We start from the raw sequence: 57,671 nt of genomic DNA on the forward strand, positions 1-57,671 counted from the left end.
TCACTATAGATGGAAGAAACCAGGAAGTTGAACTCGCGTCCGCAGGCATCGCACTTATGCTTCTATGTGTGTAGTTTATCTATTGAATCTCGATATAACATTAACGATCAAAAATCTGTCTCTTCTAGATAAATGACTTGTAATTTGAAGCTTGTTTTAGTGATTAGTGATTAGCAAATACAGAAACAAAAAGAGGATCATCCAGGCAAAAACACGCATTGGTGACCCTCTTTCTTTAGTTCGACTTTTTTAAAATCACACTTGAAGATTATTAAAGTTTTTTATCCGTTACTAGATTGTTTCTTCTCTTGTTGCTTTTGCAAATACGCTTCACGAAGCTGGTTCAATCGTTCTTTCTTGTTCGAGACTGTCGGCTTTTTACCGTCTTGGTACTTCGCCGCAGCTACTTTGCTTCTCTTGTCTAATTGATATTTCCCCATGCGTTTCACCTTCCTTTCTTTTTGGATTCAATCAAAAGCAAAGACCCTCTAATCTCAATGAAATTAGAAGGTCTTCATGAAAATCATTGATCGCAGTCGTTACAGACTGCTTCAAAATGGAGACGGCGGGAGTCGAACCCGCGTCCGAAGGCATCGTAACGTATGCTTCTACGTGTGTAGTTTATCTATTGAATCTCGATGTGACACTGCCGATAAACAGGCGTTGTCGCATCCAGTCTGTTTCATCTCTTCTTCGCGCCCTCAGACGGCGAGGTTGAAGCGTAGCTTGCTTAGTTTGAGACCCTGAAAGTCATCCACACAAGCGATGGATGTCAGGATCCGCAGGGCACTTAGGCTGCTGCGAGTTGTGTGTTAGTTTTGCCAGTTATAGGCGTTTGCGTTTTAACGAGGCCGACCCCTCGACACGCCACATACGACCGACCTACCCCCGTCGAATCCATAACGTCCCCGGGGTGGTAATTGGTACTATATTTAATATACCACAATCAGGATTCGTTGTCAGTATTTTTGCCGATCGCGCATGGCACGGTCGACGTCACGCTTCGCGTCTTTCTTCTTCAAGTCCTCGCGTTTGTCGTACTTCTTCTTCCCTTTTCCGACGCCGAGCAGGCACTTGGCGAACCCGTTCTTGATATACACTTTGAGCGGGATGATCGTGTAGCCGTCACGCCCTGACGCCCCGATGAGCTGATTAATCTGTTTCTTATGCAACAATAACTTTCGGACGCGGAGTGGCTCATGGTTGAAGCGGTTCCCCTGGTCGAACGGGCTGATATGACAGTTGTGAAGCGTCGCCTCGCCCCCGTCGAACCGGACGTACGCATCCGCGATATTGATCTTCGATTGACGGACCGACTTGATCTCCGTCCCTGTGAGCACCATGCCCGCCTCAATCGTATCCTCGATCGCATAATCGAAGGACGCCTTACGGTTTTGGGCGAGTGCGTTCGAATCTTTCTTCTTGGCCATACACATTCAGTCCTTTATCTACAAGATACGGAGGAAGGGACGAGCCCTTCCCCGTCAGCGACGCTTCTTCGCACCTCGTTTGGCGTCGCCTTTTCGTTTTTGCTTGTCTTTCTTCTTCAGGTCGAGCGCCGAACGGCCTTGGGAAGACTTCTCCCCGCTCCGTTTCGGTTTCTCGCCTGGTTTGCCCGGCTTCCCAGGTCTGCCTGGTTTGCCGCGCTTCTTCTTGTCGTCCCGACCGCGACCGCCACGACGGTCTTTCTCGTCCTTCTTCGGACGACCGCCTTTCGCTTTGATTGTCGTCGGTTGGCGACGGCTCGACTGTTCCCGTTTCGGCATGCCGACGACCGTGAAGTCGATCGTCCGCTCGTCTAGGTTGACGGCGTCGACTTTGATTCGAACGGCGTCCCCGATGCGGAACTGGCGTTTCGTCCGCTCTCCGAGGAGCATGAGCTGCCCTTCATCGAAGTGGTAGTAATCATCCATCGACTGGAGACGGACGAGCCCTTCAATCGTATTCGGAAGCTCGATGAACATCCCGAAGTTCGTGATGCCGCTGACAACACCGTCGAACTCTTCGCCGAGATGGGCTTCCATGTACTCGGCTTTCTTGAGCGCCTGTGTCTCGCGCTCCGCGTCGACCGAGCGACGTTCCCGTTTCGATGCCTGTTCGGCGATCGCCCCGAGACGGTCCTCGTACTTGGCGATCGTCTTCTCCGATAAATCATTATTGAAGACATACGTGCGCATGAGACGGTGGACGATCAAGTCCGGGTAACGACGGATCGGTGACGTGAAGTGTGTATAGAAGTCAGTCGCGAGTCCGAAGTGACCGAGCGAGACGTCATCATACTTCGCCTGTTGCATCGAACGCAACATGATCGTGCTGATGACCGGCTCTTCCGGCTCCCCATCGATCGCCTTCAAAATCTTTTGAAGCGTCTTCGGTTCGACCGTCTGCCCTTTGAATCGCTCAATGTGAATGCCAAAGTTCGCGACGAAGTCGAAGAAGAAGTCGAGCTTGTCCGATTTTGGGTCATCGTGGACGCGATAGATGAACGGCACGTCCATCTTGTGGAAGTGTTCGGCGACCGTCTCGTTGGCCGCGAGCATGAACTCTTCGATCAACTTCTCGGCGACCGAACGTGGACGGAGCACGATATCTGCCGGCTTCCCTTCCTCGTTGACGACGACTTTCGCCTCGGCGAAATCGAAGTTGATGGCACCGCGCGAGTTGCGTCGTTTCCGGAGCACTTCTGCGAGCTCGGCCATGAGGTCGAACTCACCGATATACGGCTCATACTTTTTCAACGTCTCCTCGTCATCGCGCTCGATGATCTCACGGACGTTCGTATACGTCATCCGCTCCGTCGTCTTGATGACACTCGGGAACAAGTCATGGCTCACGACCTTCCCGTTTTGTGGGGAGATCTCCATGACACAGCTGAGCGTCAAGCGGTTGACGTGCGGGTTGAGGGAACAGATCCCGTTCGAGAGCCGGTGCGGCAACATCGGAATGACGCGGTCGACGAGATAGACACTCGTCCCGCGCTCGAGCGCCTCGACGTCGAGCGGTGAGCCCTCTTTTACGTAATGCGAGACGTCGGCGATATGGACACCGAGCTCGTAGTTGCCGTTATCGAGTTTTTTGACGTGGACGGCATCGTCCAAGTCTTTCGCATCTTCGCCGTCAATCGTGAAGATCGTCTCGTCGCGAAGATCGACGCGACCGACGAAGTCTTTCTCGTCCGCCTCGTCCGGTACGGCGTTCGCCTGATTGATCACGTCTTCTGGGAACTCCGTCGGAATGCCGTGCTTGTAGACGATCGACAAGATATCGACGCCCGGGTCGTTCTTATGCCCGATGATGCGGACGACGTCACAGGCACCGGCGAAGCGTCCGTCCGGATACTTCGTGATGCGCACGACGACTTTATGCCCGTCGACGGCACCGAGCGACTTGTCCGGGTTGACGACCGGCCAGAAGTTGATGCGCTTGTCATCCGGCTCGATGAAGGCGAACTGGTCGAGTCGACCGCTCGGGAGTGTATACGTCCCGACGAACTCAGAGAGTCCGCGCTTCAATACTTTCAATAAAATGCCTTCTGTCTTGCCACGGTTGTCCTCGCGTTTTTTGACGAGGATCGTATCGCCATGGTAGACGTCCTTCAGTTGGTCGGGCGGCAAGAACACGTCTTCCGCTTCCCCTTCGACCGACAAGAAGCCGAAGCCGCGTTGGTGAATCGAGATGATTCCCGCGACTTGGCCGAGCGTGGCGAGCGTCCCGTAACGGTTCGTCCGCGTCCGGCCGATGGCACCCTCTTCCTCGAGGGCATTCAATGTGCGGATGAGCTCTTTGAAGTCATCCGCCGACGCGAGCTGTAGTCGCTCGGTCAGTTGATCGACAGAGAGCGGTTTCTCGCTCGCCTGTAAGATCTCTAATAATTGGTCACGTAAATTCAACGTGACACCTCCTTCTTAGACTGACCAGTCTAACGTTTCGAGAAAATCGAGCACGTCCTGGTGCAGTTTCTCTTTTTCTTTGTCGAGTGTGATCACATGTCCCGAGTTCTCATAGATGAGCAACTCTTTTTGGAACGTGTTGACCGCCTCGTAAATCTGATTCGCCGATTCCGGGTCGATCATGTTGTCTTTGGCGCCTTGGACGACGAGTGTCGGGACGAAGATGTCCTCGAGCTTCGAGGCCGTGTCGCGGACGAAGGCACGGAGGTCTTTTAGCGTCGGCATCGGTTTGAACTCTGCCATCTCCTGCTCAATCTGTTCCGGCGACTTTTCTTCTCTACCCTTATATTCTCGGGCATATGCCTGGACTCCTTTATACAGACGGTCCTCGGCATCGATTCCCGTCGGCGAGCACATCGGGATGACCGCCTTGACATCCTTCTCCTCGGCGAGACGGAGTGACATCACGCCACCTAGCGAGAGTCCACAGACGACGATCTCCTCATGCCCTTTGTCGACGAGTGTCTGATAGGCGTTCAAGACGTCTTCCCACCAGTCCTTTGGTCCATATTGGAGTAACTCTTCCGGTGGGACGGCATGACCTCGATAGATCGGTCCCATACATGTGTATCCTTCTTTTTGAAGGAAGCGGCCGAGCATGCGGACATCCGCGCTCGATCCAGTGAAGCCATGTAACATCAACACGGCACGTGGTCCGCCTTCGAAGAAGAACGGTTTCGGTGCAGTTACTTTCATGTCGTACGTCATCTCCTCGTCTCTACATTATTCCCAAAAAATAATTCGAAAAAACAAAAGCTGACCGCCTCACGTGAAAATCGAGAACGATCAGCCTTATCATCATAATGATGCGACTAGTAATCCTAAAATGAAAAACAAAGTGCCTAGTACAGCTGCAGTTCGGTTCAAAACAGCATCGAAGCCGCGTGCTTTCTGGCGTCCGAACAACTGCTCCGCGCCACCTGCAATCGCTCCAAGACCTTGCGACCGACCTGACATGAGCAGTACGACGACAATCAATAAGACAGCCACGACAAGTAGGCTGATTGTAGCGATCGTTTGCATAGTAGTCAGTTCCTCCTTCTATTTACACGCCTTTTATTATATAGAAGTTATCAATAAAACACCAGCATTCAAATTATCGGGACGGGTAGCTGAACCCTTCCCCGATGACTTCCTTCACCTGGTGGATGACGACGAAGGCGCGGTCGTCCGTCACTTGGACGATTTTTTTGAGCGGCGCGATCTGACGTTTGTCGACAATCATATACAGCATGTTCTTATCCTGCTTCGTATAGTAGCCATGTCCATGGATGATCGTCGCCGAGCGGCCGAGCGTCTCTGTCAAGACGACGGCGAGCTCTTCTTGCTTGTCGCTGATGATCGTGACGGCCTTGCGGATGTTGAGCCCTTCCGCGACGAGGTCGATGACCCACGAACCGATGATGATGGCGATGAGCGTATAGAGGACGACCTGTTCCCCTAAGAAGAAGCCGGATGTCGCGACGACGATCGCGTCGATGATGAACATCGAGACGGCGACGCTCAAATGGAGATAACGCTCCATGAGCCGGGCGATGATGACGCCCCCTCCGGTCGTCCCGCCGACACGGAGCACCATACCGATCCCGGCCCCAATCATGATCCCGGCATAGACGGCCGCGAGCAGCTTATCCTCGGCCGGGCTCCCCCAGTCATGCGTCAGACTAAGGAAGAATGACGTCGCGACGACGGCGACGACCGAATAGACCATTGTCCGGCGGTCGAGCAGTTTGTAGCCGACGATGAAGAGGATCCCGTTCCCGATGATCGACGTGAGCCCAAGGTCCCAGCCGAACACGTAGTACAGGATGATCGTGACCCCGAGCAGGCCACCTTCCGAGAAGTCGTTCGGTACGGTGAAGTAGTTGACCCCGAATGAGAGAATGAATGAGCCCGCGATGATCCAGGCGATGTCCTTCACCGAGATGGTTTGTAGCTTGCGCCATACTTGTTGACGCAATAGATGTTGCTGTTGACGTTTCATATATGTCCTCCTTCCACAGAAAAAAGACCGCGGCCAAAGCCGCAGTCTTAAGATTATACTGGCTTTGGCGCACCGTCTTTCATAATCGGCAACTTGCGTTCCGCGGCGTTCGCGTAGACGTTCAAGAGTGCCTCTTTTTCCAAATCCCAGTTGTATTTCTCACGCGCGGTCTTCGTGTTCTCTTTGACGCGCGCATAAAGTGCTTGGTCTTCAAGCAATCGGTTGACGCCGTCCGCGATCGATCGTGGATCGTGCGAATCGACGAGCACCCCGACGTCGTTTCCGGCGACGACCCGTTCGATTTCAGGGAAGTCACATGAGACGACCGGTACTTCGGCCATCAAATACTCAAACAATTTGTTCGACGAGGCCGAGTAGTGATTGAAGCAGACGTTATTCAATACTTGGAAGCCTAGGTAGGCGTTCATCGTATAGTAAGGTAACGCTTCGACCGGTACTTTGTCAATCATCTTGACGCGGTCACCGACCCCTTCTGTCTCGATCATCTGTTGAATCGTCGGTTTGAGTTTCCCGTCCCCGATCATGACGAGCGTGCCTTCTTTGAAGTCTTTCGCCGCGAGCACGAGCTGTTCGAGACCGCGCCCGGCTTGCACACCGCCTTGGTACAAGAGGATCTTCTCGTCTTTTGGCAAGTCGAGGAGCGCATGCAAGTCCTTACGGAGCGAGAAGTCGAGCGGACGGTAGAACGGATAGTTATGGAGCACGTACGGATAGAATCCGTATAACTCTTCGTTATGTGCCGCACGCGTATGGTTCTCGACCATCATCGTATCGACGAACGGCAAGAGCCAGCCTTCAAGGTTACTTTGGATGTAGCCATAACCGGTACGGTCCGTCTGTACTTCGTGTGAATCATAGACGATTCGACCTTTATTGAACACTTTTCCGGCGAGGAGCGCCTGCGGGAGCGTGTTCAAATCGTTCGCATGGTAAAAGTCATACGATTTTTTCGTCGAAGCGAATACCATCTCGAGCATCGCGCTCGCATTGACGATCTGCTTCCGTACTTGTGGCAACAAGACCGCCCCGACGGCCGCCCCGAGCGCAAGCATCGTGAACGGCGCGAGCAAGAACAACCCGGCACCGACGAGTCCGGCACCGATCTGACGGGTCCGCTTCTCGCTCACCCATTGATACGTCTTCTTCGCGAACTTGAGCGCGTTGACGAGAATTGACGGCTGACGCTTCACGCGGATGACGCGGAATCCTTCCGGACGCATCTCTTCTTTTGGAAGCTCTTTATTTTTCGGGTCTTGAAGCGCGATCAAATCGACTTCATAGCCTGCCTCGGCGAGTGCCGAGCACTCACGAAGGACGCGCGCATCATTCGTAAAATGGTTCCATACAAACATACATACTGACTTCATCGTGTTTCCTCCATCACTAACTGTTGTACGACTTGATCTAACACGTCGATATTCTCTTCCCAACATAGATTCTCTTTGACGTAACGAATCCCGTTCGCCCCGAGCGCCTCCCGTAGGTCCGGTCGGTCGAGGAGTTTCCGCAGGATTCGCTCAATCTCATCGATGTCACGCCTCCGTGACACGTAGCCGACTTCCGCCGCTTCAATGACATTCGCCGCATGGCCTGACACTGCTGCGACAATCGGTTTGCCGACCGCCATATAGTCGATCAGTTTCCCAGGGATGACCGTATCGAACACTTCTTGCTCGATCAGGCTGACGAACGCGACGTCCGCATTTTTAATCGCCTGGAACGCCTCGGTGCGTGGCATCGCCTCGAGGAACAAGAAGTTTTGGAAGCCACGGTCTTTAATCGTCTGCTTCAACTCTTCTTTCCGATAGCCGTAGCCGATCAGTTTGAAGTGAATCCGCGGTTCGTCCCGGAATCGTTCGGCGAGTTCGAGCAGTAGGGACACGTCCTGGGCAAGCCCCATGTTCCCGGCGTATAAGATCTCCATCCGGTCGTCCGGCGGAATCGTCCGCTCGAGCGTGCGCTCCGCTTCCCGAATCGAGTTCGGCATGTAGTGGATCTTCTCGTTCGGCACACCGCGCTGACGAAGATAGCTGCGGAACCCTTCCGAGTTGATGATGACTTCATCGGCGACACGATACAGTCGCTTCTCCATCCAAAACGCCGGCGTGAGCACCCAATCGTACTTGAACACACCGACCCCTTTCACCGACTCCGGCCAGAGGTCACGGACGTCCAAGATGAACGGGACGCCATATTTTCGTTTCGCATAGGCACCGACAAACGCCATAAAAAAAGAAGGGGTCGTCGCAAAGACGACGTCTGGCTTCAATTCGAGCTTACGGACGGCACGGATTCCTTTGACCATCTGTTCGAGGAACAGGAAGAGACGACTGACCATGTTGGACGTATGTTTCCGTTTCTTCGTGATGAGTCGTTTGATGAACGGTTGGTCGTTCAACTCCCGGTCGTTCCAGAAGCGGTCGTCCTGGTACATATCAAAGCTCGGGTATGAAGGAGCGGCCGTGATGACCTCGACTTCATACCCGCGCTGTTTCATCAAATGCGTAATGTTTTGCATCCGGTTGCCGGCACTGCCGATCTCCGGATAATAGTTTTGACACACCATAAGCATTGTTTTCAAGAATAACACACCTTACTGTTGATCAAGTTCGTCCACGAGCCGTTTCAATAAGGCATGGACGTCATCTTTTAAATCGGGATCGCTGAGCGCATGACAAATCGTCGTCTCGACGAATCCGATCGGCTCCCCGACGTCGTAACGTCGACCGTCGAACTCGTAGGCGAATACCGTCTGCTCCTCATTCAAGCGTGCGATCGCATCCGTCAATTGAATCTCGCCCCCGGCTCCCGCCTCTTGCCCGGATAACGCCTCGAAGACGTCCGGCTTTAAGATGTAGCGGCCGAGGATGGCGAAGTTCGACGGGGCCTCATCGACGGGCGGTTTCTCGACGAACGTCCGGACCGGGATGAGCTTCCCTTCGACGGCAAGCGGGTCAATTATACCATATCGATTCGTCATTTCATACGGGACACGCTGCACCCCGATGATTGAACGTTCATGTGCCTCATACTGGTCAATCAATTGCTTCGTCGCCGGCACATCCGATTCGATGATATCGTCTCCAAGTAAGACGGCAAACGGCTCATCTCCGATAAATTTTCGGGCGCACCAGATCGCGTGACCAAGACCTTTTGGCTCCTGTTGGCGTATGTAGTGAATGTTCGCCAAGTTCGAAGAGTGACGGACCGATTCGAGCAGGCGCGTCTTCCCTTTCGATTCGAGGTTTTGTTCCAATTCGAGCGCACGGTCGAAGTGGTCTTCAATCGCCCGTTTGTTCTTCCCCGTGACGATGATGATGTCCTCGATGCCTGAGGCGACGGCCTCCTCGACGATGAACTGGATCGTCGGCTTGTTGACGATCGGCAACATTTCTTTTGGCATGGCTTTCGTGGCAGGAAGGAAGCGGGTGCCGAGACCGGCGGCTGGGATGATGGCTTTTCGTACTCGTGTCATAAGCATTGGCTCCTTTATTCGTTATGTAGAGAGTATACCCAAATATTGTGTGTTCTGACACAAAATAGAGGTCGTGACAAAAACGTCACGACCAATCGTCATCTCGCGGAGACCCCGCAAGCGCTTAAGCGCGAGGAGGCTCCGTGGATTGCCTGCAGAAAGCATCGGTGCCGCAAAGACGGGTTGACGACCGAATATCGTCCCACCGTCGATTGTGCGGATGTTCCACACAAAAAAACAGGCCCGCCGATTGGCGAGCCTGAAACAATCAATTATTTTTTAAGGTTGTAGAACGACTTGATGCCGTCGTATTTCGCTACATCGCCGAGCATGTCTTCGATGCGGAGAAGTTGGTTGTATTTCGCGATACGGTCTGTACGTGAAAGTGAACCTGTTTTGATTTGACCAGCGTTTGTCGCAACAGCGATGTCCGCGATTGTCGCATCTTCTGTTTCACCAGAACGGTGCGAGATAACTGCTGTGTAACCAGCTTTTTTCGCCATTTCGATCGCGTCGAATGTTTCTGTGAGCGTACCGATTTGGTTAACTTTGATGAGGATCGAGTTTGAGATTCCTTTTTCGATACCTTCAGCAAGTTTTTCAGTGTTCGTTACGAAGAGGTCATCCCCAACGAGCTGAACTTTGTTACCGATTTTGTCAGTAAGCAATTTGAAGCCGTCCCAGTCGTTTTCGTCGCAACCGTCTTCGATTGAGATGATTGGGTACTTGTCAACGAGCTCGGCGTAGAAGTCTACGAGCTCAGCAGTTGTCATTGACTTGCCTTCGCCAGCGAGTTCGTACTTGCCAGTTGACTTGTCGTAGAACTCAGAAGACGCAACGTCCATTGCGAGGTAGATGTCTTCGCCAGCTTTGTAACCAGCTTTTTCGATTGCTTCAAGAATAACTGTGATCGCTTCTTCGTTAGACTTCAAGTTTGGTGCGAAACCACCTTCGTCACCGACAGCTGTGTTAAGGCCCATGCCAGAAAGAACTGATTTGAGCGCGTGGAATACTTCTGCACCCATACGGAGCGCTTCACGGAATGTTGGTGCGCCGACAGGCATGATCATGAACTCTTGGAAGTCCACGTTGTTGTCCGCGTGCGAACCACCGTTGATGATGTTCATCATTGGCGTTGGAAGCGTCTTCGCGTTGAATCCACCGAGGTATGTGTAAAGTGGAAGGCCAAGCTCGTCTGCTGCTGCGTGTGCTGCTGCCATTGAGACACCAAGGATCGCGTTCGCGCCGAGTTTACCTTTGTTTTTTGTACCGTCGAGTTCGATCATTTTCGCATCGAGTGCGTTTTGGTCGAAGACATCGTACCCGATGAGTTCTGGTGCGATCGTGTCATTCACGTTCGCCACTGCTTTCAAGACACCTTTACCAAGGTAACGTGACTTGTCGCCATCGCGAAGCTCGACTGCTTCGTGCTCACCTGTTGATGCGCCTGATGGGACGAGGGCACGGCCGAAACCGCCGTCCTCTGTGAAGACTTCTACTTCTACTGATGGGTTACCGCGTGAATCTAAAATCTCGCGTGCGTAAATTTCTGTAATCATTGACATGAAAAATCGCTCCTTTTCGTTTGAAAAATAGTTGTATTATTTTGTGACAATCGATGAACCAGTCATTTCAGCTGGTTGCTCTCCACCGAGAAGGTCGAGAAGCGTTGGGGCGAGGTCGCAAAGTGCGCCTTCGAGAACTGGTTTCAGTTCGACTCCCTCTTTTGTGATGATACACGGAACAGGTTCCGTCGTGTGCGCCGTCATCGGCGATCCGTCCGGGTTCGTGACGATGTCCGCGTTCCCGTGATCCGCTGTGATGATGGCCGCGCCACCTTTGGCAAGTAATGCGTCCACTACTTTACCGAGGCATTCGTCGACCGCTTCGATCGCTTTCTTCGTCGGCTCAAGCTTCCCTGAGTGACCGACCATATCCGGGTTCGCGAAGTTGATGATATAAGCATCATACTCATCCGACTCGATTCGCTCGAGCAAGCCGTCTGTGAGTTCGTACGCACTCATTTCAGGTTGGAGGTCGTATGTCGCGACTTTCGGTGAAGGGACGAGGAGACGATCCTCACCTTCAAATGGTTTTTCTTTCTGTCCATTCAAGAAGAACGTGACGTGTGGGTACTTCTCTGTTTCTGCGGCGCGGAGTTGTTTGAATCCTTGCGCAGAGAGCGTTTCCCCGAGTGTGTTTTTCAAATCTTCCGGTGGGAAGACGATGTCTGTGTCGACGTCATCTGAGAACTTCGTCGTCGAGACGAGGAGAAGGTTCTCAGGATGGTTGTCCGAGAGAGTGAATCCTTGGAATCCAGCCTTCTCTTTGAACACTTTCGACAACTGGATCGCCCGGTCCGGACGGAAGTTGAAGAACATGATCGCGTCGTTGTCTTGAATCGTTGCGACCGGCTTGCCATCTTTTTCGATAACCGTCGGCAAGACGAACTCATCCGTCAAATCGTTCTCGTACGACTTTTTGAGAACATCGACTGCGTCCGTACCGACTTCACCTTTACCGTTTACGAGAACGTCGTATACTTTCTCGACGCGCTCCCAGCGGTTGTCGCGGTCCATGGCATAGTAGCGACCAGACACGCTAGCGACTTGACCGACACCGAGTTCAGCGAGCTTTTCTTCTGTTTCTTTGAGGAAACCGGCTCCTGACTTCGGATCACAGTCACGGCCGTCCGTGAACGCGTGAATGAACACTTTTTCGATGCCATGAAGTTTCGCGAACTCCACGATGGCATACATGTGATTGATGTGCGAGTGAATCCCGCCATCTGATACGAGACCCATGATGTGGAGACTCGAATCATGTTTCTTCACATGACCTGCCAAATGGTTCATCGCCTGACGGTCGAAGAGTGAACGGTCTTTGATCGCGTTGTTGACGCGTGAAAGTGACTGATAGACGACTCGACCGGCACCGATATTCAAGTGACCGACTTCCGAGTTGCCCATCTGTCCTTCCGGAAGACCGACGTACTCGCCTTTTGCGTTTAGGAGCGTATGTGGATACTGCTCCCAGTAGCGATCGAAATTCGGCTTGTCTGCGGCCACGACCGCGTTTCCGAACGATTCGTCACGCATCCCGAAACCATCTAAGATGATGAGGGCGACTGGTCTAGCCATTTAAATCGCCTCCAACAACTTGAGGAACGAAGCGGCTTCAAGTGAAGCACCGCCGACGAGTGCGCCGTCGATGTCATCTTGCGCCATGTACTCTTTAATGTTCTCAGGTTTTACAGATCCGCCGTATTGGATGCGTACCGCAGCCGCTACGTCTTCACCGTAAAGACCTTTCACCACGTCGCGAACATACTTACAAGAGCTTTGTGCGTCAGCCTCGTCCGCTGATTTACCCGTACCGATTGCCCAAACTGGCTCGTATGCGATGACGAGTTGTTTGACTTGGTCAGCAGAGAGGTCAGCGAGACCGCCTTCGACTTGTGTTTTGATGACTTCCTCGAACTTGTCGCCTTCGCGCTCCTCGAGTGTCTCACCGACGCAAACGATTGGCGTAAGACCGTGTTCGAACGCTTTTTTCGTTTTGCTGTTGATGAACGCATCGGATTCGCCGAAGTATTCGCGACGTTCTGAGTGACCGAGGATGACATACGTCACGCCAAGGTCAGCGAGCATCACTGGGCTGATTTCGCCAGTGTAGGCACCGCTATCTTTGTCGTACATGTTTTGTGCACCGAGCAACAAGTTTGACCCTTTCGCTGCTTCTACCATCGGTGCGAGGAAAAGTGCCGGAGCACCAATCGCTGCATCCACTTTGTCAGTAGATGGGACGTTGTTTTTGACTTCCTCTACGAAAGCGACCGCTTCCGAGAGTGTTTTGTTCATTTTCCAGTTACCTGCAATAATCGGTTTACGCATCGATATTCCTCCTCTAAATTACTTGTCGTTGAGCGCCTCGACACCTGGAAGTTTCTTGCCTTCCATGAATTCGAGTGATGCGCCACCACCAGTTGAGATGTGACTCATCTTGTCAGCAAGGCCAAACTTGGCTGCCGCAGCGGCTGAGTCGCCACCACCGATGATTGAGTATGCATCGCTGTCCGCAAGTGCTTGAGCGACACCTTTCGTTCCGTTTGCGTATTTATCGAGTTCAAATACGCCCATCGGTCCGTTCCAAACGACAAGTTTCGATTCGCGAATCGCATCCGCGTAAAGTTCGACTGTCTTCGGTCCGATATCAAGACCCATGTGATCCGCTGGGATCGAGTCGATATCGACTGGGCCGACATACGTTTCTTCGCCGAATTCTTTTGCGATGACACAGTCGACAGGCATCAAGAACTTCACGCCTTTGTCTTCTGCTTTCTTCATGAATTGACGAGCGAGGTCAAGCTTATCCTCTTCAAGGAGTGACGTCCCGACTTCGTGCCCGAGTGCTTTCGAGAACGTATACGAGAGTCCGCCACCGATGATGAGTGTGTCAACGATGTCAAGAAGGTGGTCGATGACCCCAATCTTGTCCGCCACTTTCGAACCGCCGATAATCGCCGTAAACGGACGATCTGGGTTTAAAAGAGCTTTACCGAGGACTTCAAGTTCTTTTTCCATCAAAAGACCTGATACGGCTGTGTCCACGTGGTGTGCAATCCCTTCAGTCGAAGCGTGTGCACGGTGAGCCGCGCCGAATGCGTCGTTGACGTATACGTCAGCAAGTGCTGCGAATCCTTTTGCAAGTTCAGCGTCGTTCTTCGTTTCACCAGGGTAGAAACGAACGTTCTCTAAAACGACGACATCGCCTTCAGAGAGTTTAGCGACCGCTTCTTCTGCGACCGGACCATATGCTTCTTCGACGAGCGGTACATCTTTTCCGAGGAGCTCAGCGAGACGCTTCGCTACTGGAGCAAGTGAGAACTCAGGGTTCTTCTCGCCTTTTGGACGGCCGAGGTGGCTCGCGAGGACGAGTTTCGCACCACCGTCAAGCAAGTGCTTGATTGTTGGAAGTGCGGCTTGGATCCGAGTTTCGTCTTGGATGACGCCATCTTTGAGTGGAACGTTGAAGTCAACGCGGCAAAAGACGCGTTTCCCATTTACATCGATGTCACGAATAGACTGTTTGTTCATAACTTTCGCCTCCATATGTCGTGCGTGTTATTTCATAAATAGAGCGGATAACAATCTCTTGTTTCCGCTCCTATTTGATTCTATTTAGTTCACGAACTTACTTCGCAATGTTAGCGAAGTGCTTAACTGTGCGAACCAATTGTGCAGTGTAAGACATTTCGTTGTCGTACCAAGAAACCGTCTTAACGAGTTGCTTGTCGCCAACTGTCATTACTTTTGTTTGTGTCGCATCGAAGAGTGAACCGTATGTGATTCCAACGATGTCAGAAGAAACGATTTCGTCTTCAGTGTAACCGAATGACTCGTTCGCTGCCGCTTTCATTGCTGCGTTTACTTCGTCAACAGATACTTGCTTGTCGAGTACAGTGACGAGCTCAGTGAGTGAACCTGTAGCAACTGGTACACGTTGTGCAGCACCGTCAAGTTTTCCTTGAAGTTCAGGAATTACGAGACCGATTGCTTTCGCAGCACCTGTCGTGTTAGGAACGATGTTTGCTGCAGCTGCACGCGCACGACGGAAGTCACCTTTCGGGTGCGGAGCGTCAAGCGTGTTTTGGTCGCCAGTGTAAGCGTGGATTGTCGTCATGAGACCTTCAACGATTCCGAACTGGTCTTGAAGAACTTTAGCCATTGGTGCCAAGCAGTTTGTTGTACATGAAGCACCTGAGATGACTGTTTCAGAACCATCAAGGATGTCGTGGTTCGTGTTGTAAACGACAGTCTTCATGTCACCTGTGGCAGGAGCCGAGATGACAACTTTTTTCGCGCCAGCTTTCAAGTGAAGCTCAGCTTTTTCTTTAGAAGTGAAGAATCCAGTACATTCGAGAACGATGTCTACACCGAGGTCTCCCCATGGAAGTTCTTCAGGGTTACGGTTTGCAAGCGTAACGACTTTCTCTCCGTTTACGAGGAAGTGATCGTCATGAACTTCAACGTCTCCGTCGAAACGACCTTGTGTCGTGTCATACTTGAGAAGGTGCGCAAGCATCTTCGTGTCCGTCAAATCGTTGATCGCAACAACTTCGATTCCTTCGTTCTTGATGATCTCGCGGAATGCTAAACGACCGATACGTCCAAATCCGTTAATACCAACTTTTACTGCCATGTTAATTTCCTCCTTAGGGTAGAAGCTATTTATTGAAGAGCCAACGGGGGTCAACTCTTTAATAACAAGTTAATAATTCTTTCGCCGCTCCCTCGTCTGTGACGAGAATGATGTTCGGCGTGTGTTTTGCATAGGCGGCAATCGCCTGTGCCTTCGATTTTCCTCCGGCAACCGCGATGACGGTGTCCATGTCATCTAACTCTTCAAGTTGGATGCCGACCGTCTTGACGCGATGTACGATTTCACCTTCGGCATTGAAGTAATAACCGAATGCCTCGGCGACGGCGTCATGCCGTTCAATCATTCGCAGGTGCTCCGGTGATGCATGACGGCGTTTTGCCATCGTTTCTGCCTCACCAATTCCATGTACCACAATTCGCGCCGCTCTAATCATTTCCAGCACATTTTTTATGCTAGGTTCCTCCACCATCCGATCGAATGTTTCTTGTGACACTTCATCCGGAATATGTAGAAGATGATAGTCTGCGCGGGCCCGGTCCGCCATGCGTGAACAGACGGTGTTCGCTTGAAGTTCAAGCGTTTCTCCTAGACCTCCACGCGCCGGCACAAAATGCATCGGGCGTTCTTTTTTGTCGGGCGACATCATCGCCGCGACTGATGCCATCGTCGTACCACCCGTTACCGCAACCACGTTATCATCCGGTGCGAGCCTCGCTTTTAGTTGCGTGACCGCCGCCCGTCCGATATCACGTTGGACCCAGAATGTCTCATCTGAATCACCCGGTACGATGACGACTTGGCGAACCCCTAACTTTTCTTCGAGTTCTCTTGCCACTTCTGAGATTCCGAGAAGTTCTCCCATGATCTCGTGCAAGTCCCGTAAGACATTCCTTCCCGTCTCACTGAGGGATATTCCTTGAGTAGCCACATGAAGAAGACCGTGATCTTTCAAAAAGTCGACTTCTCGTCTAAGTACCCGTTCGGTCAATCCCAAACTCGTTGCTAGCGTCCTGCGGCCAATCGGCTGCATCAAACGGACATAGTGTAAGATATCGTAACGATGTCGGAGCGTATCGAGCAGGTCAGGGACAATTTGCTTCTGAACGTGAATCAGTTGCTGGATCATGCTCATACCCCCTCGACTTTAAGTGTGGACAACTTCCGTCCCACTTTTTTATTTGCGTCCCACCGCTACGAGTTCATCTTATCAATCACTTTTCCGTCTGACAACCCCTTCAAACGTTTTTTTTCGATGTAAGCGTATACTTAACAAAATCTTCAACTTTGTTGTCATCATATCGCCCTTGACTGATGACCTCTCCTTCGTGTATAAGAACCGGGATCTCAAATAGATACTTCGCCTCTAGCACCTCATCTCCCGTAATGTCGACCTGTACGAGCTCGATCGGATAGTCTTCTCCGAGCCATTCAAGCATGACGACCGCCTCGTCACAGAGTGAGCAATTCTCTCGTTTATATAATGTTAGTTTCATCTGAATCACCCTTTCCATAACTGATGTTCACGTTCACGGGAGTTTCCGAAACCAAGCTCTTCCCGGTAGTTCGTCACGGTCCGTCTCGTCACTTGATAGCCGTATCGGGCCAGCTCAAGGGCGAGCGCTCGATCACTCCGCGGTGCCGCCTCTCGTTGAATCAGTTCTGCCAACTTCCGTTTAATCATAAACGGGGAGTGGCCATGACTCGTCGAGCGGACGAAGAAATGTCTCCACTCCATGATGCCGCTCTCGGTACTTGCGAACTTTCCTTGGATGGCACGACCGACCGTCGATTCATGTTTGCGAATCAAGTGTGCGACGGTCCGACGGGTCAGCGGATTGAGTACGAGTTCCCCTTCCAGCCACTCTGTCTGACGCGCCTCGATGACGGACCAAATCTCTCGTAATGTCTCATTTCGCATCGAGAGGGACGTCATCCACCACTTCGCTTCTCGGTCGTCTCCCACACGCGACTCATCAAGTTGTGGACTGAGCCATGTCGTGGCAAGCTTTCCGTTTTCAAGGCGCACCTCGACTTCCGGGAAGACGTTCCCCGTTTCTTCATATAATAAAGGACGCTTCGGAAGCGTTGCGATAATCCGCTCCAGACGGGTCAGTTCTTCTTCTGAAATCGCGAGAGCTTCTACTATCATCTCGTGTCCCATCCCACTCTCGATTGCATCGAACACATCGACGACGCGTGGGTCTTCCTGTTCGATCGCATGTCGATATTGACACTCCCGTTCCGTCCTCGCACCGATCCCCGTCGGCTCAAGAAACAGCAAGGCTCGTCTAGCCTGTTCGATTCGCATAGGATCGACTCCGAGGCGTTTCGCCAACACCTCGTCCGTGTCGGGCAATAACCCTCGATGGTCAAGTAACAGGACGAGCTGTCGTCGAAGCTCCTTCTCCGACTCGCTCCCGCTCCCCTCGTGAATCTGTATGAACAGACTTTCTTCAAACGCACTTGCCGCATCCACAACCCATCCGAGATCCCCACTCCCAAGATGAATGTTCTCATTATGTCGCGCGAGTCGTGCCAGTCGGAACGTCAGCGCGAGACGATCTGCCTCAAGGACCGGTAGCCGTTGCACAAGGTCTTGCGTCATCTGTTGCTGCTGGACTTGCTTTTGCTCTTGCCGTTGCATCGTTCTCCCCCCTCTTTCTACATTTTAACGGACTCCAATCATCCATACATGAAAAAAGGTTAGATGACAGGATTGCTTTTTCAATAAAACAAATGTATAATAAATTCGTGTCACACACATGCACCCGTAGCTCAGGGGATAGAGCACTGGTTTCCGGTGCCAGGTGTCGGGAGTTCGAATCTCTCCGGGTGTATCAATTAAAATGGACGAGGACCTTACGAGGTCTTCGTCTTTTTTGTTTTTCTAATTCCATTTTAAACCATCATGATTTCAGTTATTCTTAATATAGTATATTTAAGTAAATTAATCGGAAAAGAGGTGTCACCTAGTGGCTCATGCTGTTCCCGAAACGATTCGTTCTTCTGCAACGGCTGGAGAGCGTCTCGTCTTTCGTACGTTGAAACGTTACCTCCCGGATGATTACATTATATATTATGAACCTAACATACACGGACGAAAGCCGGATTTCGTCATTATCGGTCCCGATTTAGGACTAATCGTTTTAGAGGTGAAAGATTATACTCGTTCTACTCTCTACCAACTGAATCATGAAGAATGGATTATCACTCCTACAAACGGATCTCAAAAACAAATAAAGAGTCCATTTCTACAGGCTCGCGAAAATATGTTTAAACTGACAGATGTATTAAAACGAGATCAAAACTTGATTCAGCACGAAGGGAAATACGCGACGACATTAAAATTCCCTTATGGTTCAGGCGTAATTTTTACGCGATTAACACAAGATGACTGCATCAATTATGGCTTGTATCAAGTCATTGACCCTTGTTTCTCGCTCATGCGAGATGAAATCAACCCTGAGGACCCACAATTCTCAGAGGAAATCCTCATCGAAAAAATTCTGAATATGTTCACTGTCCCTTATCGTCTGCGAGAACCACTCACTGGAGAAGAAATAGATGCAATCCGTTATCATCTATTCCCAGAAGTTCGAATCAGCGCAGAATTTAAAAAAGTCACACCTTATCAAGACCAACTTTTACTATCTCTTCACAACATCCGAGCGATGGACTTACATCAAGAAAACTTGGCCAAACAACTCGGTGATCAAAATCGATTGATTCGAGGTGTTGCTGGTAGTGGAAAGACTCTCATATTAGCGAGTCGCGCCAAACTATTATCAAAACAACATCCTGAATGGAAGATTTTAATTCTATGTTACAATATCTCACTAGCCCGTTTTATCGAACAGATGGTGCAACAAATGATGTTAGAGCCGGATGACTTATTCGATTTTGACCCTCGTATGAAACGCAAAAGTCATTTGATTGAAGTTCGAAATTTTCATGCCTGGCTACAGAATGATTTACACATCTCGGAAAGGAAAATCCCGGCGACTCTTGAAAAGCTAAGAAAACGAGAAATCATTTTTCCGACTTACGATGCCATTTTGATTGATGAAGGACAAGACTTCGAACCCGAATGGCTCGAACTCGCAAGCGAGGTCTTAAATCCAGATACGAAATCGCTCCTACTCGTTGAAGATCGAGCACAGTCCATATATAAACGTAAACGTAGCTATGTACAGGATACTGGTCTTGATTTCCGAGGAAGATCAAAAATTTTAAATATAAACTATCGCAACACATCTCAAATCGTATCATTCGCTTGGTCGTTTTATCAGTCGAACTCCTCTTTAAAAGATAAAGTCGTGACGAAGGAGTTAGATGGCGAAATCATTGCTCCACAGAGTACACTTCGAAAAGGGCCTGAACCAGCCATTATTAAATGTGATCATTTCTTCAAAGAAGCAGATCTCGTTGCTCGGCAAATTAAAAAGTTACATGAAGAGAGAAATGTCCCTTATTCTGAAATGTTGATCCTCTATCGCGTCCAAAAGTTTTCAACGATGCATTACGTCGACACTTTACAACGAGCATTAAACTATTATGATATCGAGCACTTTTGGATTACAGAGAGCAGTGAAACGAAACGTACTTTCTCAAAAGATGATCAAAGCGTCAAAATCAGTACGATCGACAGCAGTAAAGGTCTTGATTTTCAAGCAGTTTTTATTGTCAATGTTGATAATATGCCTTTTAAATATGAAGAAGATGTCGAGCGCGAAGTTTCTCTCCTTTATATTGGGATGACACGCGCTAAAGAGTATCTCTTCCTATCCTATTCAGGCAACTCCAGCTTCACCCGTTATTTTGAATCAAGTCAGATTGTCATGTCGGCTCGCTCTAAATTAAATGGATAACGTCAGCACTTGAGACGTTTTACACATTATGTGTTGTGGAAAAAGCAGTGGAAAGGGTTTCTGTTTGACCAACATTGACTATACAGGTATGATGAAATTACAACCTACATAAAGGAGGCAGATTCAATGTTAATTCCAACAGTTATCGAACAGACAGGCCGTGGGGAGCGCGCGTATGACATCTATTCACGCTTGCTCAAAGACCGTATCATCCTTCTCGGAAGTGCGATTGACGACAACGTCGCGAACTCGATTGTCGCACAGCTCCTCTTCCTCGCAGCTGAGGACCCGGAGAAGGACATCTCGCTCTACATCAACAGCCCAGGTGGTTCGATCACAGCGGGTATGGCGATTTATGACACGATGAATTTCATCAAGCCGAACGTGTCGACGATTTGTATCGGAATGGCCGCATCGATGGGTGCCTTCTTGCTCCAAGCCGGTGAAAAAGGAAAACGCTTCGCACTACCGAACGCGGAAATCATGATTCACCAACCACTCGGCGGCACACAAGGTCAAGCGTCAGACATTAAGATTCACGCAGAACGCATCATCAAAATGCGTGAGAAGTTAAACCAAATCATGGCAGACAACACTGGACAGCCACTCGAAGTCATCGAGCGCGATACAGAGCGTGACTACTTCATGGCAGCTGATCAGGCGAAAGACTACGGTCTCATCGACAAAGTCATGTCACGTTAATCAAAAGACGTTTCCCGATTAAAATTGGGAAACGTCTTTTTCATTCCGTTGACTCTCCCCTCATTCAACGACTCGAATCCCGAACACGTACCGACTGTCGCCTTGCCCCCACTCACCACCGACCTCATAGAGATAGATACCAGGCTCGTTCGGCACGACATGCTCGGCTTCGACGAGCTCCCCGTCCTCGATTCGATGAAAACTCGATGTCATCGGTTCGGCATGATAGACGACGTCGATTCGGTCTCCGGGCTTGACCGTGATCAGTTGCAGCTCATCCGCTTCCGGCAATCCGTAGTCGGCACACGTCGCTCGTTCGCCTGACTCCCAACAATACGTCGACTGTTCCACTTCCGCAGACATCGAACCGACCCGAACCGTCGGGAGTGGCGGTTTGACCTCATCTGGTCCAATCAACATCGATACGGCGAGCAGGCTTCCCACACCGACTAGAACGATCATCATGATGATCCATACACGTCGATTTCGTTTCACGGTCTCATCTCCTTTTTTGACTCATTCCCCGTCCAGGCGCGAAATTCCTACCATTCAAAAAAAAGACCCACTTCCGTGAGTCTTGTGCATCATTTCGGACGTCGTAGCCCTTTCATCATATAGCCGCCCTTGAAATCAATCGGGTCAAATGCGACAAGAAATGCTTTCGGTTCGTGCTTCTCAACGAGTTCACGCAACTCTTTCATCCGTGTCCGCGCCGCCAGTACATCGAGACGATAACGAACCCCGTCCCGTCCTTGACCTTGATAGTGCGTGACGCCGTAACCGTTGTCGCGCATCTGCTGGATGAGTTCAGCCGGGTATTCTTTCGTGTGGACTTGAATCATGTTGTATCCAATCGCCAGTTTGCGTTCGACGAAACCACCAAGTAAAATCCCGAGTCCGAAACCGACCGCATACACAATCATACCGACCGTCGTCAAATCTTGGAACACGATGCCGAGTGCGAAGATGTAGATGAGCGTTTCAAGTGTCCCAAACATCGCTGCAATCATCGTCTTTCCTTTAACAAGCATAATCGTTCGAAGGGTCAGAACCGGTACGAAGATTAATTGTAACAGTAAAATAAGTAGCAATTGACTTGCTTGTCCCATACTTTTGCCCTCCTCTTCGTTCAGTACTTCAACTATTCCAAATTTCTGAGAGAGATGCAACTAAAAAAGGCTGACCGCAGTCAACCTTTCACTTAGTTATCTAGATTCTTGACGCTCGTGAGCAACTCGTAGTCTTTACGAATGACTTCGTAGATTGCATTTTTATCCCCGTTCAACAACTCTTCAGCACGAAGTTGGTTCAAGAAGAGGCTCGTCGCGAACGTGACGAGGGCGCTTTTCGGAATCCCGATCTCTTTTGCACGCTCTGTGATGACTTGGTCGAGCTTTGCGTCAATCGTGAGCGATAATCTTTTCTTTTCATTCGACATAATGATGAAGCTCCTTTAATTCACATTTCATAAAACCTATACACAATTGCTTATTATATAGGAAGAATGGTTTTGGTGCAACCGCATCACGAAGAGGCGATCTCGTCACCGCTGCGCACACGCTCGGCAATCTGATCGATTTTACGAAGTCTATGGTTGATCCCAGATTTCGAAATCGGACCAGACTCGAGCATTTCCCCGAGCTCCTGTAGGGACACGTCTTGATGCGTGACACGAAGTTCAGCGATCTCCCGCAATTTTTTCGGCAACACCTCAAGTCCGACCGTACGCTCCAAAAATTTAATATTCTCGACTTGACGCAATGCCGCCCCGACCGTCTTGTTCAAATTGGCCGTCTCACAGTTGACGAGGCGGTTGACAGAGTTGCGCATGTCTTTGATGATTCGTGCGTCTTCAAATTCCAACATCCCGCGTGTCGCACCGATCAACTTGAGGAAGTCAGAAATCTTCTCGCTCTCCTTCATATAAAGGATATGCCCTTTCTTTCGTTCGAGCGCCTTTGCGTTCAAATCAAACCGGTTCGCCAAATCACGTAGCGCCTGGTTATGGTTTTCGTACAGACTATAGATTTCGAGGTGATACGACGATGTCTTCGGATGGTTGATCGACCCGCCCGCGAGGAAGGCGCCACGCAAGTAGGCACGTGCCAGATTCTCATCCCGTGTCATATCTGAGTTCAGTGTCCGGATCATCTCATACTGTTCTCCGAGGATCTCAAGGTCCCGAAGCATCGTCTCTGCGTGCTGTGACACCCGTACGATATAGACGTTGTTTTTCTTCAAACGCATTTTCTTCCGCACGAACAAGTCTAACGGATGGTCATATAGACGTTTCATCAACGAATACATCCGCCGGGCGATCGAGGCATTCTCTGTCGAAACGTCTAGGGTCATGCCTCGTCCAAGGGCGAGCGAGATGACTCCGTTCATCCGGACGAGTGCCGACAGTTCCGCCTTCGCTTCTGCGTCGTTCACTTCGAGTTGTGTCAATTCTTTCTTCACGTCTGATGCAAAGCTCATCGATTCCCCCTCCTTTCTTTCACAATCTTTATTTCAATTCCAGTTCTTGAAACGACCTAGGTTTCTTGATTCGGAGCACCCGCTGCATAACAAGTCCGGCGATGGCGTCGGAGTCGTGACGGATGTAATCCCGGTTATAGTCGACGATGTCTCCAGCGAGCACGTTCGTCCCATAGTTTCGAAGCTTCTTCCTGTCGAAGCGGACCTCTTCGGATCCGTCCTCCCGGTAGCGCTCTAAATATTCTTCTTCGATCGGCTCATTGTTGACGACAATCGTATCAATCGACGCCTTTTCAAGATAGGATTCAATGACCTTCAAGTGCTTCATCGCGTCATATCCCTTCGTCTCACCCGGTTGCGTCATGACGTTGCAAATATAGACGACCGGGACTTTCGAACGGGTAATCGCCTCCCGGACTGCCGGGATGAGAAGATTCGGGATGATGCTCGTATAGAGACTTCCCGGACCGAGTACGATGACGTCCGCCGCTTCAATCGCCTCGACGACTCCCGGAGCCGGCTTGATACCGTCCTCGAGCAGAAACAATCGTTTGATCGGCTGCTCATGGAGTGGAATTTTGGATTCTCCTTTGACGATCGTGCCGTCCTCGAACTCGGCCGCGAGGGTCATAAGTGTCTCAGTGACCGGCAAGACCTTCCCTTGCGCGTTCAAGAGCTGTGACATGACGTCGATTGCTTTCACGAACGAACCCTCACAAATATGAGTCGCCGCTGTAAGCATCAAGTTTCCGAGCGAATGTCCTTCCAAGCCGTAACCTGTGTCGAAGCGGTATTGCAAAATTTTGTCCATCAGCGGCTCGACTTCCGATAGAGCGAGGATGACGTTGCGGATGTCCCCCGGGGGTAACATATGAAACTCATCGCGCAGACGTCCCGAGCTTCCACCATCGTCTCCGACCGTGACGATCGCTGTGATATCGAGCGGATAATGTTTCAAGCCACGGACGAGGGTGGACAATCCGGTCCCTCCACCGATGGCGACTACTTTCCGGTCTCGTCTCATGTCATTTCTCCTTCGTCGCGTGGGCGAGATCCCGATGAACCGTCTTCACGTTGTATCGTTCTGCGAAATGCTCTGACACTTTTTCAGCGAATGTGATCGAGCGGTGTTTTCCACCGGTACAACCGAACGCGACGACGATTTGTGTCTTCCCTTCGCGTTTATATTGCGGAAGAAGAAATTCGAGCATGTCGATCAACTTTTTATAAAACGCCCGTGCTTCAGGATGGGACATGACGTAATCTTGAACTTCCGACGTTTGACCTGTGAGCGGTCTCAGTTCCGGGATGTAAAACGGGTTCGTGATGAAGCGGACATCGAACAATAGATCGACATCGAGCGGCACCCCGTGTTTGAATCCGAACGACATGAAGTTGACCGTGAACGGGATTCGTTCCTCGTTGAACTGTTGGAGGATGCGGTCCTTTAACATCTGCGGCTTCAAATCACTTGTGTCATACAAGGTGTGGGCCCGGTCACGGAACCCTTCTAACAGCTCACGCTCCATCTTGATGCCGACGAGCGGCGCATCTTCAGGTGCGAGCGGATGGGACCTCCGCGTCTCCTTGTAGCGGCGAACGAGCACATCGTCCCGCGTCTCTAAGTAAAGCAGATGTGGATGAACGTTCTTTTGTTCCAAGTCGTCGATGACAATGAACAGGCTATCGATAAAATCTCTCGTGCGTGTATCAATGGCGACCGCGATTTTCGGTCGGACCGAGCTGATGACATCGATCAATTGTGGCAAGAGGACCGGCGGAAGGTTGTCGACACAAAAATAGCCGAGGTCCTCGAAACTATTCATCGCGACCGACTTTCCAGCCCCGCTCATCCCACTGATGATGATCAATTCTTCTAATCCTTTAAAATCTTCCATCTCGCTGACGCCCCCTTAAATTTGACAACCGAGCCGTGTGTGTAGCTCTCTTTACCTAGTATAACGAACGTCCGAAAAAAAGAGAAGGACCGCGGTCCCCCGCAGTCCTACCTCCTTGAATCATGCGTTTTGTCCTTGCAACGATTCGAGGAGCCCCTCGATGAAGTGTTGCGCGTTTTGAGCGGCAATCGAACCATCGTTCGTCGCAGTGACGACTTGACGGAGCGTTTTCTCGCGAACGTCACCGGCAGCGAAGATGCCAGGGATATTCGTTTCCATCGCCTCGTTCGTCACGATGTAACCTTGTTCGTTCGTGATGCCGAGGTCCTGGACGAATCCAGTGATCGGGTTCATCCCGATATAGATGAAGACACCGTCAATCTCATGGTCAGTCTCCGTACCGTCAACCGTATTGACGAGACGAACTCCGCCGACCTTGCCGTCGTTCTCCGTGATCTCTTTTACCGTATGGTTCCAAATGAAATCGATCTTCTCATTGTCGAACGCACGTTTTTGGAGAATCTTTTGAGCGCGAAGTTCATCGCGACGGTGTACGATCGTCACTTTGTTCGCAAAGCGTGTCAAGAAGACACCTTCTTCAACGGCAGAGTCGCCACCGCCGATGACGAATAGATCTTTTCCTTTGAAGAATGCGCCGTCACATACCGCACAATACGATACGCCGCGTCCGCCGAGTTCTTCTTCACCCGGTACACCGATTTTCTTATACTGGGCGCCAGAGGCGAGGATGATTGCGCGTGCTTTATAGTCACGATTGTGCGCATGGACGATTTTGTATTCTGTTTCATCCGAGATGCTTTGCACATCGCCGTACGCATACTCCGCACCGAACGCTTTCGAATGGTCGAACATTTTTTGAGACAAATCAGGACCGAGGATGCTGTCGTAACCCGGATAGTTCTCGATGTCCTCCGTGTTGGCCATCTGACCACCTGGAATCCCTCGTTCAATCATAAGTGTCGAAAGGTTCGCACGTGAAGCATATAGCGCAGCGGTCATTCCGGCAGGACCGGCACCGATGATAATGACGTCATAAATTTTTTCTTCTGTCATGTTGATTCCACCTCTGCAAGAAATTGATTGCCTTTAGTATAAGAAACCTGTGTGGGTATCGTCTATTTTTATGCTTGTTCGAGTGTCCGTTTGAACGAACGGACCGTCTCTGTCAACGTATCGACCGAGATGTGGAACACATTCGCACAGTCTTCAAGAATCAATGCGTCTCGTTTCGTATAAAACATCCAGACGAGCGCAGCGGCCGATGCCGTTACGTCCATGAATGATTCATCCGCCAACAAGAGAGTCGCAAACCGTTCATAGAAGTCCCCTTCTAAACTCATCCGTTCCGCCTCTGACACATGCGCTTCAGCTAACACGAGGGCATCAAATGCACGCTTGATCCGCTCGTCTCCACTGAATGCTTGACCGCAAAGGTCGGCCCGGCACGCCTCCGCAAAGGCACGGACCGTCTCGTTATCTGTCACCGCGTTCGTCAGCGCGAGTGCTTCGAACGCCTCATCGTCTCTAAGATTCGAAATCATTCGAATGATCTCGATTCGAGCCATGTCGCTCTCTTGACGAAGTCCTTGAACGAGCGCCGAACGGAACTCGAGGTTCTCTCGAATGTCAAAGCTCTGTTTCTCTTCGAACCGCTTCATCTCTTCATTGTTCAAATAGGTGGCCGCCTCTTCTAATCGTCCTGTCTTATAGGCGGACACGCTGAGCCAATGCCCAAACAATGTGTCTCCGCGAAAACCACGATCCTTCAATAGACGCAACTCTTCATACGCACGGTCGTAATGCCCGACGATTGCAAGCGTCGTTGCCAGTTTATAGCGTAAATCGAACTGGATTGGACGGATTCGCGTGAGCGGTGTCGACAACTGGATTGCCACTTCGGACTGTCCTGCTTCATGGAGCAAGAGAATCGTGTTTAAAAGGGCGTGCAAGTTGCCCGGATTTCGGTCGAGAACGTATTCGAGCGTTCGAAACGCCGCTTCGTCATCTCCGAGATAAAAGTTGACGACCGATAAATTGTTATACGCTGGCCAAAACGAAGGATACTGCCCGATCAGACGCTCGAGCGTCGCCTTCGCAGCAAACAACCGCCCTTTGTCGATTTGATGTTGCGCTTCCGTATGCCATGTGATCAACTCATCTTCTTCCTCGTCTTCGAGCTCTTGTTCGAGTTCGATCAGTTCAAGAAGGGACTGCACGGCTTCCGTATAGTGACCTTTCGAGTCACGAACGAGATATTCGGACGCATAGTTCGCCGCTTCTTCGTATTGAGAGACATAGGCACAGTTGCTCGCCAAGTGATAAAGTGCTTCCGTCGCGGTCTCGTCGAGCTCTAATACTCGCTTCCACACATCATTGGCGTGGTAGACCTCCCCTACTTCAAACAACAGTTCTGCATACTGTTTATGATAGTCGACGCGGTGTGTGGCTACCGCTGTCGCTTCAGCCATGAAAAAAGTCGCTTCATCTAGGCGACCTTCACGTAACGCACGACGACCTCTATAGTAGTGGAGCTCCGCAGCAAGCGGAGATTCTGGTTCGGGTAGCGTCATTACTGCTTCATAGTTCGCTTCCATATTCTAAATCCTCCACATCATCTCTAAATCTTTTTTTAGTTGCAGGGATAAGAATACCGCACTCGAACAGCGAGAGCAACTGAAAAAGTTAAAAAAAATAGCGACTATATTCGCTCTATAATGAATATTTTTTGCTAGGTCTAAAAATTGTTTTTTAGCGAAAATATGATTGCTACTTTTCTGGACATTTATCCATCAAAAAGCGGTATCACCTATAAATAAAGTGATACCGCACAAATATTCTATACCTCGTCTTTATAAAATGGCCATGAAAACATTTTACGAAAAACTGTGTCAAATATGTGACAGTGATTGTAGCTTTGAACCGATGACCCGTTCTCCTGGCATGACGTCACGGTGTACGACCGCGCCCGCTCCGATGACGGCCCCATCTCCGATCGTCACACCGGGCAGGATGGTCACGTTCGCCCCGATCAACACTTCGTCTCCGATGACGACGTCTCCGATTCGATACTCGTCCACGAGATACTCATGACAGAGAATCGTCGAGTTGAATCCGATGACCGTATTGCGTCCGATCTTGATCCGTTCCGGGAACATGACGTCCGGCGTGACCTTGAGGGCGAGGGCGCTATACTCCCCGATGTTCATCCCAAGAAACGTCCGGTACAACCACCGCTTCGCTTTCACCGAAGGGAAGTAACGACCGACCAGGACGACCGTCGTGTTTTTAAAGACACGTAGGAAGCGAATCGTTCGATACATCTGCCAAAGCGGGTTCGGCCCGTCGATGCGAAACCGTTTCGTCTTACGCATGGACGCTGACCTCGTCGAGCCATGCCTCAAAATGTTCCATCGAGTCGATGATGACGTCCGGCTCGAGTGACTCAAGGAATGGGCGTCCTTTGAGCGCCCACCCGACGGCGACCGTCTTCGTCCCAGCGTTTTTCCCGCTGAAGATGTCCGTGTCGTTGTCACCGACCATGACAGCTCGCTCCGCTACCGAACCGAGTGCCTGTAGCGCGCGTTCGACCGGTTCGGCGTGCGGTTTTTCATTCTCGACATCGTCTGCCGTCACGACGACGTCAAACAAATGGTCGATGTTGAACAAACGAAGCCCTCTCTCGACGACCGGGCGACCTTTTGATGTGACGATGCCCATCTTGTACCCTTTCGCATGAAGGCGATATAAGCCTTCGATGACACCTGGGTACTCTGCGACGAGCTGGTCGTGCATGGCGATGTTGAAGCTCCGATAGAACGCCTGCATCTCTTTCCATTCCGATTCGTTCAATTCACGGAACGACTTCTCGAGCGTCGGTCCGATGAAGCGATAGATGTCCTCATCCCGATACGTATGTTCCGGGAAATAATAGTCGAACGTATGACGGAAGCTGGCGATGATGAGCGGGTTCGTGTCGAGTAACGTACCGTCTAGGTCAAACAAGAGCGTATCCATTAATCAAACAGTCCTTTCTCTGATGAATCGTTGTATCGTTTAGCGTTACGGCGAAGAATCATCATGACGATACCGAAGAGGATCAGAACAATCGACACCATTTGGGCCGCACGCAAATCGCCTGACATGAGACTGTCCGTACGAAGTCCCTCGATGTAGAAACGACCGATCGAGTACCAGACGAGGTAGGACAAGAAGATGTACCCTCGTCTTGGGTTTCCGATCATGCGCCACGCGACGAGGAGGATGACCCCGATGATGTTCCATACACTTTCATACAGGAAGGTCGGGATATAGTAAGCCCCATCGATATACATCTGATTGACGATCCAATCCGGCAACATGAGCGTCTCTTCTAAGAAACTACGTGTCGTTTCGCCACCGTGTGCCTCCTGGTTCATGAAGTTCCCCCAGCGCCCAACAGCTTGCCCGAGGAGCAGTGACGGTGCCAAAATGTCCGTCACCTTCCAAAACGACATCGACTTTCGCATACAATAGACGATGACGACCAGGAGTGCCCCAAAAATGGCACCATGAATGGCAATCCCACCTTGACGGATGTCGATGATTTGCCCGAGGTTCTCTGAGTAGTAATCCCATTGGAACGTCACGTAATAGATGCGTGCGAAAATGATGCTGATCGGAATCGACCAAATGATGACATCGACGAGTCGTTCCGAATCATAGTTGATTCTCTTCGCTTCAAACAAGGCAAGAACGAGTCCAAGCATCGCCCCGAAAGCGATAATCATGCCGTACCAGTAAATCGGAAGTGAGCCAATCTCAAACGCTACACGATCAAATGTCGGTTCTACCATGGTCACAAGTCTCCTTCAGTGTCCTGAATCGCGTTCGCGAGACGTTCCGCAAACTCTTCAGCCGTATTGATTCCCATGTTTTGCAGGCGATAGTTCATCGCCGCGACCTCGATAATGACCGCCAAGTTACGTCCTGGGCGTACCGGGATCGTGAGGAGCGGGACCTCGCTGTCGATGATTTTCATCGTGTTGTGGTCAAGTCCGACACGGTCATACACTTTGCCCGGGTCCCAATTTTCCAAGTTGACGATGAGGCTAATCTTTTTATGCGACCGAACCGCACCCGCACCGAACAACGTCATGACATCGATGATGCCAATTCCTCGAATCTCAAGTAAGTGACGGATGAGCTTAGGTGCTGAACCGACGAGGAGTTGGTCCCCTGTTTGACGAATCTCGACCGAGTCATCGGCGACGAGTCGGTGCCCCCGTTTGACGAGTTCGAGCGCGGTTTCAGACTTCCCGACACCACTTTGTCCCTTGATGAGGACACCGACACCATAAATATCGACGAGCACACCGTGCATCGCCGTCATCGGCGCAAGTTCCATCTCGAGGAAGTTCGTGATTTGCGATTCAATCGAAGTCGTCACCGCATTCGTCCGCATGAGTGGGACGTTTGCCGCTTCCGCTTCTTTTTCAATTTCCTCCGGGATGTCAAAACCACGTGTGATTAAGATTCCTGGTGTCGATTCCGTACATAAAATCCGAGCGCGCTCACGGCGCTTCTCTTCAGACAAGCTCGCATAGAAAGTCAGCTCCGTCTTCCCTAACACTTGCAGACGGTTTTTTGCGTAATGTGTATAGTATCCGGCAAGGACGAGACCCGGTCGACTAAGGTCAGGTGTCGCGACCGGACGATGAAGTCCTTCCTCTCCCGCAATGACTTGAAGTTTAAAACGCTCAACGACTTGAGCCGTACGTACGATATTTTGCATGAGTATCTGCCCCTTTCACGCTCATTATTGTATCATAGCTCTTTCAAAGAAAGGTTAGAGAAGTGATGAACAACGTGTCGAAAATTTGATGAAACTTCCTGACGTGTCGTTCGTATGAAGGGTATAGTCATAACAGGAGGTGAAGGAATGGAAGGATTGTTTGGAATCGCCATCTTGTTTGCGTTAGTCATCGGGATCGGCTCGCTCGTCTATATCATCAAGTCGTTGATTGACATGTGGAAGGACTATGCTGCGACGAAAAATGAGACGGTCTTGCTGTTGTTCATCTTGAACATCATCGGGTTCTTCTTATCAGGCGCCCTTATCTCGATGATTGTCGCCATCATCTTTTACTGGAATCGTTCGAAGTCGATGCGTCTGTTCGGTATCATCCTATTGATTGCCGGACCTGTCCTTTTCATCGTCTTCGCGGTCAGTGCGTTCACGCTGTTCGATACACAGATGATGGATTGGCAACAGATCGAGTATGAAATGAACCTGTAAACAAAAAAATCCGAAGGCGGCTGCCTTCGGATTCAGCTTGTTGACTAACATGAATTCTGTCGCTCGCCTTTCCGGCGCCCACGCTTTCCGCAGGCAATCCCGGAGCCGCATCGCGACTAAAGAATCGCTGCTGGGTCTCCGTCGGATTGCAATCCTGTCGGAGTCGGGGCGCCGTCGGGCGAGCAACGCAAACGGTCGTCATCTGGCGGCCGTTTGTCTTTTTCTGAGGCCTCGACGGCCGAAGAAAAATCATCAAAAGAAGGAGTCGGACATGTAACGCGCCAATCTGTTAGCAGTCACCGCGCAAAACACGAAGAAGCTACCCAACCTGTCGACTAGAAAGGAAAGTCTACATAACATGTCTTCAATTTTGTGGGGCGAAACGACCCAATAGATTGAAATCTACAAAAAAGACGAACCAGATGGCAAAATGCAATGTGGTTCGTCAACAGTCTGCCGAAGGCAAATCGCCTTCGGTTTTTATTTTTGATGGAACGGGTTATTCAGATCGCCTGGGTCGACCGGGTCAACCGGGTCTGTCGGTTCCGTCTGTTCTTCATCAAGGAACGTCGATGGCGTGTACACCGAACCATGTTCCAAGTCGATTGTGCCAGTACGCGTCCCCGCCTCGACTTCGATCCGTGGCGTTTGACCACGACCAGACAAGAATTCGAGACGACGCTGCGCAACGTCTTTTCGGTCACGGATAATCTCGAGTTCGTCGAGCAAGCAGTGGAGACCACCGAAGTTCGTCTCAAGTTCCCCTTCGACTTCGACGCCGTGTGGCAACACGAGGCGAATGTTTCCGGCGAGTGAGGCGAGTTCGAATTTTGCCGGGCGGGCCGTCGCTAGTTCAGCCCGGATGTTCCCGTTCCCCGTCTTGAGAGACGCCTTGTCGTACTTCCCGCCAATGATGACGGCACCGTTCCCGGTACGGACGTGCACGAGTTCTGCCTCGACGCCCTCGACTTCGACCGTCCCGTTCCCCGTATTTAACAGGAGTTCGGATGCGTGCATCTCATGTAAGACGACACGACCATTGGCGGTCTGTACCCGGACGTTCTCGACATCAAGACCGTCGGCACGAACTTCTCCGTTCAACGTCTGAACGTGAAGATGGTTGAAATGGTGATGTGGGACATACAGTTCCACATGGGCCCGTACAAGCTTGTCACGTAGCGAAACGACGAGGCGGTTTCCGATGACGGAATGCTTGACCGCTGACTGTAATTGCTCGAGCGCTTTGTCCGCATCTTGTTGACGAAGTGGACGACCGGTGACGATGAGCTCACAGTCCTCGGCGTCCGACGAGACGATGGTCGCCGATGCGTTGAAGAGGTCGAGTGAGATGTCGCTACCTGTGAACGGGAACGACTTGGAGTACGTCACTTCCGGACCAAAATTCGAGCTGAACGAGAAGTCGCTGTCACGAAGTTTCGTGACGAGGCCATCTACCGCGGATGTCAGTTTGGTCGTGAGTGATTCGACCGAATAGGCGTCGACTTTTTCCGTGTCTTGTCGCTCCTCTAGCGCCTGAACCTGTTCCGGTTCGAGCCGCTCGAGACGTTCGAGTTGGGTCATCGCCTCTTCAATCGTCAGTTTGCCGTCTTTCACTTGCTGGAGAATCAGTTCACGCATTTCTTGTTTCACGTTCGTTTCCCCCTTCAATTTGGTTACACGTCAATTACCTTCCCGTTTCTCATCATTTCTATACTTGTTTCTTTTTTCCTGCTTTCGATTTCACACGGGCCGAATCGCGTTCAAGCACCGGCTTCAAATACTTCCCGGTATACGAGCCAGACACTTCAGCGACTTCCTCTGGCGTACCGGTCGCGACAATCATACCGCCACCGTCACCGCCCTCTGGTCCGAGGTCAATCAAATGATCGGCCGACTTGATGACGTCGAGATTGTGTTCGATGACGAGCACCGTGTCCCCGTTCTCAACGAGGCGCTGCAACACTTTCAACAAGCGGGCGATGTCGTCGACATGCAGACCCGTCGTCGGTTCGTCCAAAATATAAATCGTCTTCCCGGTCGAGCGCTTATGGAGCTCCGAGGCAAGTTTGACGCGCTGTGCCTCCCCACCCGAAAGTTCCGTCGCCGGTTGCCCGAGTTTCATGTAGCCGAGCCCGACGTCATAAATCGTCTGAATCTTCCGTTTGATTTTCGGAATTTTGTCAAAGAATTCGAGCCCTTCCTCAATCGTCATGTCGAGGACGTCCGCAATCGTCTTTCCTTTATACTTCACTTCGAGCGTCTCGCGATTATACCGTTTCCCGTGACAGACCTCACACGGCACGTAAACGTCCGGTAAGAAGTGCATCTCGATTTTAATGATCCCGTCACCACGGCACGCCTCACAGCGCCCGCCTTTGACATTGAAACTGAATCGTCCTTTTTTGTAGCCTCGCATCTTCGCTTCATTCGTCGAGGCGAAGACATCCCGGATATCATCAAAGACACCCGTATACGTCGCCGGATTCGAACGCGGTGTACGTCCGATCGGAGATTGGTCGATATCGATGACCTTATCGATATGTTCGAGTCCTTCAATCTTCTTATGCTTCCCTGGCTTCGCCTTGGCACGATTCATGTTATGGGCGAGCGATTTGTAGAGAATTTCATTGATGAGCGTCGATTTACCAGAACCGGATACACCCGTCACTGCAACGAACATACCGAGTGGAATCGAGACATCGACATCTTTTAAGTTATTCTCCCCTGCCCGAACGATTTTTAAGAATCGCTCGTCCGGCATCTTTCGTTCAGGCGGAAGCGGAATAAACCTCTTCCCGGCGAGATATTGACCGGTGAGCGAGTTTTTATTTTTCATCAGCTGTCTCGGGGTCCCGGCTGCGATGACCTGTCCTCCGTGCTCCCCGGCACCCGGTCCGATATCAATCAAATAATCGGCTTCCATCATCGTATCTTCGTCATGCTCGACGACGATGAGCGTGTTGCCGATGTCTCGCATCTGTTTGAGTGTCGCAATCAAGCGGTCGTTGTCGCGTTGATGGAGACCGATGGACGGTTCATCCAATACGTATAAGACACCCGTGAGGCGTGAGCCGATTTGTGTCGCGAGACGAATCCGTTGCGCCTCACCACCTGAGAGCGTCCCCGCGGCGCGTGAGAGCGTCAAATAGTCGAGACCGACATTATTTAAGAAACTGAGTCGTTCCCGGATCTCCTGCAAGATGAGGCGTGCGATGGCCAAATCTTTTTCGCTCAACTGTTCATCGAGCCCTTCAAAGAAAGCAAGCGCCTCAACGACTGACATCTCGGTCACTTGCCCAATATGTCTTCCGGTGATTTTGACGGCGAGCGCCTCTTTTTTTAAGCGATACCCATGACATGTCGGGCAGGCGTGTGTCGCCATATACATCTCCATCTGTTCCCGGATGTAATCAGATGTCGTCTCCCGATAGCGGCGTTCGATGTTATGAAGCACCCCTTCAAAGAAAATCGTGTTCGTCCGCACTTGGCCGAAGTCGTTTTCGTACCTGAACAGAAACGATTCGTCTTTAGACCCTCTTAAGACAAGTTCTTGGTCGCGTGTCGACAGACGTTCGAACGGCACGTCCATGTCAATCCCAAAATGTTCACACATCGCCGCCAGAAGTTGCGGGTAATACTGTGAGCTCGTCGGTTGCCAGGCGGCAATCGCCCCTTCTTTCAACGTCTTCGAAGGGTCCGGAATGACGAGTTCTGGGTCGACATCGAGTTTTGTTCCGAGACCGTCACATGTCGGACATGCCCCGAACGGCGAATTGAACGAGAACATGCGCGGTTCGAGTTCGCCGATTGAGAATCCACAGATCGGACAGGCATGGTGTTCACTGAAAAGGAGCTCGGTACCGTCCATCTTGTCGATGATGGCACGTCCATCCGCAAGGCGGAGCGCTGTCTCGAGCGAGTCAGCGAGACGCCCTTCGACGTCAGGTCGGACGACGAGTCGGTCGACGACAACTTCAATCGAATGTTTCTTATTTTTATCGAGCTCAATCTCATCGGTCAGCTCGATCGTCTCTCCGTTCACGCGGACACGGACGAACCCTTCCTTTTTCAACGAATCGAACACCTTCACATGTGCTCCCTTTCGTCCTGATACGATCGGCGCCAAAATTTGGAGACGTGTCCGTTCCGGCAATTCCATCACCTGATCGACCATCTGTGAAATCGTTTGGCTCGTAATTTCGATTCCGTGTTCAGGACAGACCGGTTTCCCGATTCGCGCGTACAAGAGACGGAGATAATCGTAAATCTCGGTCACCGTCCCGACCGTCGAACGCGGGTTCCGACTCGTCGTCTTTTGGTCAATCGAGATGGCCGGACTTAAGCCTTCAATCGTATCGACGTCGGGCTTATCCATCTGTCCGAGGAACTGACGGGCATAAGCGGACAAGCTTTCGACGTACCGTCGCTGTCCTTCAGCGTAAATCGTATCGAACGCAAGTGACGATTTCCCGGAGCCGGACAAACCCGTCAGGACGACGAGCTGGTCACGTGGGATTTCGATGTCAATATTTTTTAAATTGTTGACGCGTGCCCCTTTGATGACAATCGCATTTTTCTTTTCAGCCATTTAATTCCCTACCTTCAACTCCAAGATTAAGTCACGCAATTCGGCCGCACGTTCGAACTGGAGGTCGCGCGCCGCTTGCTTCATTTCTTCTTCTAATTTGGTAATCGCCGCCTCGCGTTCGGCTGGCTTCATCGTACTGAGCGATTCGAGTGCCTCTTCTTCCGCCTCGACCGTCGCCCGAATGACCCCTCGAACGTCTTTTCGAATCGTCTGCGGGGTGATGCCGTGCTCTTCATTGTAAGCTTGCTGAATCGACCGACGCCGATCCGTCTCTTCGATGGCACGCGCCATCGAGTCGGTCATCTTATCCGCGAACAGGACGACATGTCCGTTCGCATTACGCGCCGCTCGCCCAATCGTCTGGATGAGTGACCGATCGGACCGAAGGAACCCTTCCTTATCGGCATCTAGAATCGTCACGAGACTGACCTCTGGAATATCAAGGCCTTCTCGTAGCAAGTTGATTCCGACGAGCACATCATACTTCCCGAGACGAAGATCACGGATGATCTCAATCCGTTCAAGCGTCTTGATCTCGGAGTGCATATAGTTTACTTTGATTCCCGCTTCACGCAAATAATCAGACAAGTCCTCTGCCATCTTCTTCGTCAGCGTCGTCACGAGGACGCGCTCATCCCGTTTGATTCGTTCGCGAATTTGGTCCATCAAGTAATCGATTTGTCCTTTGATCGGATGAATCTCGACGGTCGGGTCGAGGAGTCCGGTCGGACGGATGATCTGTTCGATCATATGCGGCGTATGCTCGAGCTCGAACGGCCCAGGTGTCGCCGAGATAAAGATAGCCTGTGACACTTTCTTCTCGAACTCGTCGAACTTGAGTGGACGGTTATCTTTCGCTGACGGTAGACGGAACCCGTGATCGACGAGTACTTGCTTCCGTGCCTGGTCCCCGTTGTACATGCCGCGTACTTGCGGGAGCGTCACGTGTGACTCGTCGGCGACGAGTATGAAGTCTTCCGGGAAGTAATCGAGTAGCGTGTACGGGGTCGAGCCTTCCGGCATCAGGTTCAAGTGTCGCGAATAGTTCTCGATACCAGAACAATATCCCATCTCGCGCATCATTTCCAAGTCGTAATGCGTTCGCTGTTCGAGACGTTGCGCCTCAAGCAATTTTCCTTCTTCCCGGAACTTTTCGAGTTGTTCCTCGAGTTCGGCTTCGATGTTGACGATGGCTTTTTGCAGTTTTTCGTCACGGGTGACGAAGTGGGATGCCGGGAAGATGGCGACGTGGTCACGGTCGGCGATGATTTCACCCGTCAACGGGTCCATCTCGCGAATCCGATCAATCTCGTCACCGAAGAACTCGATGCGCATACAATGTTCGTCACGCGACGCCGGGAAGATTTCGACGACGTCCCCACGAACACGGAAACGCCCACGTTGGAAGTCGATATCGTTCCGTTCATATTGAATGTCGATGAGTTTGCGTAACATCTCGTCACGTCCCATCTCCTTGCCTACCCGCAAACTGAGGACGAGGCTTCGATACTCTTCCGGGTTACCGAGACCATATATACAAGAGACGGATGCGACGATGATGACGTCATCACGCTCGAATAGAGCCGACGTCGCCGAGTGACGCAGCTTATCGATTTCATCGTTGATCGAGGCATCCTTTTCGATGAACGTATCCGTCGATGGTACGTATGCTTCCGGTTGATAGTAGTCATAGTAACTGACGAAATACTCGACGGCATTGTTCGGGAAGAACTCTTTGAACTCGGAGTAAAGCTGACCGGCGAGCGTCTTATTATGGGCGAGGACGAGTGTTGGTTTCTTCACTTCTTGAATGACGTTTGAGACGGTGAACGTCTTCCCTGTCCCGGTCGCCCCGAGAAGTGTCTGATACCGATCACCCCGATTCACGCCTTCAACAAGTTGTCGTATCGCTTCAGGCTGGTCGCCTCCAGGTTGAAATTCAGATTGTAATGCAAACGGGATCGATTCCATAAGCTACTCCTCACCTTCTCATTTCATAGTGACTTGATTATACCATAGACACGAACAAATATTCGCTTATCAACTATCGGGTAAATTCATTCTATTCTTATTGAAATATGCGCATCGTTCATTCTTTTTCCGTTACCGTCTGAAAAGAAACATTCAATTTCATGAAAAAAGAATCACTTTATTGACATAGTGGATGAACGATCACCCAGTAGACAATCTACCTATCCGATTCACAGCCTGTCCGACTCCGTGACCGCATACGTATCGATCAGTCAAGATGCTTCATGACAATAAATCATCGAGATGTTTACAGGTGTAAATGTGAACATTCTTAGGAAAAAAGTAGGAATTTTAAAAAACACTGTTTTAAAACGCTTACATTTTGGGCATATAATGAAGTGGTAAGTCAAATTGCATAAGGGAGAAAGGGGAGTATCACATGTCAGCATTTGTCAGTGAAATCATTGGTACGATGCTATTGATTCTGCTCGGTAACGGTGTGGTCGCCGGCGTCGTCCTCCGTCATTCCAAAGCGGAAAACTCTGGCTGGATTGTCATCACGATGGGCTGGGGTCTTGCCGTTATGATCGGGGTATACGCAGCCGGTATTTACGGTGGCGCACACATCAACCCTGCCGTCACAATTGGTCTTGCGACAGCAGGAGAATTCCCGTGGGCGGATGTCCCGCTCTACATCTTAGCTCAGTTTATCGGAGCCATCATCGGGGCATGTCTAGTGTTTATTCATTATAAACCTCACTATGATGCCACGGACGACCCTGGTTTGAAGTTGGCGACATTCTCGACAGCTCCAGGCATTCGAAGCACACCGTTCAACTTGATCGGTGAGATTATCGGAACGTTCGTCCTCGTCTTTGCGTTGTTGTCATTCGGGGCAAACACATTCGCAGATGGACTCAATCCGCTCATCGTCGGCTTCTTGATCGTCTCAATCGGTCTTTCGCTCGGAGGTACGACAGGATATGCAATCAACCCGGCACGTGACCTCGGCCCGAGGATTGTACACGCTCTCCTCCCAATCAAAGGAAAAGGATCATCCGACTGGGGCTACTCATGGATTCCGGTCGTCGGTCCGATCATCGGTGGCGTCATCGCCGCACTTATCTACAACATTCTCGTCCCATGACACCACATTTTGAAGGAGGAAATCACATATGGCGAAAGAAAAACGTTATATTTTAGCATTGGACCAAGGAACGACGAGCTCAAGGGCAATCATCTTTGACCATGACGGAAAGATTGTCACGGTCGCCCAACGCGAGTTCAAACAGTACTTCCCAAAACCAGGCTGGGTCGAACATAACGCCAATGAGATTTGGGGTTCTGTCCTTGCCGTCATGGCGGAAGCATTCGGTTCGGCCGATATTGACCCGAACGAAATTGCGGGAATCGGCATCACGAACCAACGGGAAACTGCCGTCGTCTGGGACAAAGAGTCAGGACGCCCCGTCTATAACGCGATTGTTTGGCAATCACGTCAAACTGCTGACATCTGTGAAGAACTGAAGTCCGCCGGCCACTCTGACATGGTTCGGGACAAAACTGGTCTTCTCATCGATGCCTATTTCTCGGGAACGAAAGTCAAATGGATTCTTGACAACGTGGAAGGCGCACGCGAAAAAGCCGAGAACGGCGAGCTGCTTTTCGGAACAATTGACACATGGCTCATTTGGAAACTCTCGGGTGGGCAAGCTCACGTAACGGACTACTCGAACGCCTCACGGACACTCATGTACAACATCTATGAACAAAAATGGGATGACGAGTTGCTCGACATCTTGACCGTGCCGAAATCGATGCTTCCTGAAGTCAAGCCGTCGAGTGAGGTGTACGCAAACACGGTCCCTTATCACTTCTTCGGGTTTGAAGTCCCAATCGCTGGCGCGGCGGGTGACCAACAGGCCGCCTTGTTCGGTCAAACATGCTTTGACAAAGGCGAAGGTAAAAACACATATGGAACGGGTTGCTTCATGCTCATGAATACAGGTGAAGAAGCCGTCAAATCAGACCACGGTCTTTTGACGACGATCGCATGGGGCTACAACGGCAAGGTCGAGTATGCGCTAGAAGGATCAATCTTCGTTGCCGGTTCGGCGATTCAATGGCTCCGTGACGGGTTGCGGATGCTCAAATCGGCGAAAGACTCGGAACAGTACGCGACACGGATCGAATCGACAGAAGGGGTTTACGTCGTACCAGCATTCGTCGGTCTCGGTGCCCCATATTGGAACTCTGACGTGCGAGGTGCCATCTTCGGCCTCACTCGCGGAACGGAGAAAGAACAGTTCGTCCGCGCGACGATCGAGTCACTGGCATACCAGACACGTGACGTCCTCACGTCGATGGAGAATGACTCTGGCATCAACTTGAAGACGCTCCGTGTCGATGGCGGTGCCGTCAGCAACAACTTCTTGATGCAGTTCCAAGCGGATATTCTCGATGTCCCGGTCGAAAGACCTGAGGTAAGTGAGACGACCGCACTCGGTGCCGCATATTTGGCCGGTCTCGCCGTCGGTTTTTGGAAAGACCAAGCGGAAGTCAAAGAGCAATGGAAGCTCGACAAGAAGTTCGACCCGAACATGGACGAGACGCATCGTGAATCTCTCTATAAAGGTTGGCAACACGCTGTCGAGGCAACAATGGGATTCAAACCATCAACACTTGACGTATAAAAAGAAAGGGCATCCTCAGCGGGTGCCCTTTTTGCATGCAAAAAAGAGTACCCTTGACGGATACTCTCACAGTTTACGAAGTCGGACACGCGGGCTCGTCGGTTCCCCGACGAACAAGATTCCAAGTTCATGTGGATCAGTCTCATACATCGCCCGTTGAACGAACCGGATATCTCCGTTCAGGTTCAACACTTCAAGCTTGATGTATGGCTTATGTCGCTGGAGCGCCTCATAAAAGCTATGCCCTCCGGTGATGACCGTCCCGTTGACTTTGTAGATCGATTCACCCGGGATGAGTTGCATCGCCTCCCCTGGCGAATCCGGGAGCGTATCGATGATGACCGCCCCACGGTTCCCATTGATGAACACAGGCGTCGTCCCCCGGTTTTCCCGTTTGATCCACTGAAGACCGAGCTCATAGAGGACGAACAAGGCGATTAGCGCATAGTCGACATACGGAATCTCCCATGCATACGAGATCCCGAATAGGCCAAGCGCAATCAAGGCGAGTACAGTCCGATAATTGCTCAACCGTGCGAGGAGTGTCCCCGGCAAGGCGCCGGTCGATAACAAACTGACCCCGATTGGAATCGGGAGAATAATCGGCACCATCGGCCAGTCGAGACCAAGCGTCGGTGGCACGAACACGACGAGCGGGAAAAACCAGATGCGTTTGACGACATGCCCTCCGACGAATTGTCCACGTTTCGATAAGATCAAGGTCGGGGATGTCTCTCTCGGACCGTCCCATCGTAACAATATCGCTTCCGCAAGCGTGACGAGACCGAACGTGAGCGCATAAACCGTCCAATCGACCCGGGCGAGCTCTCTCACCCAATCGCTGAGCGCCCCGTATGCGACAACATCCCGCAACAGGACGATCGCAAACAGCACGAGGAGCGGCAACACCGGGTTGAAAAATCGCGGATGCATCGTTAAGACGACGAGCGTATACAGAACGGTGAACGAGACCGCCCACTCAACTGTGATCGTCGTCTCGAGAAAAATCGTCGCGGTGGAGGAGAGGACCGCTAACAGAAGACTCGGCCAAATGAAATGTTTCCATTCCGACTTCGGTGGGCGTCGTCTCGAACGGAACATGGCCCGTTCTCGCTTGACCCGTGTCATCGATATGTATGTAAGGGCGACGAGCGTCACCCAAAACAGTGGACTACCTAACAACGTCAATAAAGCCGTAATACTCATTCTTACAACTTCCACGCGGTCCAACCCTTTCTTTCATACAACGTTATTTTGCGGCTTCTTCTAGCGCTCGGTTCAACTGGGCATCATTCGCCTCATCTTGAATCGCCTCGAGTAACTTCGATTCGAGCGCCGATGCCGTCTCTTCATCGACCGTCCCGGAAGCGGTGAGGTCATTTTCTGCCTGGAATGCCTTGACCGCCTCGGCCATCGTGTCCCCGTAGTAGCCTGGTTGACCGCCTGGTTCATAGCCGATTCCCGTCAAGATTTTATGCAAGTTCGAGACGGCATCACCGTAATCTCCAACCTCGAGTGACTCTGCGTCTACCAGTACGCGGGTCACGTTAAAGTAATCCGGTTGTGTCACTTCAATATCCGGCTCGATTCCTTTTTCGTTGATCCAATTTCCGTCCGGCGTGAGCCATTTGCTCGTCGTCAGTTTTAAATTACTACCGTCCTCTAAATCGAACGCCGTCTGGACGACACCTTTCCCGAACGTCTTCGTCCCGATAATGGTCGCGCCCGCCCCTTCTTTCATCGCACCCGCCAAAATTTCTGATGCGGAAGCCGAGCCCTCGTCCGTCAAGACGAAAAGATTGTATGGCTTCGCTTCACGGGCCCGTCCGTTCTGAGCGTCGCGGTCCCCGTCCGCATTCTCGATTTGGACGACCGGTTTCGACGTGGGGACGAATCCTTCTGACATCTCGATGACCGCTGGCAGGAGACCACCAGGGTTTCCACGTACGTCGATAATCAAACTGTCGATCTCTTCTGCTTCAAGCTGCTCGAGTTGCTCGAGAAACTCATCAGCCGTCGGTTCTGAGAACTGTGTGACCTGAAGATAACCGATTTGTTTGCCACCTTCTTGCTTCACTTCCGAATAGACCGTCTCAATCGGAATCGTGTCACGTGTAATCTCGTAATCCGCCGTCTGACTGCCTCGGCGGATCGTCAGCGTGACGGTCGTCCCTTTTTCCCCACGAATGAGCTGGACGGCTTCTTGCACATCCATCCCTTCGATCGACTCCCCATCGACCGCCGTGATGATATCACCGGGGCGGAGTCCTGCCTCCTCGGCTGGAGCACCTTTGATTGGAGCGACAATTAAGATGTCATCTCCTTTCTTCTCCAAAGTTGCGCCGATTCCTTCAAAACTCGATTCAATCGAGTCAGTAAATTGTGATGTTTCATCTGCGTCCAAGAAATCAGAATACGGGTCCTCAAGTGCTCCGGTCATACCATCGAGCGCTCCGGTCAATAAATCCTCTTCTGAAATGTCTTGTAATGAGTGTGCCTCAATCAAATCACGTACTTGGTCGACTTTATCCCAGCCTTCTGCATTCGTTTGAATGGGAAGGGAAGTGTCTGTAAACGCCATCGTCGCAAGGCCTGCACCGGCCCCAGCCACGAACGTTGTGCCAGCGAGTAGTCCTGCGGTTGAATTTTTCACGGGTTGTTCCCTCATTTCTCTTTGTAAGTCTTTTCATTAGTATAGCAAAAATGAAAGGAAAAGCGGACGCGTTCCACATATTTGGGACGCGTCCGCTTCAATCAGTATCCGATATACGGGCCAGGGTCGATCGCATTCGGCTGTCCCGGACCCCATTTTCCTCGATGCAACTCAAAATGAAGATGGGGACCGGTCGACCAGCCCGTGTTTCCGAGTGTGCCGACCGTCTGTCCGGCCGATACGTGTTGACCGGCTCCGACCGTGATGGCATGTAAGTGGGCGTAGACAGTCGTCCAAACCTCACCGTTAATGACGTGTGAGACGAAGACGACATTTCCATATCCCGTCGCAGGCGCAGCCTTGATGACAACCCCCGGGGCGCTTGCGACAATCGGTGTCCCGAGCGCATTGACGAGGTCAATGCCTCGATGGAGTTCCGGGACCCCTGTCAACGGGTTGTTCCGTGGACCGAATGGACTCGAGACATAGCCAGAAACAGGACGGACGAACCCGGTGGACGTGGAAACATTCGTCGGTGTTTCGGCCGGTGCGGTCACTTCAGGTGACTCCACTTCTGTCTCCGTTTCTTTCGCTTCAGCCGCAGCTCGAGACCGTTCTTCAGCGGCGCGTGCCTCGGCTTCACGCTTGGCACGTTCGGCTGCCTCCGCGGCTTCTCGTTCAGCAGTCGCGATCGCCTCGAGCTGTTCATTGATGATCCGGTTTTGTTCGGCCATGACCGCCTGTTCTTCGCTTCGTGTCATCTTCTCCAGTTCGAGTTGCTCGACTTGTTCGTTTAGTTCGGTCAACAAGTCACGTTTCTTCTCGGCCGTACGGTCGAGGTCTTGTTTCGTGATGACGAGCTCCCGCTCTTTTTGTTTGATGAATGACAGTTGGGTACGCTGTGTCGACTCGAGCGACTCAAGGCGCTCCATCTCACTCATATAATTATGTATGAGCTCCCGGTCCTGCTCAGCGATCGTGCGGGCCGTCATGACCCGTGTGACGAAGTCGCCGAAGGAACGGGACTCAAAAATGACTTGTAAATAGGAAGTGTCTTCGTGAACTTGCAAAACGCGAAGACGCTCGTTCAAGAGTTCCTTTTGGCTTTCCAAGTATTCTTCCTGAACGGAAAGTTGCTGGCGGGTCGCCTTGAGCTCTTCACGGGCCGTATCGACCTCATGTTGCTGAATCGCGATTTGTTCACTCAAATCATTCAGTCGGTCATCGACGATGTGAATTTCCGTCTTCACGGCATCACGCTCCGCCTCGGTGACCTCAAGCTCGGCATCCGTCTTAGCCTGCGCTTTTTTCGACTCCTCTAATTCATTGGACAGTCGATCTTGTCGAGCCTTTAACGTGTCTTTCTCTGTTGCCATGACAGGCATGGCAAGTAACGATACACACAACCCTAGCGCAAGCGAACGTTTCATCCGCCAACTCCTCCTCATTTAAGTTAAATTTTCAAGAAACGACCGAGCGATGTCGTCGATCCCCAGATCCCGATGAACGCACCGAGCGCAAGTAAGACGAGCGATACTTGAACCGTGAGCGTCGATGGATCAATCAACTTAAATATATCACTATTCAATTGATCAAGCGATGGTTGTAAAGCACTATATGCGACGTCATATCCGAAATAAATGACAAGAATTGGGACGAGAGCCCCAAGCATTCCGAGAACCAACCCTTCGATGAAGAAAGGCCAACGGATAAAGCTATTTTTCGCACCGACGAGTCGCATGATTTCGATTTCACGGCGGCGTGAGAAAATGGTCATTTTAATCGTATTCGAGATGAGGAACATCGCCATCAACGTCAATCCGACAATCAACGCGAGTCCACCGATGCGAATCCCGTTGAAGAAGGCAAACATTTTATCGATGTAGTCTTTCCCGTACTTCACATCGTCTACGTTCTCGAGTGAACTGACCGATTGGGCCACTTCCTCTAACTCTAGTGGATCTTGCGCCTTGACGATATAACGGGCGTGGAGTGGGTTGTCTTTCTCGACCGTTCCGTATGCCGCGGCATCGTCTCCGAGTTGGTCTTGGAATTTGGCCAACTCATCTTCTTTCGAGCTGAACGTGACCGTCGAGACGCCAGGTACTTGTTCAATGTTCTGTCCGAGTTTCTCGACCGAGCTCTCATCCGCTGTCCGGGTGATGAACACTTGAATCTCGACATCATTTTCGACGTTATCTGAAATTTCGTTAATGTTGAACATGACGAGTGCGAACACACCGACAAGTAACAACGTGATCGTTACGGCACTGATTGCCGCGAACGACATCCATCCATTACGAAGCGTCCCTTTGAACCCTTCACGCAAATGGCGCAAACTCGTTTTAAACATCATAGCCATATGCTCCTTTCTCTTCATCGCGCACAACTTTTCCATTCTCAATCGCGATGACGCGGTGACGAATTTTATCTACGATATCACGGTTATGTGTCGCCATGACAATCGTCGCTCCGCGGCGATGAATCTCTTCAAACACTTCCATGATGCCCCATGCCGTCTCTGGGTCTAAGTTCCCTGTCGGCTCATCGGCGATGATGAGTTTCGGTTTGTTCACAATCGCCCGTGCGATGGATACGCGCTGTTGTTCCCCGCCTGAGAGCTCGTCTGGATAATTACGCGCCTTGTTCTTTAATCCGACAAGGTTCAACACGTCCATGACTTGCTTACGAATCGATGACGTGTCCGCCCCTACGACTTCTAAAGCGAAGGCGACGTTCTCATATACGGTGAGTGACGGAAGAAGTTTGAAGTCTTGGAAGATGACGCCGAGTTGTCGGCGTAGCTTCGGTACGTGACGGTCTTTAATTTTGCCGACGTCGAGTCCGTCAATTAACAGTTGACCGCCCGTCGGTTTCTCCTCACGATAAATCATTTTCATGAATGTCGACTTTCCGGCACCGGAAGGTCCGACCACATATAGAAACTCGCCATCGCGAATCTCTAGGTCAAGGTCATCCATGGCGACGACGCCATTCGGATATACTTTGCTGACTTTTTGCATCGAGATCATAACGTATTCCCTACCCTTTTTTAAATTTTTGTATGCATCTATGACGAATTCAAATAAATTGATTTAGTTACTGTATATTTCGCCTAGAGTCTTTTTTACAGGAATCGACCCCCTCTGTCAAGGCGTCATGTCATTTACCTCCTTGTCAAAAAAACATCTAGGGCATAGCTGAAGCGACTACAATTATATCAACCCGACTTTTAAAACACCATTACAGTATTGTTTCAGTTCGATTGAGTTTGATGTGAAAATCACGTCATGAAACTTTACTTCATGACCTTTATTTTTACGATGAAATTCTATTGATTCTCATGGCTAAAAGTACTTACTCGATCCTTTGTATAAAAGAGTGTCGTCCGGTCCTTTGAAGGTTCATACGCGGATCAGTTCACAAAAAAGACGAATCTGGTCATTTTTCTGACCAAATTCGTCAATCGTTTGAGGAATCCGTGAAAACGGGTTCCACTCCCATTAATCAATTTTGTCTTTTAACACGTCAAACGGTGTACGTTTTTTCTTGCGATATTGAATATGAATCGTCGGTGATTCGTATTCATCTTGCGCTCGGATATCACTGCTTGATACGCGCATAAATGACCATCCGAGCAAAATCATAATAAAGATCAGAGGGAAGCCGCCAACGATACTTGCCGTTTGTAAAGTTTCAAGTCCTCCGAGGAACATGAGCGTGAGTGGCATGATCGATAAAGCGAACGCCCAAAACAGGCGATTCCATACAAGGGGCTCATCTTCAACATGCTTTTGAGTAACTGACGCCAAAATGTATGATGAGGAATCAAACGTCGTTGCCAAAAAGATAATCGCTAGAACAGTGAAGACGGCAACTACCGCACTACCAAATGGCAATTGACTAATGATGGCGATGATCGTCGGAGCAGGTCCGTAGGCCGCCATGTACGAGATTACATCGAATGTCCCACTCAAATGTAAGTACAAGCCGTAATTCCCGAGGACTCCAAAGAACAACACACACCCGAACGTTCCATAAACCATCGTTCCGATGATCATGCCACGAATCGTTCGTCCTCGCGAGATACGTGCGACGAACAATCCGACGAACGGAGCATAGACGAGCCACCAGGCCCAATAGAAGACGGTCCACGATTCAGGGAAGCCGGTTGTCGTGAACCCGCCGAAGTCACCGAACGGTTCCATCCATGTCGCCATGCGGAAGAAGTTGTCCATGACGATCCCGACCCCATTGAACGTCGTCTCTAAAATGAAACGAGTCGGGCCGAACACGAAAACGAATGTCAATATACCGAGAGCGAGCCAAATGTTCAAGTCGCTCAGTAATTTGATCCCTTTGTTTAGTCCGACATAAGAACTGACCGCAAAGATTACCGTGCAGACGAGCATAATCAACGCCTTCATTCCGAGCGTGACGGGAATGCCGCTTAGTTCGCTAATTCCTTCGGCAATCATCGGCGTACCGAGGGCGAGCGTCGTTCCTGCACCCCCAAGCAGTCCAAAGATGAACAGAATGTCAATCACTTTTCCGAGCGGCCCGTCTGAACGCTTACCAAGGATGGGGCGAATCGCCTCACTGACCTTCAGTACGGATACGCGCCGGACGTAATAGAAATACGCAATCGGGAGCGCCGGGAGCGCATAAATCGCCCAAGCGATCGGTCCCCAGTGAAACATGCCATATGCTGTCGACCATTGAATCGCTTCTGTCGATTCGGCAGTGAGACCAAATGGCGGCCCCTCGTAATAATACACCCATTCAATAACTGACCAATACAGTATACTTGACCCGATTCCGGCAGCGAACAACATTGCTGCCCATGAAAAGTTACTAAATTCAGGTTCCTCATCTTCGTCGCCCAACTTAATGTGCCCGTTCTTACTGAAGGCAACGTAGATCAAAAATCCGAATGCGCCGAGACCGAGCGCCAAGTATAATATTCCAAAGTTTGATGTCATATACGTATTGGCTGCTCCTACTAGAGCCTTACCTGTCTCTGGAAAGAACACGAGAGGTAACGTTACAGCTAACAACAGGACAACTGACCCAATGAACGTCGGCCAGTCTATTAATTTTGTTCTCAAAACTAGATCACTCCATTTCTTTTTACTCCTACTACCATAACAATAAAACAGAAAATTGCAACTTTTTATCAAAAAAAAACCACAGAATCGCCAAAGCGACATCTGTGGTCAGTGTCTTATTTTTTCTCAGCGAGCCATGCGGAAACCGCCGTGATCTCTTCATCGTCTTCAATCAAGTTCGCAGGCATCGCCCCTTGACCGTTTCGGATAATATTTTCAATATCCTCTGCCGACAGACGAGCTCCGACTTGCTCGAGTGACGGGCCGCTCATCCCTTCAAGGTTCGCACCGTGACATGCCGCACAGTTTTGCGCGTATACCGCCTCAGCGTCAACCGAAGCCGTGTTCGAGCCTGAATCCCCGTTGCTCGACGTATCCTCGTCATCACCGCCACAAGCACCGAGCGTCAACATCGCGCCAAGGCCAATGGCCATCATCCATTTTTTCATAACCACGTTCCCCTCCTAAGTTGTAGAAATGACCTACATTTACCATTATAGCCTTTAACGTATACTTTCTAACCTAATCTCACGAAAAGTACACAAAGATTCCACAACTTACGGCACATTGATGTAGCGTTTGTCCGATGTGAACCCTTGTCCGAGCACCTCGTGCGCCTCGCTGAAGACGAGGAACGCCTCTGGGTCGATTCGGCGAATGATTTCCTTCAGTCGGCTCACCTCGCTCTGACGGACGACGATCATGAGCATCGGACGGTCGAGACGAGAATAGGCCCCGATCGCTTGGATTTCTGTCGCGCCACGATCGAGCTCCTCAAAAACGGCACGGACGATAAAGTCCCGCTTCTCCGAGATGATGTACGCCATCTTGTCTTGTGTGAATCCGAGTTGAACGAAGTCGATCATCTTGACCGTGATGAATAAAGCAATGAGCGCATACAATCCGGTCGAGAACGAGAACGTGAGGGCTGCGGTCAAGACGACCATGCCGTCGAGAATCGCGATACAGAGATAGAGCGGGATGTGCGTGAACTTATGTAAGATCTGCGCAATCAAGTCCATGCCGCCCGTCGAGGCGCGTCCACGAAAGATGAGGCCGAGCCCGACACCGACGCCGACACCACCAAAGATAGCCGCGAGCAGCGTGTCATCCACGGCAGCCGTCGCATCGATCGCCTCATAGAATAGAATGACACCCGGCAGGAAAATCGATCCGACGAGCGACTTCACCCCGAACCCGAGACCGAGGATGGCCCAACCGATAATCAGAAGTAACACGTTCGCCACGAGTTGGAACGCCCCTGGCGAGATCCCGAACAGTTCATACGTGATGACGGAGATCCCGCTCACCCCGCCTGATGCCAGGTTGTTCGGCAACAGGAATAAGCTGAAGGCCGAGGCAACGAACACCGACCCGGTCAACAAATACAGATAGTCTTTGACGATTTGCTTCATTAAAGAAATTCTCCTTTACACACAACGTGGCCCAAAGACGAGTGTCTTTGAGCCACATGCATCACATATTTGTTTTACGAAGGTAGGCATCGATGAACGGCATGACGTCGCCATCCATGACCCCGCCCGTGTTCCCGACCTCGTGGTTCGTCCGGTGGTCTTTGACCATCGAATATGGGTGGAAGACGTACGAACGGATTTGGCTACCCCAACCGATGTCTGTCTTCTCGCCACGGATCTCGTCGAGTTTACGTTGTTGCTCGTCGAGTTCACGTTGGTACAATTTCGCTTTCAACATCTTCATCGCCGACTCCCGGTTCTTGATCTGTGAACGTTCGGTCTGACATGAAACGACGACGCCCGTCGGAACGTGCGTGATCCGGACCGCGGAGTCCGTCGTGTTGATGTGCTGTCCGCCGGCACCTGACGCGCGATACGTGTCGATGCGAAGATCTTCTGTCCGTACTTCGATCTCGATGTCGTCATCGAACTCCGGCATGACGTCACATGACACGAACGACGTGTGACGACGACCTGACGAGTCAAACGGCGAGATGCGGACCAAACGATGAATCCCCTTCTCCGCTTTCAAGTAACCGTACGCGTTATGACCGACGATGCGGAGCGTGACGGACTTGACGCCCGCTTCCTCGCCCGGAAGATAGTCGACCGTCTCGACTTTCCAGCCTTGCTTGTCGGCGAACCGTTGATACATGCGAAGGAGCATCGATGCCCAGTCCTGTGACTCGGTACCGCCCGCACCCGGGTGCAGTTCGAGGATCGCGTTGTTCGCATCATATGGTCCGTTCAAGAGGATCTCGAGCTCGAAGTCATCAAACTCTTTTTTGAGCCCTTGAATCGTTTCAGCGAGTTCTTCCTGCATCTCGGCGTCCGGTTCTTCTTTGATGAGTTCAAGCGTCACTTCGCCGTCCTCATGTTGGTCCGCGAGGTCTTGGTACTTGTCGACCATCGCCTTGAGACCGTTTGATTCGTCGATGACTTTTTGCGCCTTCTCCTGATTATCCCAGAAATCAGGATACGTCATCTCGTTCTCGAGCTCGGCGATGCGCGCTTCCTTCTCCGTCAAGTTGAGAGAAGCCCTGTAGTTCTCGAGGCGTTTCGCCATCGCCTCAAGTTCGTTCCGAATATCTGAAATTTCCATAGTGTGATTCACCTTTCCGTAGGAAAGAGGCGAGCGCACCCGCCTCTTCAATAATTAAGCCTGTTGTCTACCGTGACAGTTCTTATATTTCTTGCCAGAGCCACACCAGCACGGGTCGTTACGGCCGATACTCTGTTCTTTCGAGCGACGGACCGGTTTTTTCTTGACCGGCGCATCACTCTTTCCAGAGACGGCGACCTCCTCTTCGACGACCTTCTCACGTCGGAGATTGTCCCCGACCTCGGCACGGAGCACGAAGCCGGTTACTTCCTCTGAGATGGCCGCGTTCATCGCGTCGAACATGTTGATCCCTTCCGCCTGATATTCGCGAAGCGGGTCGTTCTGTCCGTAAGCGCGGAGGTGAATCCCTTGGCGCAACTGATCCATATGGTCGATATGCGCCATCCAGTGCGAGTCGACCGCACGGAGCACGATGATCTTCTCGAACTCGTTGAAGCGTTCAGGCGGTGCGAGTTGACGTTTCGCCTCGTACTGCTCGCTCACGCGCTCCATGAGAAGTTCCACAATCTCTTCTCGCTCTTTGCCGAAGAAGTCTTTGCCTTCGACCGTCTTTTCGAGCGCGAGCGTCTGGTTCGCCCAGTGCGCGAGCTCGTCGATGTTCCATTCTTCCGGTACGAGTTCGAGCGGCGTATATTGACCGACACCGAGCTCGACCGTCTGTGCCATCATCGAGCGTACGATATCGGTGACCGACTCGTTCTCGAGAATGCTTGCACGGTCTTTGTACATGACCTTCCGTTGGTCGGCCATGACGTTGTCGTAACCGAGAAGCTGTTTCCGCGCATCGTAGTTGTTTCCTTCGACACGTTTTTGAGCCGACTCGACCGCTTTCGAGACCATGCGGCTCTCAATCGGTTGGGTATCGTCCATCCCGAGACGTTCCATCATGCTTTGGAGACTGTCCGTCCCGAAGCGGCGCATGAGTTCATCTTCGAGTGACAAGTAGAACTGCGATTTACCCGGGTCTCCTTGACGACCCGAACGACCACGGAGCTGATTGTCGATACGACGTGACTCGTGCCGCTCTGTCCCGACGATGTAAAGACCACCGAGGTCGACGACGCCTTCCCCGAGCTTGATGTCGGTACCACGGCCGGCCATGTTCGTCGCGATTGTGACCGACCCCTTCTGTCCCGCATTCTCGATAATCTCCGCCTCACGGGCGTGGTTCTTCGCGTTCAGGACGTCGTGACGAATCTTTTTCTTCGTCAAGAGCTTGCTCAAGTATTCAGACGTCTCGACGGCGACCGTCCCGACGAGAATCGGTTGACCGGTCGCGTGAACCGCAGCAATCTCTTCGACGACGGCTTTGAATTTGCCTTCCATCGATTTGAAGATGAGGTCTGAACTGTCATCCCGCAGGATCGGCTTGTTCGTCGGAATCGACACGACCTGCATGTTATAGATGTTACGGAACTCTTCTTCCTCCGTCTTCGCCGTACCGGTCATCCCGGCAAGCTTCTCGTACATGCGGAAGTAGTTCTGGTATGTGATTGTCGCAAGCGTCATCGATTCGCGCTGAATCTCGACGCCCTCTTTCGCCTCGATCGCCTGATGAAGACCTTCCGAGTAGCGACGTCCGTCCATGACACGACCCGTGAACTGGTCGATGATCATGACTTGTCCTTCACGTACCATATAGTCGATATCGTGATGCATGACCGCGTTCGCACGTAGGGCAAGTCCGACGTGGTGGTTGACCGCGACGTGCTCGATGGCGAACAGGTTGTCGATGCCGAAGAACTTCTCGGCGAGGTCGACCCCGTTGTCCGTCAAGAGGACCGACTTCGTCTTCACATCGACTGTGTAATCTTCTTCTACTTTCAGCGTACGGACGAACGCGTCCGCGCGTGTGTAGAGCTCTGTCGATTTTTGAGCCGAGCCCGAGATGATGAGCGGGGTGCGCGCCTCATCGACGAGAATCGAGTCGACCTCATCGACGATCGTGTAGTAAAGCTCTCGCTGGACACGGTCTTCTTTATAAAGGACCATGTTGTCACGAAGATAATCGAATCCGAGTTCATTGTTCGTCGAGTACGTGATGTCACAGTTGTAGGCAGCTTGTTTCTCGACGCGGTCCATGTTCGACACGTTTAGGCCGACCGAGAGGCCGAGTGCGAAGTAGAGCGGTTCCATGAGCTCTTTATCTCGCTTCGCCAAGTATTCGTTGACCGTCACGACGTGGACGCCACGACCCGTGAGCGCGTTCAAATAGACCGGTAGTGTCGCGACGAGCGTCTTTCCTTCACCGGTCTTCATTTCAGCGATATCGCCGTTGTGGAGCACATAACCCCCGATGAGCTGAACGCGATAATGACGCATCCCGAGCACGCGCTCCGATGCCTCACGACAGACTGCGAACGCCTCCGGTAACAAGTCGTCGAGCGTCTCTCCTTTATCTAAACGTGCGCGGAACTCCTCCGCCTTCGCTTGAAGCTGTTCGTCTGACAATGCTTTGATTGGTTCGGCGAACGACTCGATCAAGTCGGCCGCTTTCTCTGCTTTTTTCAACATTCGTTTCTGTGGAGCAAATAACTCTTTCAAAAAGTTCGCCATACTCATATCTCCTCTGCACTCATTAAAAAATGCATGTTTTTTCCCTAATGTACAGTTTAACCGAAGTGATGCCACCTTTCAAGGAAAGGCAAAACGAAACGACCCCCCGAAGCCGGGGGGTCGTGAAAGGTCAAGTTCATTATTCAGGTTCGATTAGACCGTACTTCCCATCTTTACGACGGTAGACGACGTTCGTGTTGCCCGTTTCCGCGTCAGAGAAGACGAAGAAGCTGTGACCGAGCATATCCATCTGAAGAATCGCCTCTTCCGTGTCCATCGGTTTCAACGTGAAACGCTTCGTCCGTACGAGTTCGAGTTCTGCCTCGTCCTCATCGTAGACGACCGGTGCATCATCAGGTCCTTCGAGCGACTTGAAGTACTCCCCGACGCCACCTTCTTTCCCGCGTCCTTTACGGTTGAGTTTCGTTTTGTGTTTACGGATTTGACGTTCCAATTTATCGACGACGAGGTCGATTGCCGCATACATGTCGAGGTTGATGTCCTCGGCACGGAGCAACAAGTTCGGCATCGGGATCGTCACTTCTACTTTTTGTTTCTCGTTATACACTTTCAAGTTGACGTAAGCCGTCTGTGCATCCGTAGGAGTTGTGAAATACCGAGTCAACTTCTCCAGCTTCTTCTCGACATAGTCTTTGATTGCTGGTGTGACCTCAATGTTTTCGCCGCGAATGTTATAAATCATCTGAACTCCTCCTTAAAATAACCGCTTGAACCAATGATTCGTCAAACGAGACGGAATCTCCTGCTTCGTTTCGAAAGAAAGTGGAACCAGGTGGCTCATTACTAGTATACCCCGAAATCAACAGGAATGAAAACGTTATCATCAGAAAATAATGACAATTTTGTTCCGAAACCGATATTCCTTAGAGAGAGCGGTTGGTATAGATAAAAGATACCCATCTCACTCGTTTTTAAACCCCTTTTTTTACTATGCAGAAAAAATAAAAAGCCGACTCCCAATGGAGCCGGCTTCGTGGTTTGAAATTATAATTTTACAACGTTAGCCGCTTGTGGGCCACGCTCGCCATCAACGATTTCAAACTCTACGTCTTGACCTTCGTCAAGCGATTTGTAACCTTCAGATTGGATTGCTGAGAAGTGTACGAACACGTCTTTGCCGCCTTCAACTTCGATGAATCCAAAACCTTTTTCTGAGTTAAACCATTTTACTTTACCTACCATGTGTAAATCCATTCCTTTCACCATTGGAGAATACAGAGGGTTTTCCTCTACGGCTAATATTACCACCTTCTTGTAAGCGTGACAAACACTTTCTCAAATAATTGTAAACGTTTCGCCATTTGGCTTTCATTGGAATAATATTTCCCTACTTTTCATATTGACTTGTTGAATTTACATTTTTTGTGATATATCATTAAAGGGATGATTTAGGTTTGTGCCGCTTGTCTATAGCCGATCCTGAAAATCTTATACGAGGAGGATGGTGCAGCGTATGCGCTCCTACTATTCTGAGGAAAAATATCGCATCACGAAGCGAACCGTGGCGATTCTCCCTTGCTTCGACATCATGAAGCAGTCACGGATCATTCTCGAGGATGGCACCGAGATTTCGACCCCGCTCCGGCCGTACCAGTTGTTGCAACTTTCTTGCCGCCAGTACAACAGCTCGATCGAGGAAAGAATCTTCATCGCCAAACGCGTCGCCGGCGTAAAAGGGAAAGTCCCTGTCGTGATCGAACCGACAACCGGACTCGTCTTCTTCCCGACGAAGTCTCCGAAACGAGACGATTGTGAATGGTATGCCTGGTCCCATATTCGAGACATACTGAACATCGAGGGTGAGCCGAACGGACTCGTCCTCACAACCGATGGACATCAAATCCAGACGAACGCAACACCTTACGTCCTCCGGAACCAGCTGAAAGCGACGGGTGAACTCGTTGCACGGTTCCAACAATTGAACACGAGCCCTGTGCTCGAATCATGACATGCCTTCCGTCGAAAAGACGGAAGGTTTTTTTCTATTGTTTCGCTTCATTTTTTAAAAAAGAGGTCGATATTATGGTCGAGGTGACAAACATGCAAATTCAAGCCCAAGCGACCGCCGTCAGTTCGGTCTTACCAGGCATCCAGACGAACCGGACGTACAAGGCCGAGCTCGTCAAACAGACAGGACCCGACTCTGCGATCGTCAAAATCAACGGTGAAGAAGTCGAGGTTACATTCAAAGACGGGCTTCCGAAGACGAACCCGTTCCACGTGACGCTCGCCGAACAGGATGGTGTCTTATTGGCGACCGTCGTTCCCCAAAAAGAAGAGACGCTTGAATCTGCGCCACCTGCGTCCGCGTCGTCAAAGCTTGACGCAAAGATTCAGACGCTCCTCGCTTCCCTTCCACCTGAAGTGCGAAGCGCCGTCAGTCGTCTGCTTCAATCCGGACGCTTGCCGATGAACGAAGACACGGTACGCCTTCTCGAGACGGCATTCAAAGGCGACATGCGGGATGTCGTCCTTCATTTGAAGACGCTCGATACTCAAGTCGTCCCTCGTGAGATGGCACGCGACATCGCCGTCCTCTCATTGAATGAGGCGAGACAACAACTCACACCGCCGGCACCGAATGCTCCGTACACACAAAAAGAGCGTTACGTCGAGCTCGTCAACTTGTCGCGCCCCGTGAGCGAACGCGTCACACCGACACCGGAGACGGTCGACCGGGTCATCCGTGACATGCCCGTGCCGCCGAGGACCGAACGCCCTGAGCCGATGACACTTCCACCCGTCAACGGACGTCAGGTCATGGTGAAGGAAGTGACAAGCCACCTCGCGTCGGTGACGAACACGTTCCGAGGCGAACAGGCGACGGTGACGAAACAACTCGGACAAGTCGCGGCGTTGATCGAGACGAACCCGCATGCGGCGCGCCCCGCTCTCGAGACCGTATCGACCCGTCTGACGCAACTCGTTCAAAAGACGGACGCCCTGCTCCATACGGATATCACGCAAGAGAAGCAACTCGTCGCCATGACGGCCAAACTCGATGTCGCCCTGTCACTCCTTTCGACAAAACCGCAAGAGAGTGCCGCACTCGTCAAAGAAGTTCGGGCCACATTGAACGACTTCCGCTATGCGCCGAACCAGGTACGCATCGAATATATCCCGCACGGGGCGGCACGTGCCGGAGAGATGCCGACCGTCGCTCCACTCAAGCTCGATTCGACATTATCTGGACGACACGTCCAGGAAGTGGCGCAACGTGTGCAGGCACAGGCACAGCTCGCCCAAGCGAGCAACACCCCGACGTCGGCATTATCCGTGCGAGGCGACACGACGAACCCCGAGGCACAGCGACTCGCCTCGTTCTTCCAAGTGCAACAGACGCTCAACCGACTCGACGGGGGACAGCTCCATCAGCTTTTGTTCGCCCTACCGGCTAAAGTGCAGGAGATCGACACCGGCATCCACGTCCATATCCAAAACCGGGAAGCGGGAGACGTCGTCGACTGGGAGAACAGTGTCCTCTACATTCGATTGGAGACACCGCGGCTCGGGGAGATTGGCGTCAAACTCGAGGCGAAGGACCGGAACCTCCGACTCACGCTCGAACATGACGATTCAACGGTCGAGCGACTCGCCCGCCCGCTGCTCGGTAAGATTGAACAGACGCTCGAGACGATCGGCTATAAGAG

The 57,671-nt window shown here is 51.2% G+C and carries 51 protein-coding genes, 1 tRNA gene and 1 other RNA gene (1 of these 53 only partly in view); 8 read left to right on the forward strand and 45 right to left on the reverse strand.

What is annotated here, in order from left to right; all coding sequences use genetic code 11:
* Positions 1–281: 281 nt before the first annotated feature.
* The 18 genes from KNP00_RS07595 to KNP00_RS07680 form a co-directional block, all read right to left on the reverse strand.
* The gene (locus KNP00_RS07595) at positions 282–440 is read right to left on the reverse strand and encodes an alcohol dehydrogenase (RefSeq protein WP_215143781.1); all 159 of its coding nucleotides are present in this window, start codon (positions 438–440) and stop codon (positions 282–284) included.
* Between the two features lie 114 nt (positions 441–554).
* Positions 555–910, reverse strand: a transfer-messenger RNA (tmRNA) gene (gene ssrA / locus KNP00_RS07600).
* Positions 911–959: 49 nt separating this feature from the next.
* Complete coding sequence (smpB, locus tag KNP00_RS07605) at positions 960–1,430, reverse strand: SsrA-binding protein SmpB (RefSeq protein WP_214693541.1); 471 nt, start codon at positions 1,428–1,430, stop codon at positions 960–962.
* Positions 1,431–1,484: 54 nt separating this feature from the next.
* The gene (rnr, locus tag KNP00_RS07610; RefSeq protein ID WP_215143783.1) at positions 1,485–3,890 is read right to left on the reverse strand and encodes a ribonuclease R; all 2,406 of its coding nucleotides are present in this window, start codon (positions 3,888–3,890) and stop codon (positions 1,485–1,487) included.
* 15 nt (positions 3,891–3,905) lie between these two features.
* Positions 3,906–4,646 carry an alpha/beta hydrolase gene (locus KNP00_RS07615; RefSeq protein ID WP_215143785.1) on the reverse strand — a complete coding sequence of 247 codons (741 nt, stop codon included), beginning with the start codon at positions 4,644–4,646 and terminating at the stop codon, positions 3,906–3,908.
* Positions 4,647–4,748: 102 nt separating this feature from the next.
* Positions 4,749–4,973 (reverse strand): preprotein translocase subunit SecG, encoded by a 225-nt coding sequence (gene secG / locus KNP00_RS07620; protein ID WP_012726902.1) that lies wholly within the window; start codon positions 4,971–4,973, stop codon positions 4,749–4,751.
* A gap of 73 nt (positions 4,974–5,046) precedes the next feature.
* Entirely contained in the window at positions 5,047–5,934 is an 888-nt protein-coding gene (locus tag KNP00_RS07625; RefSeq protein WP_215143787.1) for a YitT family protein, read from the reverse strand.
* A gap of 53 nt (positions 5,935–5,987) precedes the next feature.
* The gene (locus KNP00_RS07630; protein WP_215143789.1) at positions 5,988–7,322 is read right to left on the reverse strand and encodes a glycosyltransferase; all 1,335 of its coding nucleotides are present in this window, start codon (positions 7,320–7,322) and stop codon (positions 5,988–5,990) included.
* Positions 7,319–8,527 carry a glycosyltransferase family 4 protein gene (locus tag KNP00_RS07635; protein ID WP_240542788.1) on the reverse strand — a complete coding sequence of 403 codons (1,209 nt, stop codon included), beginning with the start codon at positions 8,525–8,527 and terminating at the stop codon, positions 7,319–7,321. The genes KNP00_RS07630 and KNP00_RS07635 overlap by 4 nt, the downstream gene beginning before the upstream one ends.
* 21 nt (positions 8,528–8,548) lie before the next feature.
* Positions 8,549–9,430: a UTP--glucose-1-phosphate uridylyltransferase GalU gene (gene galU, locus KNP00_RS07640; RefSeq protein ID WP_215143793.1), complete on the reverse strand. Its 882-nt coding sequence runs from the start codon at positions 9,428–9,430 to the stop codon at positions 8,549–8,551.
* A 272-nt stretch (positions 9,431–9,702) separates the two neighbouring features.
* Positions 9,703–10,995, reverse strand: coding sequence for a phosphopyruvate hydratase (gene eno, locus KNP00_RS07645; protein WP_215143795.1), 1,293 nt, complete (start codon positions 10,993–10,995; stop codon positions 9,703–9,705).
* A 36-nt stretch (positions 10,996–11,031) separates the two neighbouring features.
* Positions 11,032–12,570, reverse strand: coding sequence for a 2,3-bisphosphoglycerate-independent phosphoglycerate mutase (gene gpmI / locus KNP00_RS07650; protein WP_215143797.1), 1,539 nt, complete (start codon positions 12,568–12,570; stop codon positions 11,032–11,034).
* A complete protein-coding gene (gene tpiA / locus KNP00_RS07655) occupies positions 12,571–13,323 on the reverse strand; it encodes a triose-phosphate isomerase (RefSeq protein ID WP_215143799.1) in 753 nt (250 codons plus the stop codon). It abuts the gene before it with no gap.
* Between the two features lie 18 nt (positions 13,324–13,341).
* A complete protein-coding gene (locus KNP00_RS07660) occupies positions 13,342–14,526 on the reverse strand; it encodes a phosphoglycerate kinase (protein ID WP_215143801.1) in 1,185 nt (394 codons plus the stop codon).
* A 97-nt stretch (positions 14,527–14,623) separates the two neighbouring features.
* Positions 14,624–15,631, reverse strand: coding sequence for a type I glyceraldehyde-3-phosphate dehydrogenase (gene gap / locus KNP00_RS07665; RefSeq protein WP_215143808.1), 1,008 nt, complete (start codon positions 15,629–15,631; stop codon positions 14,624–14,626).
* 58 nt (positions 15,632–15,689) lie between these two features.
* Positions 15,690–16,718, reverse strand: coding sequence for a sugar-binding transcriptional regulator (locus KNP00_RS07670; protein WP_215143810.1), 1,029 nt, complete (start codon positions 16,716–16,718; stop codon positions 15,690–15,692).
* A gap of 109 nt (positions 16,719–16,827) precedes the next feature.
* Positions 16,828–17,085 (reverse strand): glutaredoxin family protein, encoded by a 258-nt coding sequence (locus KNP00_RS07675; RefSeq protein ID WP_215143812.1) that lies wholly within the window; start codon positions 17,083–17,085, stop codon positions 16,828–16,830.
* 5 nt (positions 17,086–17,090) lie between these two features.
* The gene (locus KNP00_RS07680; RefSeq protein ID WP_215143815.1) at positions 17,091–18,236 is read right to left on the reverse strand and encodes an RNA polymerase factor sigma-54; all 1,146 of its coding nucleotides are present in this window, start codon (positions 18,234–18,236) and stop codon (positions 17,091–17,093) included.
* 120 nt (positions 18,237–18,356) lie between these two features.
* On the opposite strand from KNP00_RS07680, the gene KNP00_RS07685 reads away from it, so the two are divergent.
* From KNP00_RS07685 to clpP, 3 genes are all read left to right on the forward strand, one after another.
* A tRNA-Arg gene (locus tag KNP00_RS07685) sits at positions 18,357–18,429 on the forward strand.
* A 135-nt stretch (positions 18,430–18,564) separates the two neighbouring features.
* Complete coding sequence (locus KNP00_RS07690) at positions 18,565–20,460, forward strand: 3'-5' exonuclease (protein WP_215143817.1); 1,896 nt, start codon at positions 18,565–18,567, stop codon at positions 20,458–20,460.
* 126 nt (positions 20,461–20,586) lie between these two features.
* Complete coding sequence (gene clpP / locus KNP00_RS07695) at positions 20,587–21,162, forward strand: ATP-dependent Clp endopeptidase proteolytic subunit ClpP (RefSeq protein ID WP_215143818.1); 576 nt, start codon at positions 20,587–20,589, stop codon at positions 21,160–21,162.
* 60 nt (positions 21,163–21,222) lie between these two features.
* Here the strand turns inward: clpP and KNP00_RS07700 are convergent, their stop codons facing one another.
* From KNP00_RS07700 to hprK, 12 genes are all read right to left on the reverse strand, one after another.
* Positions 21,223–21,657: a hypothetical protein gene (locus tag KNP00_RS07700; RefSeq protein ID WP_338082267.1), complete on the reverse strand. Its 435-nt coding sequence runs from the start codon at positions 21,655–21,657 to the stop codon at positions 21,223–21,225.
* Between the two features lie 89 nt (positions 21,658–21,746).
* A complete protein-coding gene (locus KNP00_RS07705; protein ID WP_215143820.1) occupies positions 21,747–22,271 on the reverse strand; it encodes a DUF2179 domain-containing protein in 525 nt (174 codons plus the stop codon).
* Between the two features lie 92 nt (positions 22,272–22,363).
* Entirely contained in the window at positions 22,364–22,600 is a 237-nt protein-coding gene (locus tag KNP00_RS07710) for a hypothetical protein (protein ID WP_012726920.1), read from the reverse strand.
* 86 nt (positions 22,601–22,686) lie between these two features.
* Positions 22,687–23,640 carry a DNA-binding protein WhiA gene (whiA, locus tag KNP00_RS07715; RefSeq protein ID WP_215143822.1) on the reverse strand — a complete coding sequence of 318 codons (954 nt, stop codon included), beginning with the start codon at positions 23,638–23,640 and terminating at the stop codon, positions 22,687–22,689.
* 28 nt (positions 23,641–23,668) lie between these two features.
* Entirely contained in the window at positions 23,669–24,664 is a 996-nt protein-coding gene (locus tag KNP00_RS07720) for a gluconeogenesis factor YvcK family protein (RefSeq protein WP_215143824.1), read from the reverse strand.
* A 1-nt stretch (position 24,665) separates the two neighbouring features.
* On the reverse strand, positions 24,666–25,538 hold the full coding sequence (gene rapZ / locus KNP00_RS07725) for an RNase adapter RapZ (protein WP_215143826.1): 873 nt from the start codon (positions 25,536–25,538) through the stop codon (positions 24,666–24,668).
* Positions 25,539–25,658: 120 nt separating this feature from the next.
* The gene (gene trxB / locus KNP00_RS07730) at positions 25,659–26,612 is read right to left on the reverse strand and encodes a thioredoxin-disulfide reductase (protein ID WP_215143828.1); all 954 of its coding nucleotides are present in this window, start codon (positions 26,610–26,612) and stop codon (positions 25,659–25,661) included.
* A gap of 68 nt (positions 26,613–26,680) precedes the next feature.
* Positions 26,681–28,153 carry a tetratricopeptide repeat protein gene (locus KNP00_RS07735; RefSeq protein WP_215143830.1) on the reverse strand — a complete coding sequence of 491 codons (1,473 nt, stop codon included), beginning with the start codon at positions 28,151–28,153 and terminating at the stop codon, positions 26,681–26,683.
* 294 nt (positions 28,154–28,447) lie between these two features.
* Positions 28,448–28,930 (reverse strand): acyltransferase, encoded by a 483-nt coding sequence (locus tag KNP00_RS07740; RefSeq protein WP_215143832.1) that lies wholly within the window; start codon positions 28,928–28,930, stop codon positions 28,448–28,450.
* On the reverse strand, positions 28,923–29,573 hold the full coding sequence (gene ppaX, locus KNP00_RS07745) for a pyrophosphatase PpaX (protein WP_215143834.1): 651 nt from the start codon (positions 29,571–29,573) through the stop codon (positions 28,923–28,925). Before ppaX ends, KNP00_RS07740 begins: the two co-directional genes overlap by 8 nt.
* Positions 29,573–30,391, reverse strand: coding sequence for a prolipoprotein diacylglyceryl transferase (lgt, locus tag KNP00_RS07750; protein ID WP_215143836.1), 819 nt, complete (start codon positions 30,389–30,391; stop codon positions 29,573–29,575). Before lgt ends, ppaX begins: the two co-directional genes overlap by 1 nt.
* Before the next feature lie 2 nt (positions 30,392–30,393).
* Entirely contained in the window at positions 30,394–31,329 is a 936-nt protein-coding gene (hprK, locus tag KNP00_RS07755) for an HPr(Ser) kinase/phosphatase (protein WP_215143838.1), read from the reverse strand.
* Positions 31,330–31,476: 147 nt separating this feature from the next.
* Here hprK and KNP00_RS07760 point away from each other — a divergent pair, with 147 nt between their 5' ends.
* On the forward strand, positions 31,477–31,833 hold the full coding sequence (locus KNP00_RS07760; RefSeq protein WP_215143840.1) for a hypothetical protein: 357 nt from the start codon (positions 31,477–31,479) through the stop codon (positions 31,831–31,833).
* A gap of 480 nt (positions 31,834–32,313) precedes the next feature.
* Here KNP00_RS07760 and KNP00_RS07765 read toward each other — a convergent pair whose 3' ends face one another.
* The 3 genes from KNP00_RS07765 to uvrB are packed head-to-tail and all read right to left on the reverse strand — an operon-like array spanning position 32,314 to position 38,392.
* Entirely contained in the window at positions 32,314–33,483 is a 1,170-nt protein-coding gene (locus KNP00_RS07765; protein WP_215143842.1) for a DUF4097 family beta strand repeat-containing protein, read from the reverse strand.
* Positions 33,484–33,541: 58 nt separating this feature from the next.
* Positions 33,542–36,421, reverse strand: coding sequence for an excinuclease ABC subunit UvrA (gene uvrA / locus KNP00_RS07770; protein WP_215143845.1), 2,880 nt, complete (start codon positions 36,419–36,421; stop codon positions 33,542–33,544).
* Positions 36,422–38,392, reverse strand: coding sequence for an excinuclease ABC subunit UvrB (gene uvrB / locus KNP00_RS07775; RefSeq protein WP_215143847.1), 1,971 nt, complete (start codon positions 38,390–38,392; stop codon positions 36,422–36,424).
* A 439-nt stretch (positions 38,393–38,831) separates the two neighbouring features.
* Between uvrB and KNP00_RS07780 the strand changes: the two genes are divergently transcribed.
* Positions 38,832–39,539, forward strand: a complete 708-nt coding sequence (locus KNP00_RS07780) for an MIP/aquaporin family protein (RefSeq protein WP_215143849.1) — start codon at positions 38,832–38,834, stop codon at positions 39,537–39,539.
* A 28-nt stretch (positions 39,540–39,567) separates the two neighbouring features.
* On the forward strand, positions 39,568–41,085 hold the full coding sequence (gene glpK / locus KNP00_RS07785) for a glycerol kinase GlpK (protein ID WP_215143851.1): 1,518 nt from the start codon (positions 39,568–39,570) through the stop codon (positions 41,083–41,085).
* 66 nt (positions 41,086–41,151) lie between these two features.
* Here the strand turns inward: glpK and KNP00_RS07790 are convergent, their stop codons facing one another.
* From KNP00_RS07790 to cspD, 12 genes are all read right to left on the reverse strand, one after another.
* Positions 41,152–42,291, reverse strand: a complete 1,140-nt coding sequence (locus KNP00_RS07790) for a PDZ domain-containing protein (protein ID WP_215143853.1) — start codon at positions 42,289–42,291, stop codon at positions 41,152–41,154.
* Between the two features lie 43 nt (positions 42,292–42,334).
* Positions 42,335–43,738 (reverse strand): S41 family peptidase, encoded by a 1,404-nt coding sequence (locus KNP00_RS07795; protein WP_215143855.1) that lies wholly within the window; start codon positions 43,736–43,738, stop codon positions 42,335–42,337.
* Between the two features lie 101 nt (positions 43,739–43,839).
* Positions 43,840–45,168 carry a murein hydrolase activator EnvC family protein gene (locus KNP00_RS14285; protein ID WP_215143857.1) on the reverse strand — a complete coding sequence of 443 codons (1,329 nt, stop codon included), beginning with the start codon at positions 45,166–45,168 and terminating at the stop codon, positions 43,840–43,842.
* Between the two features lie 23 nt (positions 45,169–45,191).
* The gene (gene ftsX / locus KNP00_RS07805; protein WP_215143858.1) at positions 45,192–46,094 is read right to left on the reverse strand and encodes a permease-like cell division protein FtsX; all 903 of its coding nucleotides are present in this window, start codon (positions 46,092–46,094) and stop codon (positions 45,192–45,194) included.
* Positions 46,084–46,770 (reverse strand): cell division ATP-binding protein FtsE, encoded by a 687-nt coding sequence (gene ftsE, locus KNP00_RS07810; RefSeq protein ID WP_215143860.1) that lies wholly within the window; start codon positions 46,768–46,770, stop codon positions 46,084–46,086. Before ftsE ends, ftsX begins: the two co-directional genes overlap by 11 nt.
* A gap of 471 nt (positions 46,771–47,241) precedes the next feature.
* Positions 47,242–48,846: a BCCT family transporter gene (locus KNP00_RS07815; protein WP_215143862.1), complete on the reverse strand. Its 1,605-nt coding sequence runs from the start codon at positions 48,844–48,846 to the stop codon at positions 47,242–47,244.
* Between the two features lie 116 nt (positions 48,847–48,962).
* A complete protein-coding gene (gene cccB / locus KNP00_RS07820) occupies positions 48,963–49,295 on the reverse strand; it encodes a cytochrome c551 (RefSeq protein WP_215143864.1) in 333 nt (110 codons plus the stop codon).
* 108 nt (positions 49,296–49,403) lie between these two features.
* On the reverse strand, positions 49,404–50,261 hold the full coding sequence (locus KNP00_RS07825; protein WP_215143865.1) for a YitT family protein: 858 nt from the start codon (positions 50,259–50,261) through the stop codon (positions 49,404–49,406).
* Positions 50,262–50,322: 61 nt separating this feature from the next.
* Complete coding sequence (gene prfB / locus KNP00_RS07830) at positions 50,323–51,423, reverse strand: peptide chain release factor 2 (RefSeq protein WP_215143867.1); 1,101 nt, start codon at positions 51,421–51,423, stop codon at positions 50,323–50,325.
* Positions 51,424–51,477: 54 nt separating this feature from the next.
* Entirely contained in the window at positions 51,478–54,000 is a 2,523-nt protein-coding gene (secA, locus tag KNP00_RS07835) for a preprotein translocase subunit SecA (RefSeq protein ID WP_215143870.1), read from the reverse strand.
* Positions 54,001–54,139: 139 nt separating this feature from the next.
* Complete coding sequence (gene hpf / locus KNP00_RS07840; RefSeq protein WP_047795072.1) at positions 54,140–54,703, reverse strand: ribosome hibernation-promoting factor, HPF/YfiA family; 564 nt, start codon at positions 54,701–54,703, stop codon at positions 54,140–54,142.
* Between the two features lie 302 nt (positions 54,704–55,005).
* Positions 55,006–55,203: a cold-shock protein CspD gene (gene cspD / locus KNP00_RS07845; protein ID WP_012726946.1), complete on the reverse strand. Its 198-nt coding sequence runs from the start codon at positions 55,201–55,203 to the stop codon at positions 55,006–55,008.
* A gap of 259 nt (positions 55,204–55,462) precedes the next feature.
* On the opposite strand from cspD, the gene KNP00_RS07850 reads away from it, so the two are divergent.
* Together KNP00_RS07850 and KNP00_RS07855 are read left to right on the forward strand one after the other, a co-directional pair.
* Positions 55,463–55,969 carry a competence protein ComK gene (locus tag KNP00_RS07850; protein ID WP_240542783.1) on the forward strand — a complete coding sequence of 169 codons (507 nt, stop codon included), beginning with the start codon at positions 55,463–55,465 and terminating at the stop codon, positions 55,967–55,969.
* Between the two features lie 74 nt (positions 55,970–56,043).
* On the forward strand, positions 56,044–57,671 hold the 5' portion of the coding sequence (locus tag KNP00_RS07855) for a hypothetical protein (protein WP_215143872.1). 94 nt of this gene lie beyond the right edge of the window; the window shows 1,628 of its 1,722 coding nt (coding positions 1–1,628); the start codon lies at positions 56,044–56,046; its stop codon lies off the right edge, out of view.

The sequence above is a fragment of the Exiguobacterium qingdaonense genome (assembly GCF_018617855.1).
In the GTDB taxonomy this organism is placed as follows: domain Bacteria; phylum Bacillota; class Bacilli; order Exiguobacteriales; family Exiguobacteriaceae; genus Exiguobacterium; species Exiguobacterium qingdaonense.

Bases quoted from the DNA above. Each gene is read 5' to 3' on its own strand.
- KNP00_RS07660 (WP_215143801.1), bottom strand. From the start codon at position 14,526: ATGAACAAACAGTCTATTCGTGACATCGATGTAAATGGGAAACGCGTC.
- KNP00_RS07735 (WP_215143830.1), bottom strand. From the start codon at position 28,153: ATGGAAGCGAACTATGAAGCAGTAATGACGCTACCCGAACCAGAATCT.
- tpiA (WP_215143799.1), bottom strand. From the start codon at position 13,323: ATGCGTAAACCGATTATTGCAGGTAACTGGAAAATGAACAAAACACTC.
- gpmI (WP_215143797.1), bottom strand. From the start codon at position 12,570: ATGGCTAGACCAGTCGCCCTCATCATCTTAGATGGTTTCGGGATGCGT.
- KNP00_RS07710 (WP_012726920.1), bottom strand. From the start codon at position 22,600: ATGTCGAATGAAAAGAAAAGATTATCGCTCACGATTGACGCAAAGCTC.
- eno (WP_215143795.1), bottom strand. From the start codon at position 10,995: ATGTCAATGATTACAGAAATTTACGCACGCGAGATTTTAGATTCACGC.
- trxB (WP_215143828.1), bottom strand. From the start codon at position 26,612: ATGACAGAAGAAAAAATTTATGACGTCATTATCATCGGTGCCGGTCCT.
- hpf (WP_047795072.1), bottom strand. From the start codon at position 54,703: ATGATTTATAACATTCGCGGCGAAAACATTGAGGTCACACCAGCAATC.
- smpB (WP_214693541.1), bottom strand. From the start codon at position 1,430: ATGGCCAAGAAGAAAGATTCGAACGCACTCGCCCAAAACCGTAAGGCG.
- ftsX (WP_215143858.1), bottom strand. From the start codon at position 46,094: ATGATGTTTAAAACGAGTTTGCGCCATTTGCGTGAAGGGTTCAAAGGG.
- KNP00_RS07615 (WP_215143785.1), bottom strand. From the start codon at position 4,646: ATGAAAGTAACTGCACCGAAACCGTTCTTCTTCGAAGGCGGACCACGT.
- KNP00_RS07595 (WP_215143781.1), bottom strand. From the start codon at position 440: ATGGGGAAATATCAATTAGACAAGAGAAGCAAAGTAGCTGCGGCGAAG.
- KNP00_RS07780 (WP_215143849.1), top strand. From the start codon at position 38,832: ATGTCAGCATTTGTCAGTGAAATCATTGGTACGATGCTATTGATTCTG.
- clpP (WP_215143818.1), top strand. From the start codon at position 20,587: ATGTTAATTCCAACAGTTATCGAACAGACAGGCCGTGGGGAGCGCGCG.
- galU (WP_215143793.1), bottom strand. From the start codon at position 9,430: ATGACACGAGTACGAAAAGCCATCATCCCAGCCGCCGGTCTCGGCACC.
- secG (WP_012726902.1), bottom strand. From the start codon at position 4,973: ATGCAAACGATCGCTACAATCAGCCTACTTGTCGTGGCTGTCTTATTG.
- KNP00_RS07740 (WP_215143832.1), bottom strand. From the start codon at position 28,930: ATGCGTAAGACGAAACGGTTTCGCATCGACGGGCCGAACCCGCTTTGG.
- gap (WP_215143808.1), bottom strand. From the start codon at position 15,631: ATGGCAGTAAAAGTTGGTATTAACGGATTTGGACGTATCGGTCGTTTA.
- whiA (WP_215143822.1), bottom strand. From the start codon at position 23,640: ATGAGCTTTGCATCAGACGTGAAGAAAGAATTGACACAACTCGAAGTG.
- KNP00_RS07760 (WP_215143840.1), top strand. From the start codon at position 31,477: ATGGAAGGATTGTTTGGAATCGCCATCTTGTTTGCGTTAGTCATCGGG.
- cccB (WP_215143864.1), bottom strand. From the start codon at position 49,295: ATGAAAAAATGGATGATGGCCATTGGCCTTGGCGCGATGTTGACGCTC.
- KNP00_RS07680 (WP_215143815.1), bottom strand. From the start codon at position 18,236: ATGCAACGGCAAGAGCAAAAGCAAGTCCAGCAGCAACAGATGACGCAA.
- KNP00_RS07675 (WP_215143812.1), bottom strand. From the start codon at position 17,085: ATGAAACTAACATTATATAAACGAGAGAATTGCTCACTCTGTGACGAG.
- KNP00_RS07625 (WP_215143787.1), bottom strand. From the start codon at position 5,934: ATGAAACGTCAACAGCAACATCTATTGCGTCAACAAGTATGGCGCAAG.
- KNP00_RS07850 (WP_240542783.1), top strand. From the start codon at position 55,463: ATGGTGCAGCGTATGCGCTCCTACTATTCTGAGGAAAAATATCGCATC.
- uvrB (WP_215143847.1), bottom strand. From the start codon at position 38,392: ATGGAATCGATCCCGTTTGCATTACAATCTGAATTTCAACCTGGAGGC.
- KNP00_RS07825 (WP_215143865.1), bottom strand. From the start codon at position 50,261: ATGAAGCAAATCGTCAAAGACTATCTGTATTTGTTGACCGGGTCGGTG.
- lgt (WP_215143836.1), bottom strand. From the start codon at position 30,391: ATGGTAGAACCGACATTTGATCGTGTAGCGTTTGAGATTGGCTCACTT.
- KNP00_RS07635 (WP_240542788.1), bottom strand. From the start codon at position 8,527: ATGCTTATGGTGTGTCAAAACTATTATCCGGAGATCGGCAGTGCCGGC.
- cspD (WP_012726946.1), bottom strand. From the start codon at position 55,203: ATGGTAGGTAAAGTAAAATGGTTTAACTCAGAAAAAGGTTTTGGATTC.
- glpK (WP_215143851.1), top strand. From the start codon at position 39,568: ATGGCGAAAGAAAAACGTTATATTTTAGCATTGGACCAAGGAACGACG.
- ppaX (WP_215143834.1), bottom strand. From the start codon at position 29,573: ATGGATACGCTCTTGTTTGACCTAGACGGTACGTTACTCGACACGAAC.
- KNP00_RS07630 (WP_215143789.1), bottom strand. From the start codon at position 7,322: ATGAAGTCAGTATGTATGTTTGTATGGAACCATTTTACGAATGATGCG.
- KNP00_RS14285 (WP_215143857.1), bottom strand. From the start codon at position 45,168: ATGAAACGTTCGCTTGCGCTAGGGTTGTGTGTATCGTTACTTGCCATG.
- KNP00_RS07670 (WP_215143810.1), bottom strand. From the start codon at position 16,718: ATGATCCAGCAACTGATTCACGTTCAGAAGCAAATTGTCCCTGACCTG.
- hprK (WP_215143838.1), bottom strand. From the start codon at position 31,329: ATGCAAAATATCGTACGTACGGCTCAAGTCGTTGAGCGTTTTAAACTT.
- KNP00_RS07790 (WP_215143853.1), bottom strand. From the start codon at position 42,291: ATGAGTATTACGGCTTTATTGACGTTGTTAGGTAGTCCACTGTTTTGG.
- rapZ (WP_215143826.1), bottom strand. From the start codon at position 25,538: ATGGAAGATTTTAAAGGATTAGAAGAATTGATCATCATCAGTGGGATG.
- KNP00_RS07705 (WP_215143820.1), bottom strand. From the start codon at position 22,271: ATGGGACAAGCAAGTCAATTGCTACTTATTTTACTGTTACAATTAATC.
- secA (WP_215143870.1), bottom strand. From the start codon at position 54,000: ATGGCGAACTTTTTGAAAGAGTTATTTGCTCCACAGAAACGAATGTTG.
- prfB (WP_215143867.1), bottom strand. From the start codon at position 51,423: ATGGAAATTTCAGATATTCGGAACGAACTTGAGGCGATGGCGAAACGC.
- uvrA (WP_215143845.1), bottom strand. From the start codon at position 36,421: ATGGCTGAAAAGAAAAATGCGATTGTCATCAAAGGGGCACGCGTCAAC.
- KNP00_RS07720 (WP_215143824.1), bottom strand. From the start codon at position 24,664: ATGAGACGAGACCGGAAAGTAGTCGCCATCGGTGGAGGGACCGGATTG.
- ftsE (WP_215143860.1), bottom strand. From the start codon at position 46,770: ATGATCTCGATGCAAAAAGTCAGCAAAGTATATCCGAATGGCGTCGTC.